Source organism: Pseudomonas sp. FYR_5 (assembly GCF_043106315.1).
Classification (GTDB): Bacteria; Pseudomonadota; Gammaproteobacteria; order Pseudomonadales; family Pseudomonadaceae; genus Aquipseudomonas; species Aquipseudomonas putida_Y.
Window position 1 is genome coordinate 224,552 of record NZ_JBICMK010000100.1, and the last position, 49,323, is coordinate 273,874.

Annotated in this window: 41 protein-coding genes, 3 tRNA genes and 1 pseudogene (1 of these 45 running past the window's edge); 23 read left to right on the forward strand and 22 right to left on the reverse strand. The window is 61.9% G+C overall.

Annotation, left to right across the window (positions count from 1 at the left end; all coding sequences use genetic code 11):
* A protein-coding gene (gene dinB / locus ACF8RA_RS21920) for a DNA polymerase IV (protein ID WP_176685131.1) crosses the window boundary here: on the reverse strand, nucleotides 1-688 show its 5' portion. 374 nt of this gene lie to the left of the window's left edge; 688 of the gene's 1,062 nt are visible here — the first part of the coding sequence; it begins with the start codon at nucleotides 686-688; the stop codon falls past the left edge of the window.
* 221 nt (nucleotides 689-909) lie between these two features.
* Here dinB and ACF8RA_RS21925 point away from each other — a divergent pair.
* The 5 genes from ACF8RA_RS21925 (at nucleotide 910) to ACF8RA_RS21945 (ending at nucleotide 5,601) form a co-directional block, all read left to right on the forward strand.
* Nucleotides 910-986 (forward strand) — tRNA-Met (locus ACF8RA_RS21925).
* Nucleotides 987-1,119: 133 nt separating this feature from the next.
* Nucleotides 1,120-1,196 (forward strand) — tRNA-Met (locus tag ACF8RA_RS21930).
* Nucleotides 1,197-1,330: 134 nt separating this feature from the next.
* Nucleotides 1,331-1,407: transfer RNA gene (locus ACF8RA_RS21935), tRNA-Met, on the forward strand.
* A gap of 259 nt (nucleotides 1,408-1,666) precedes the next feature.
* Nucleotides 1,667-4,309: a bifunctional lysylphosphatidylglycerol flippase/synthetase MprF gene (gene mprF, locus ACF8RA_RS21940; RefSeq protein ID WP_176685107.1), complete on the forward strand. Its 2,643-nt coding sequence runs from the start codon at nucleotides 1,667-1,669 to the stop codon at nucleotides 4,307-4,309.
* Nucleotides 4,309-5,601, forward strand: coding sequence for a virulence factor family protein (locus ACF8RA_RS21945; RefSeq protein WP_176685108.1), 1,293 nt, complete (start codon nucleotides 4,309-4,311; stop codon nucleotides 5,599-5,601). The genes mprF and ACF8RA_RS21945 overlap by 1 nt, the downstream gene beginning before the upstream one ends.
* Before the next feature lie 47 nt (nucleotides 5,602-5,648).
* Here ACF8RA_RS21945 and ACF8RA_RS21950 read toward each other — a convergent pair whose 3' ends face one another.
* Complete coding sequence (locus ACF8RA_RS21950) at nucleotides 5,649-7,559, reverse strand: potassium transporter Kup (protein WP_392461650.1); 1,911 nt, start codon at nucleotides 7,557-7,559, stop codon at nucleotides 5,649-5,651.
* Between the two features lie 234 nt (nucleotides 7,560-7,793).
* Here ACF8RA_RS21950 and rimO point away from each other — a divergent pair, with 234 nt between their 5' ends.
* On the forward strand, nucleotides 7,794-9,125 hold the full coding sequence (rimO, locus tag ACF8RA_RS21955; protein ID WP_392488178.1) for a 30S ribosomal protein S12 methylthiotransferase RimO: 1,332 nt from the start codon (nucleotides 7,794-7,796) through the stop codon (nucleotides 9,123-9,125).
* Nucleotides 9,126-9,197: 72 nt separating this feature from the next.
* Here rimO and ACF8RA_RS21960 read toward each other — a convergent pair whose 3' ends face one another.
* The 4 genes from ACF8RA_RS21960 to ACF8RA_RS21975 all read right to left on the reverse strand — a co-directional run bounded on the left by ACF8RA_RS21960 (nucleotide 9,198) and on the right by ACF8RA_RS21975 (nucleotide 13,211).
* Nucleotides 9,198-9,947 carry a hypothetical protein gene (locus ACF8RA_RS21960; protein ID WP_392488179.1) on the reverse strand — a complete coding sequence of 250 codons (750 nt, stop codon included), beginning with the start codon at nucleotides 9,945-9,947 and terminating at the stop codon, nucleotides 9,198-9,200.
* 54 nt (nucleotides 9,948-10,001) lie between these two features.
* Nucleotides 10,002-11,630: a DUF5666 domain-containing protein gene (locus tag ACF8RA_RS21965; RefSeq protein ID WP_392519572.1), complete on the reverse strand. Its 1,629-nt coding sequence runs from the start codon at nucleotides 11,628-11,630 to the stop codon at nucleotides 10,002-10,004.
* Nucleotides 11,627-12,472 carry a DUF6502 family protein gene (locus ACF8RA_RS21970; RefSeq protein ID WP_392488181.1) on the reverse strand — a complete coding sequence of 282 codons (846 nt, stop codon included), beginning with the start codon at nucleotides 12,470-12,472 and terminating at the stop codon, nucleotides 11,627-11,629. The genes ACF8RA_RS21965 and ACF8RA_RS21970 overlap by 4 nt, the downstream gene beginning before the upstream one ends.
* 190 nt (nucleotides 12,473-12,662) lie before the next feature.
* On the reverse strand, nucleotides 12,663-13,211 hold the full coding sequence (locus tag ACF8RA_RS21975; RefSeq protein WP_392519573.1) for a hypothetical protein: 549 nt from the start codon (nucleotides 13,209-13,211) through the stop codon (nucleotides 12,663-12,665).
* Between the two features lie 294 nt (nucleotides 13,212-13,505).
* Here ACF8RA_RS21975 and ACF8RA_RS21980 point away from each other — a divergent pair, with 294 nt between their 5' ends.
* From ACF8RA_RS21980 to tsaA, 4 genes are all read left to right on the forward strand, one after another.
* Entirely contained in the window at nucleotides 13,506-13,961 is a 456-nt protein-coding gene (locus ACF8RA_RS21980; protein ID WP_392488183.1) for a GNAT family N-acetyltransferase, read from the forward strand.
* A 119-nt stretch (nucleotides 13,962-14,080) separates the two neighbouring features.
* Nucleotides 14,081-14,791 carry an rRNA pseudouridine synthase gene (locus ACF8RA_RS21985; protein ID WP_176685111.1) on the forward strand — a complete coding sequence of 237 codons (711 nt, stop codon included), beginning with the start codon at nucleotides 14,081-14,083 and terminating at the stop codon, nucleotides 14,789-14,791.
* 49 nt (nucleotides 14,792-14,840) lie between these two features.
* Nucleotides 14,841-15,302 (forward strand): DUF1456 family protein, encoded by a 462-nt coding sequence (locus tag ACF8RA_RS21990; protein WP_003254807.1) that lies wholly within the window; start codon nucleotides 14,841-14,843, stop codon nucleotides 15,300-15,302.
* A 6-nt stretch (nucleotides 15,303-15,308) separates the two neighbouring features.
* A complete protein-coding gene (gene tsaA, locus ACF8RA_RS21995) occupies nucleotides 15,309-16,001 on the forward strand; it encodes a tRNA (N6-threonylcarbamoyladenosine(37)-N6)-methyltransferase TrmO (protein WP_101196305.1) in 693 nt (230 codons plus the stop codon).
* Nucleotides 16,002-16,153: 152 nt separating this feature from the next.
* Here the strand turns inward: tsaA and ACF8RA_RS22000 are convergent, their stop codons facing one another.
* From ACF8RA_RS22000 to ACF8RA_RS22015, 4 genes are all read right to left on the reverse strand, one after another.
* Nucleotides 16,154-17,476: a dicarboxylate/amino acid:cation symporter gene (locus tag ACF8RA_RS22000; protein WP_021783312.1), complete on the reverse strand. Its 1,323-nt coding sequence runs from the start codon at nucleotides 17,474-17,476 to the stop codon at nucleotides 16,154-16,156.
* Between the two features lie 350 nt (nucleotides 17,477-17,826).
* Nucleotides 17,827-19,173, reverse strand: coding sequence for an ATP-binding protein (locus ACF8RA_RS22005; protein WP_176685112.1), 1,347 nt, complete (start codon nucleotides 19,171-19,173; stop codon nucleotides 17,827-17,829).
* Nucleotides 19,170-19,847: a response regulator gene (locus tag ACF8RA_RS22010; protein WP_176685113.1), complete on the reverse strand. Its 678-nt coding sequence runs from the start codon at nucleotides 19,845-19,847 to the stop codon at nucleotides 19,170-19,172. The genes ACF8RA_RS22005 and ACF8RA_RS22010 overlap by 4 nt, the downstream gene beginning before the upstream one ends.
* 241 nt (nucleotides 19,848-20,088) lie before the next feature.
* A complete protein-coding gene (locus ACF8RA_RS22015) occupies nucleotides 20,089-20,694 on the reverse strand; it encodes an outer membrane beta-barrel protein (RefSeq protein ID WP_010952338.1) in 606 nt (201 codons plus the stop codon).
* Nucleotides 20,695-20,823: 129 nt separating this feature from the next.
* On the opposite strand from ACF8RA_RS22015, the gene ACF8RA_RS22020 reads away from it, so the two are divergent.
* Nucleotides 20,824-21,615, forward strand: a complete 792-nt coding sequence (locus tag ACF8RA_RS22020; protein ID WP_339443514.1) for a dienelactone hydrolase family protein — start codon at nucleotides 20,824-20,826, stop codon at nucleotides 21,613-21,615.
* A 245-nt stretch (nucleotides 21,616-21,860) separates the two neighbouring features.
* The gene (locus ACF8RA_RS22025) at nucleotides 21,861-22,562 is read left to right on the forward strand and encodes a 4'-phosphopantetheinyl transferase (RefSeq protein ID WP_392515241.1); all 702 of its coding nucleotides are present in this window, start codon (nucleotides 21,861-21,863) and stop codon (nucleotides 22,560-22,562) included.
* 3 nt (nucleotides 22,563-22,565) lie between these two features.
* On the opposite strand, the gene ACF8RA_RS22030 is transcribed toward ACF8RA_RS22025, so the two are convergent.
* On the reverse strand, nucleotides 22,566-24,173 hold the full coding sequence (locus ACF8RA_RS22030) for an ATP-binding protein (RefSeq protein WP_176685116.1): 1,608 nt from the start codon (nucleotides 24,171-24,173) through the stop codon (nucleotides 22,566-22,568).
* On the reverse strand, nucleotides 24,170-24,868 hold the full coding sequence (locus ACF8RA_RS22035) for a response regulator transcription factor (protein WP_176685117.1): 699 nt from the start codon (nucleotides 24,866-24,868) through the stop codon (nucleotides 24,170-24,172). The genes ACF8RA_RS22030 and ACF8RA_RS22035 overlap by 4 nt, the downstream gene beginning before the upstream one ends.
* 928 nt (nucleotides 24,869-25,796) lie before the next feature.
* On the opposite strand from ACF8RA_RS22035, the gene ACF8RA_RS22040 reads away from it, so the two are divergent.
* The 3 genes from ACF8RA_RS22040 to ACF8RA_RS22050 all read left to right on the forward strand — a co-directional run bounded on the left by ACF8RA_RS22040 (nucleotide 25,797) and on the right by ACF8RA_RS22050 (nucleotide 30,640).
* Nucleotides 25,797-28,676, forward strand: coding sequence for a ribonucleoside-diphosphate reductase subunit alpha (locus tag ACF8RA_RS22040; RefSeq protein ID WP_176685118.1), 2,880 nt, complete (start codon nucleotides 25,797-25,799; stop codon nucleotides 28,674-28,676).
* Between the two features lie 139 nt (nucleotides 28,677-28,815).
* Nucleotides 28,816-28,947 carry a hypothetical protein gene (locus tag ACF8RA_RS22045; RefSeq protein ID WP_256122383.1) on the forward strand — a complete coding sequence of 44 codons (132 nt, stop codon included), beginning with the start codon at nucleotides 28,816-28,818 and terminating at the stop codon, nucleotides 28,945-28,947.
* 442 nt (nucleotides 28,948-29,389) lie between these two features.
* Nucleotides 29,390-30,640: a ribonucleotide-diphosphate reductase subunit beta gene (locus ACF8RA_RS22050; protein ID WP_060498595.1), complete on the forward strand. Its 1,251-nt coding sequence runs from the start codon at nucleotides 29,390-29,392 to the stop codon at nucleotides 30,638-30,640.
* Nucleotides 30,641-31,077: 437 nt separating this feature from the next.
* Here the strand turns inward: ACF8RA_RS22050 and ACF8RA_RS22055 are convergent.
* A pseudogene (locus ACF8RA_RS22055) lies at nucleotides 31,078-31,233 on the reverse strand (type II toxin-antitoxin system RelE/ParE family toxin); the annotation flags it as partial.
* A 20-nt stretch (nucleotides 31,234-31,253) separates the two neighbouring features.
* A complete protein-coding gene (locus ACF8RA_RS22060; protein ID WP_004577199.1) occupies nucleotides 31,254-31,493 on the reverse strand; it encodes a type II toxin-antitoxin system RelB/DinJ family antitoxin in 240 nt (79 codons plus the stop codon).
* Between the two features lie 758 nt (nucleotides 31,494-32,251).
* On the opposite strand from ACF8RA_RS22060, the gene ACF8RA_RS22065 reads away from it, so the two are divergent.
* The 8 genes from ACF8RA_RS22065 to ACF8RA_RS22100 all read left to right on the forward strand — a co-directional run bounded on the left by ACF8RA_RS22065 (nucleotide 32,252) and on the right by ACF8RA_RS22100 (nucleotide 40,401).
* On the forward strand, nucleotides 32,252-33,490 hold the full coding sequence (locus ACF8RA_RS22065; RefSeq protein WP_176685119.1) for an OprD family porin: 1,239 nt from the start codon (nucleotides 32,252-32,254) through the stop codon (nucleotides 33,488-33,490).
* Between the two features lie 405 nt (nucleotides 33,491-33,895).
* Entirely contained in the window at nucleotides 33,896-34,702 is an 807-nt protein-coding gene (locus ACF8RA_RS22070; protein WP_392514316.1) for an NAD-dependent epimerase/dehydratase family protein, read from the forward strand.
* A gap of 21 nt (nucleotides 34,703-34,723) precedes the next feature.
* A complete protein-coding gene (locus ACF8RA_RS22075) occupies nucleotides 34,724-35,605 on the forward strand; it encodes an SMP-30/gluconolactonase/LRE family protein (protein ID WP_176685121.1) in 882 nt (293 codons plus the stop codon).
* A gap of 65 nt (nucleotides 35,606-35,670) precedes the next feature.
* Nucleotides 35,671-36,642, forward strand: a complete 972-nt coding sequence (locus ACF8RA_RS22080) for a TRAP transporter substrate-binding protein (RefSeq protein WP_392519574.1) — start codon at nucleotides 35,671-35,673, stop codon at nucleotides 36,640-36,642.
* Between the two features lie 65 nt (nucleotides 36,643-36,707).
* The gene (locus tag ACF8RA_RS22085) at nucleotides 36,708-37,235 is read left to right on the forward strand and encodes a TRAP transporter small permease (protein ID WP_392519575.1); all 528 of its coding nucleotides are present in this window, start codon (nucleotides 36,708-36,710) and stop codon (nucleotides 37,233-37,235) included.
* A complete protein-coding gene (locus tag ACF8RA_RS22090; protein WP_176685124.1) occupies nucleotides 37,236-38,516 on the forward strand; it encodes a TRAP transporter large permease in 1,281 nt (426 codons plus the stop codon).
* Between the two features lie 66 nt (nucleotides 38,517-38,582).
* A complete protein-coding gene (locus ACF8RA_RS22095; protein ID WP_209967639.1) occupies nucleotides 38,583-39,506 on the forward strand; it encodes an EamA family transporter in 924 nt (307 codons plus the stop codon).
* A gap of 25 nt (nucleotides 39,507-39,531) precedes the next feature.
* A complete protein-coding gene (locus tag ACF8RA_RS22100) occupies nucleotides 39,532-40,401 on the forward strand; it encodes an aldose 1-epimerase (protein WP_392460934.1) in 870 nt (289 codons plus the stop codon).
* Nucleotides 40,402-40,474: 73 nt separating this feature from the next.
* Here the strand turns inward: ACF8RA_RS22100 and ACF8RA_RS22105 are convergent, their stop codons facing one another.
* From ACF8RA_RS22105 to ACF8RA_RS22140, 8 genes are all read right to left on the reverse strand, one after another.
* Entirely contained in the window at nucleotides 40,475-41,371 is an 897-nt protein-coding gene (locus ACF8RA_RS22105; protein ID WP_021784473.1) for a LysR family transcriptional regulator, read from the reverse strand.
* 108 nt (nucleotides 41,372-41,479) lie between these two features.
* A complete protein-coding gene (locus tag ACF8RA_RS22110; RefSeq protein ID WP_392519576.1) occupies nucleotides 41,480-43,516 on the reverse strand; it encodes a pyridoxamine 5'-phosphate oxidase family protein in 2,037 nt (678 codons plus the stop codon).
* A gap of 27 nt (nucleotides 43,517-43,543) precedes the next feature.
* Nucleotides 43,544-44,173: a glutathione S-transferase family protein gene (locus ACF8RA_RS22115; protein ID WP_103462089.1), complete on the reverse strand. Its 630-nt coding sequence runs from the start codon at nucleotides 44,171-44,173 to the stop codon at nucleotides 43,544-43,546.
* Nucleotides 44,174-44,342: 169 nt separating this feature from the next.
* Nucleotides 44,343-44,894, reverse strand: coding sequence for a UPF0149 family protein (locus ACF8RA_RS22120; protein WP_104960945.1), 552 nt, complete (start codon nucleotides 44,892-44,894; stop codon nucleotides 44,343-44,345).
* A gap of 91 nt (nucleotides 44,895-44,985) precedes the next feature.
* On the reverse strand, nucleotides 44,986-45,975 hold the full coding sequence (locus ACF8RA_RS22125) for an asparaginase (RefSeq protein ID WP_392519577.1): 990 nt from the start codon (nucleotides 45,973-45,975) through the stop codon (nucleotides 44,986-44,988).
* Nucleotides 45,972-47,126, reverse strand: coding sequence for a hypothetical protein (locus tag ACF8RA_RS22130; RefSeq protein ID WP_392460928.1), 1,155 nt, complete (start codon nucleotides 47,124-47,126; stop codon nucleotides 45,972-45,974). The genes ACF8RA_RS22125 and ACF8RA_RS22130 overlap by 4 nt, the downstream gene beginning before the upstream one ends.
* A 10-nt stretch (nucleotides 47,127-47,136) precedes the next feature.
* A complete protein-coding gene (locus ACF8RA_RS22135) occupies nucleotides 47,137-48,033 on the reverse strand; it encodes a nitrilase family protein (RefSeq protein ID WP_392519578.1) in 897 nt (298 codons plus the stop codon).
* 43 nt (nucleotides 48,034-48,076) lie between these two features.
* Nucleotides 48,077-49,255 (reverse strand): integrase core domain-containing protein, encoded by a 1,179-nt coding sequence (locus ACF8RA_RS22140; RefSeq protein WP_012053106.1) that lies wholly within the window; start codon nucleotides 49,253-49,255, stop codon nucleotides 48,077-48,079.
* Nucleotides 49,256-49,323 lie beyond the last annotated feature (68 nt).

The window sequence follows — 49,323 nt, forward strand, 5'->3', positions numbered from 1 at the left end:
CGATCCCCCGCGCCAGCCCCCACAACCGCTCGCCAAAACTGCCGAACTCGCGCACCAACGCCAGCCGTGACCACTCACGCAAATGCAGGCAGGTTTCGATGCCCAGCCGCGTCAGTTTGTCGGCCGTCACCTTGCCCACCCCATGCAACCTGGCCACTGGCAAGGCGGCAACGAACGCTTCCACTTCATTAGGGGTAATCACGAACAGTCCATTGGGTTTGCGCCAGTCACTGGCGATCTTGGCCAGAAACTTGTTAGGCGCCACACCAGCCGACACGGTGATATGCAGGGTACGGGCAACACGCCGGCGAATGTCCTCGGCGATGCGCGTGGCGCTGCCCGAGTACCACTGGCTTTCGCTTACATCCAGATAGGCTTCGTCCAGCGACAAAGGCTCGATGAGCTCCGTGTAGTCGCGAAAGATCGTGTGGATTTCCCGTGAGGCCTCACGGTAGGCCTCGAAGCGCGGCTTGACGATCAACAGATCGGGGCAGAGCTTCAGCGCATGCCGTGACGACATGGCCGAGCGCACTCCATAGGCACGCGCTTCATAGTTGCAGGTGGCGATTACCCCGCGGTGGTCGGGCGAGCCCCCCACCGCCATGGGCCGGCCGGCCAGGCGCGGGTCGTCACGCATCTCGATCGCAGCGTAAAAACAATCGCAGTCGACGTGAATGATCTTGCGCAAGGACATGGACGACCGTCAGCACTGTAAATTCATACAGATAGTATCGCATGCGCCCTGCTCTGAAACAGCTCACCGGCCTGACTACACGATAATCGGCCTGAAAGCCCCGCCGTGCCTGAGCTGGATACTGTTATCAAGCGCTAAGGGTTTGAACAAAAAAGGTTTTTCCAAAACAATTGCTTGACATCGGAGCGCAAATCCGTAGAATTCGATCTCACAGGCGCGGGATGGAGCAGCCTGGTAGCTCGTCGGGCTCATAACCCGAAGGTCGTCGGTTCAAATCCGGCTCCCGCAACCAGATTCGAGAAAAGGCCACTGTTAACGCAGTGGCCTTTTTCTTTGCCCGCAGAAAAGCTTTTTCGAAAAAGCTCGAGAAATCAATGCCTAGCGCTTGACATATAAACCGTACGCTGTAGAATTAGCCCCACTGACGCGGGATGGAGCAGCCTGGTAGCTCGTCGGGCTCATAACCCGAAGGTCGTCGGTTCAAATCCGGCTCCCGCAACCAGATTCAAGAAAAGGCCACTGTTAACACAGTGGCCTTTTTCTTTGCCTGTTGGTTAGCGTTTTCGAAAAAACATCGACAAATCAAAGCCTAGCGCTTGACATACAACCTACACACTGTAGAATCCGCCCCACTGACGCGGGATGGAGCAGCCTGGTAGCTCGTCGGGCTCATAACCCGAAGGTCGTCGGTTCAAATCCGGCTCCCGCAACCATATTCGTCAGAACAAACCCCGCCTGTGTAAGCAGCGCGGGGTTTGTTGCTTTTTACCCTCCTGACTTTTGCCACCTCGATTTTCCCTTCCCTCATGCCACTCCGCAGGCTTGAGATGTCGCGCCCTGGATGAACTATCTTTAACCCTGCCAAGCCGCTGCAAACGCCTGAGGCCGGAGTACCATTGGATACGTTTTCCTAAGGGACTTTCACTTGGCCGCACCTTTCCCTCACCTCGCGCTGCATGCCCGGGGCAACTCATGACTTCGCACAATCCCGAACCTGCGGTGCCACTCGCTACGGCACTACCCGGTGCTGTGCAGCGTCTGCCCTTACTCGAACGCCTGAGTCGCTACCGCCAGCCCATAGGCCTGATGGTGACCCTGTTATTGTTCACGATGGCCTTGATTGCCTGCCGCCACCTGCTGAACGAACTGGACATCTATGCCTTGCACGATGCCATGCTCAGCGTGCCGACCCAGTCATTGCTGGGCGCCTTGCTGGCAACGGGGGTCGGCTTTGTGATCCTGCTGGGCTACGAGTGGTCGGCCAGCCGCTATGCCGGCGTGAAGCTGCCAGCACGCAGCTTGGTACTGGGCGGCTTCAGCGCCTTTGCCATCGGCAACGCCATCGGCCTGTCGATGCTCTCTGGCGGCTCGGTTCGCTATCGCCTGTACGCACGCCTGGGGCTGGGTGCTGGCGAAGTCGCACGCATGACTGTGTTTGCCAGCCTGTCACTGGGCTGCGCGCTGCCGCCCCTGGCCGCCCTGGCGACATTGAGCAACCTGCCGGCGGCCTCGACAGCTCTCGGGTTGGCGCCCGGCCTGCTGGCAGCTGTCGCCAGCGCCGTGCTGGTGCTGTCTGCCTTGCTGGTCATTGGCTTGTACCGCCGACGCCTGGCCGAGCAACCGTTGTCCGATAACCTGCTCGTTCAACTGGGCCGGCGCACACTTCGCCTGCCCAATGCGCGCCTGGCGGCCCTGCAACTGCTCATTACCGCGCTGGATGTAGGGGCGGCTGCCACCGTGCTCTACCTGTTGCTGCCAGAAGCCCCTCCTTTCGGCGCATTCGTACTGGTATACCTGCTGGCCTTGGCTGCGGGCGTGCTCAGCCACGTACCGGGCGGCGTCGGGGTATTCGAAGCGATCCTGCTGGCGGCCTTTGCCGACCAACTCGGTGCCGCACCGCTGGCCGCTGCCTTGCTGCTGTACCGGCTGATCTATGTGGTATTGCCACTGCTGCTGGCCTGCGTGTTGCTGCTGGCCAATGAAGCCCGGCGCCTGCTGTTTGCACAACAGGCCATCAAGGCCGCTTCGGGTCTGGCCGCACCGGTCCTGTCTATTCTGGTGTTCCTGTCCGGCATGGTGCTGCTGTTTTCCGGTGCCACGCCCGAGATAGACACGCGCCTGGAGCACATGGGCTTCCTGGTGCCACACCGGCTGATCGATGCCTCTCATTTCGGCGCCAGCCTGATCGGTGTGCTATGCCTGCTGCTGGCCCAAGGCCTGCGTCGGCGCCTGTCCGCCGCCTGGCTACTGACCACCGTGCTGTTGCTGGTCGGCGCCCTGCTGTCGCTGTTGAAGGGTTTTGACTGGGAAGAGGCTTGCCTGCTGACCTTTACCGCCGCCCTGCTCGCTCTGTTCCGCCGCTCGTTCTATCGCCCCAGCCGCCTGCTGGAGCTACCCTTCTCGCCGGTGTTCCTGGTGGCCAGCGCCTGTGCAGTAGGCGCATCGGTGTGGCTGCTGCTGTTCGCTTACCAGGATGTCCCTTACAGCCATCAGCTATGGTGGCAGTTCACCCTCGATGCCGACGCACCACGGGGCCTGCGCGCTGCCATGGGCAGTGCCTTGCTGCTGGCTGCCGTGGCTCTGACGTGGCTGCTGCGCACAGCGCCGCCGGTGATCCACCTGCCCGATGAAGAAGAGCTGCAACGCGCCAACCGTATCCTGCAGGCCTCCGACCAGCCAGACGGTGGCTTGGCGCTGACTGGCGACAAGGCGTTGCTGTTCCACCCGCGTGATAACGCGTTCCTCATGTACGCCCGGCGCGGCCGCAGCCTGGTGGCGCTGTACGACCCGATAGGCCCAGCCCAGGAGCGTGCCGAAATGATCTGGCAGTTCCGCGACCTGTGCGACCTGCACCACGCACGGCCAGTGTTCTACCAGGTGCGCGCGGAGAACCTGCCGTTCTACATGGACATCGGCCTGACCGCATTGAAGCTGGGTGAAGAAGCCCGGGTCGACTTGCGCCGCTTCGACCTTGAAGCCAAAGGCAAGGAGATGAAAGACCTGCGCTACACCTGGAACCGCGGCGGACGCGATGGCCTGAGCCTGGAGATCCATGAGCCCGGCCACGCCCCGCTGGCTGAGCTGAAGGAAATTTCCGATGCCTGGCTCGGCGGCAAGAGCGTGCGCGAGAAAGGCTTCTCGCTGGGACGCTTCAGCCCGGACTACCTGCAGCACTTCCGCATAGCCCTGATTCGCTTCCAGGGCCGCCCGGTAGCTTTCGCCAACTTGCTGGAGACCCATGGAAACGAGCTGGCCAGCCTCGACCTGATGCGTGCGCACCCCGAAGCGCCAAAGCTGACCATGGAGTTCATGATGATCGGCTTGATCCTGCACTACAAAAGCCATGACTACGGGCGTTTCAGCCTGGGCATGGTGCCGCTTTCCGGCCTGCAACCAAGGCGTGGCGCCCCCTTGACCCAGCGCTTGGGTTCGCTGGTGTTCCGCCGTGGTGAACAGCTTTACAACTTCCAGGGGCTTCGACGCTTCAAGGACAAGTTCCAGCCGGACTGGGAACCCCGCTACATGGCCGTGCCAGCCGGGCTCGACCCGCTGGTGGCGCTGGCCGACACCGCCGCCCTGATTGCAGGCGGCCTGACTGGATTGGTGAAACGCTGATGACCCGACGCTTTTGGCTGTACCTGCTGGTTCCCCTGTTGCTGGCTGCCTTGGGTGGCGCGCTGGCCTTCTGGCTGTGGACGCGCCCGGCCCCCGAGGCACGCCTGGAACAAATGAGCATCAATGACACCAGCATCACCCTTGTTACCCCTGGCGTGCCCCCCAAGGTCCGGGTGGCCATCGGTGTGCCACAGGACCAGGCACTGACGGGCAAGCAACTGCTCGACCTGAGCCAGGCCGGTGAAGCCCAGCTGGTGCAGGTGACTCTGCCCCCTAATGATTGCAGCAAGCAGCAACAGGCCATGGACCAGGCGCTGGCCCAACTGCAGGAAAAACCAACCTTGGTCGCCGGTATCGGCCCCGGTGCCGCTCAGGCCTGGCGTTGGCTGGCAAGCCAGAACGATGACCAGGCGCGGGCCATTTCCGTGGGCTTCACCCTCGAACAGCCTGGCTGCCGGGCACCGCTGCCCAAGTCGGCGGCCCATGGCCACTGGAACGTCGCCTGGAACGACAACCCGGATGACGCCAGCGCCGCCTTCGTGCGCGACCAGGCCAACGCCGAAACCAGCATCAGCGACTACGACATCCACTTGCCACAAGTGCTCAAGGCGCAACTGACCCAAGCCTTGGTCGGCCACGACGGTAACGCACTGGCCATGCCGGTGGTCGAGGTGCCGGCCGGGCAAACGACAGACACGGTCACCTTGTTCCTCTCTGGTGATGGCGGCTGGCGCGACCTGGACCGCGACGTGGCCGGGGAGATGGCCAAGCTGGGTTACCCGGTGGTGGGCATCGACACGCTACGCTACTACTGGCAGCACAAGACCCCGGAACAAAGCGCCGCCGACCTTTCCGAGCTGATGCATCACTACCGGCAGAAGTGGGGTACCAAGCGCTTCGTATTGACCGGCTATTCGTTCGGCGCCGACGTGCTGCCGGCGATCTACAACCGCCTGCCAGTCGAGGACCAGCAGCGTATCGACGCGGTGATGCTGTTAGCCTTCGCGCGCAGTGGCAGCTTCGAGATCGAGGTCGAGGGTTGGCTGGGCAAGGAAGGCCAGGAAGCCCCAACCGGGCCGGAAATGGCCAAGCTGCCAACGTCCAAGGTCGTCTGCGTGTATGGCGTAGAGGAAACAGACGAGAGCGGTTGCACGGAAAACACAGCAGTCGGTGAGCGCCTGAAACTGCCTGGCGGGCACCACTTCGACGAGAACTACCCGGCACTCGCCAAGCGGTTGATTGGCGAGATCGAGACGCGCCAGGGCAAGTCCCGCGTAACTGAGCAGAATTGACAAGCATCAGGGCCGCCCTGCGGCCCTGACAGTGCTGTATGAACCACTCAGATCTCGACCTGCGTTCCCAGCTCGATCACCCGGTTCAACGGCAGGTTGAAGAAGCGCAGGTTGCCGTTGGCATTCTTCAGCAAGAACGCGAACAGGTTGCCCCGCCAGCGCGACATCCCCTCCAGCCGTGACGCGATCACCGTCTCGCGACTAAGGAAGTAGGTGGTGCGCATCGGCGTGAAGTCCAGGCCTTCCAGATGGCACAGCTTCAACGCGGCAGGCACGTCCGGCTCATCCATGAACCCAAAGTGCAGCAACACACGGAAGAATCCGTCGCCATAGGCTTCCACCTCGAAACGCTCATGTTCCGGCACCCGGGGCCGGTCTTCGCTGACCACAGTCAGCAGCACCACCTGGCTGTGCAGCACCTGGTTGTGCAACATGTTGTGCAACAGCGCATGCGGCACGGCATCGGAGCGTGCAGTCAGAAACACTGCCGTACCCTCGACCCGGTGCGGTGGCTGAATACGGATGCTGCTGATGAACAATGGCAATGGCAGCGCACCTTCATCGATGCGCTCGACCAGAATCTGCTTGCCGCGCTTCCAGGTGCTCATCAGCAGGAACAGCACACCGCCGGCCAACACCGGGAAGGCACCACCCTGGGCGATTTTCGGCACGTTGGCGGCGAAAAACAGCCCGTCGACAAACAGGAAGCCGACCAGAATCGGCACTGCGAGCAGCGGCGGCCACTTCCACAGCAGCAGCATCACCGCGGATACCAGAATGGTGGTCATCAGCATGGTACCGGTGACCGCAACCCCATAGGCAGCCGCCAGAGCGCCCGACGACCCGAAGCCGATGACCAACAGCACCACGCCCACCATCAGCGTCCAGTTCACCGCACCAATGTAGATCTGCCCCTGCTCGTCGCTTGAGGTGTGCTGAATGTGCATACGTGGGATGTAGCCCAGCTGGATGGCCTGACGGGTCAGGGAGAAGGCCCCGGAAATCACCGCCTGCGAGGCGATAACCGTGGCCATGGTTGCCAGCCCGACCAAGGGCAGCAGCGCCCAGTCCGGTGCCAGCAGGTAGAACGGGTTTCGCGCGGCCTCCGGGTTTTGCAGCAGCAGTGCACCCTGGCCAAAATAGTTGAGCAGCAGCGCCGGTAGCACCAGGAGGAACCAGGCCCGGGCAATCGGCTTGCGGCCAAAGTGCCCCATGTCGGCGTACAGCGCCTCGGCACCGGTCAGCGCCAGCACGACCGCGCCGAGAATGGCCACGCCGATGCCTGGGTGCACCACGAAGAAGTTGACTGCCCAGCCCGGGTTGAACGCCTTGAGCACTTCCGGGCTCTGCGAGATGCCATGCACACCCAACGCGCCCAGCGCCACGAACCAGGTAACCATGATCGGACCAAACAGCTTGCCGATCTTCTCGGTGCCGTGCCGCTGCACCAGGAACAGTGCCACCAGCACCACCAGCGAAATTGGCACCACCCAATGGTCGATACCGTCGAAGGCCAGGCCTACGCCCTCCACCGCCGACAGCACCGACACCGCCGGGGTGATCATACTGTCACCATAGAACAGCGAAGCGCCGATCAAGCCACAGATCACCATCAGCGTGCGCAGCCGCGGGTAGGCCGCCGTGGCCCGCCGCGCCAGTGCAGTCAGCGCCATGGTGCCGCCCTCACCCTGGTTATCAGCACGCAAGATGAACATCACGTACTTGAACGACACCACCCACAGCAGCGACCACAGGATCAGCGACAGGATCCCCAGCACGCCATCATGGTTGACCGAGACCCCATAGCCGCCGGTAAAGACCTCCTTGAGGGTATACAACGGACTTGTGCCGATATCGCCATAAACCACGCCGACCGCCGCCACGAGCAGGCCCACCGACCGCGATGCCCCCTGCTTCCCCTCGTGCCCGTCCTCAGCGTGACTGCTTGCCTGAACCATCGACCACTCCTGCAAACGGCCCTCACGGCCCTTGGTAATCACTTTGCCACCAGGCCCTTGAGGCACCCCGGCGCAACGGCGCGAAGCATAGCGCAGCGTTCGTCGTATTTCTGCTGGTCAAGCGCCCTTGCGCTCGCTAGAATTGCGCACTTTTTGATCAGAGGCGCCAAAAGCGCCCGTCAAGTTCGCCCCCGATTCCGGCCGGGCGACCTGCATTCAATACCGAGGTTAGTCATGTCCACCACGCCCGCCACCCCCAAGGTAGGTTTCGTAAGCCTGGGTTGCCCAAAAGCCTTGGTCGACTCTGAACGCATCCTGACCCAGCTGCGCATGGAAGGCTATGAAGTCGTGCCCACCTACGAGGACGCCGACGTGGTGGTGGTCAACACCTGCGGCTTCATCGACAGCGCCAAGGCCGAATCGCTGGAAGTGATCGGCGAAGCGATCAAGGAAAACGGCAAGGTCATCGTTACCGGCTGCATGGGCGTCGAGGAAGGCAACATCCGTGACGTGCATCCAAGCGTGCTGTCGGTCACCGGCCCACAGCAGTACGAGCAGGTAGTCAACGCGGTGCACGAAGTGGTGCCGCCGCGTCAGGACCACAACCCGCTGATCGACCTGGTGCCGCCACAGGGCGTCAAGCTGACCCCGCGCCACTATGCCTACCTGAAGATCTCCGAAGGCTGCAACCACAGCTGCAGCTTCTGCATCATCCCGTCGATGCGCGGCAAGCTGGTCAGCCGCCCGGTGGGTGAAGTGCTGAGTGAGGCCGAGCGCCTGGTCAAGGCCGGGGTCAAGGAGATCCTGGTGATTTCCCAGGACACCAGCGCCTACGGCGTCGACGTCAAGTACAAGACCGACTTCTGGAACGGCCGCCCGGTCAAGACCCGCATGCTCGAGCTGTGCGAAGCGCTGAGCAGCTTGGGCGCCTGGGTACGCCTGCACTATGTGTACCCTTACCCGAACGTTGACGACGTGATCCCGCTGATGGCTGCCGGCAAGATCCTGCCGTACCTGGACATCCCGTTCCAGCACGCCAGCCCGAAAGTGCTCAAGTCGATGAAGCGCCCTGCCTTCGAAGACCGCACCCTGGCACGCATCAAGAACTGGCGCGAGCAATGCCCTGAGCTGGTGATCCGCTCCACCTTCATCGTCGGCTTCCCGGGCGAGACCGAGGAAGACTTCCAGTACCTGCTGGACTGGCTGACCGAAGCCCAGCTCGACCGCGTGGGCTGCTTCCAGTACTCGCCGGTAGAAGGCGCCCCGGCCAACGAACTGGGCCTGGAAGAAGTACCGGACGACGTCAAGCAGTCGCGCTGGGACCGTTTCATGGCCCACCAGCAGGCCATCAGTGCTGCCCGCCTGCAATTGCGCATCGGCAAGGAAATCGACGTGCTGATCGACGAAGTTGAAGAACAAGGCTCGGTTGGCCGCAGCTTCTTCGATGCGCCGGAAATCGACGGCAGCGTGTTCATCGATGGCGACCATGGTTTCAAGCCCGGCGACAAAGTGCGTTGCCGTGTGGTGGATGCCGACGAATACGACATGTGGGCTGAACCCATCTAAAACGGCTGAAGCCAGCAAAGCCCCTGCCCCGGCGTTCTCCATTAGGGAATGACCGGCGCAGGGGCTTTTTTGTCAGAACGTGTGAAACAGCATCAGGCCGCCCTCGGCATCCGGGCTGGCATCCGAGAAGCCTTTGACTGCGTAAAGTTGGACTTTCCACTGCGGGTTGAGCTTGTGGGTGAGGAACAGGGTAAGTTCCTTGATCTGCGCCCCGGTCGAGACCACTTTCTGCCGCCAATCGTAGGAGGCGCCGGCCGAAGTACCGACCGCCACCGGCAGGGCAAAACCGAGGCTGGCAAATACCGGGTCGTCGAAATCGCTATCGGGCGGGTCGCCGAATTTCTTCCAACCCAGTGTCGCGAAGCCGGTGACCGGGCCAAAGCCCTTGGTGATGTCGACCTGGGTGGTGTAGTCGTACTGTCCGGTGCCCAGGCACTGGTCTTCGTCGGCGGTGGGGAATTTGACCTTGCCGATCAGGTCCAGCATCAGGCCGCCGTCACTACCATCTAGCAATGCATAGGCGACGCTGGCAACCGTGTCACCCAACCCGCTTTCCACGTCTCGGCAACCACCGGGCAAGGGGTCACCATTGGGGCCGACTTCGGGGTTGGTGATACGCAACCAGGGCACGGTAACCTTGTAGGTCATGGGGCCGTTCTCATACTTGCCGACCACCGGCAAGTACCAGATTTCCGACGTGGTGCCGGTGCCATAGTCGCCACTTGAATAGTCCATGCCAATAGCGGCACTGAAGGTATCAGCCAGCACCGACACACAGGTGCATGAGAGCAAACAGGCGAAAAGAGGGAGCGAGGGTTTCATTTGCACCTCAGTACGCTTTCGGGAAGCATGGTCGGACTTTCCCAGCCTAGTTGGCTAACGCCCGGATCGCTCTGGATGCTCGACTTTTTCCACCTTCTCAACTCTCTCTGGTAACTCCACCTTCTCGACCTTTTCGACCCGTTCAGGTTTTTCGACCTTCTCGACTTTTTCGACCTTCTCGACTTTTTCGACCTTCTCGACTTTTTCGACCTTCTCGACCCTCTCGACCTTCTCGACCTTCTCGACCTTCTCGACCTTCTCGACTTTGTCGGGTTTTTCGACTTTGTCGGGTTTTTCGACCTTCTCTACTTTTTCAACCTTCCCGGTTTTTTCGACTTCAACCTTTTCAACCCGATCGGAGCTTCCGCTGTTGCTGCGGGCCGACTGCTCCAAGGTGTCGCGGTGTGCCGACGTTCCCGACTTGTCAACGCTGCCATGGCTACCGGAGCCGTCGACGGCGCTGCGCCCACTGTGGTCATCACTGCTTTCATCGCGTTCGTTGGTCGCATCGCTTGCGCCATGACCGCTGCTGGAACCGCCGGAGCTGCTTTTGTCATGCTCACTACCTTGCCCCGACTGGCTTCTGCCGGGATTGTCTACACGGTCATCCTGGAATTCCACGCGGGTTGCCCGCAGCTCATGAGTACCATTGAGCACCCCGCTCACCCGCACACGTTGATCGAGCGCCAACGCCGTTGGCTGCCTGCCGACAATTACGGTGCCCTGCCCCAACGTCACATTGATACCTGCGACCACCAACTGCCGAGCTTGTGTGCGCTGCACCAGCCCTTCAACCACCGCCTGCTGGACACGGCCATCAAAAGGCAGGCTCGGGTCGGGACGGGTTTGCGCCACTTCAAGCTGGCGCCCGGTCCACTGGCCGCGTACCAGCAATTCACGAGCAGGCGCCACACGGGTACCCAACTTCAGCCCCTGAAGGCTGCCAGTGCGATCAACCGCGCCGATGGCGCTGGCCTCCCTCAACCCCGGTGCCCGTTCGATGCGGGTGGCCACTACTTCTCCCCGGGCATCGCGCAGGCCGCTGACCCTCACGGGCTCACCAGGGCGCAGCCCTTCAGCCACCCGCGCGCCAGCGGCCAACCGCACAGGTTGCCCCATGACCCGCAGGGGGGCCGAGGCATTGGGCAGCGCCGTCAATGGCCCTTCGAAGACGTTGAGGATCGAAATGCGCCCTGCTTGCAGGCCGCGCTGGGTGGCGAATGCCTCCACCGCCACCACCTGCCCGATCGCCAGCTGACCACTGCTGGCAGGTGCGCCGTTTTCACTCACCGGTACGTCCTTGCCATAGTGCACTTCCATGCCATTGACGCAGATCGAGGCGAATCCGGTGATGGTACCGACGATGCCAGTCCCTCCAGTACCGCCCGGGTGCAGGATCGGCGTACCGGTACCGTCCACACCATCCGCCACTGCACCTGTGCCGCCTGTACCCCCAGGGCGTTGCTGGACTGGGGCACCGGTGCCACCGACGCCGCCATTTTCATTGCGCACACCGGTGCCGCCCATGCCGCCGGGAAACTGCAGACTCGCGGCACCGGCCATACCCACTTCGTCACGGCTGACACATACCGGCGCTGCAGCCACCTCGCCCGGGACCATCAGGTTCCACCCGAAAACCAGGGCAAACGTGAAAGCACTGAGGTAGCGCACAAAAAGTGTCATGGCCCGGGTGTCTTCGACGGATCGGAATCGGTAGCTTCAGTGTAGAAATAAAGCCCGACAGTGATGCGCTGACGTTGTTCGATACCGGGCTCATCAACACTCTCCAACTCAGCTGCAAGTCGGCTGAAGGCAAGTAGTGTCTGCATGCCATCCTTGGCTACCACGTCACGCAGATGCTCGACGCTGGCCGGGCTCAAGGCATCGTAGTGCACGCTACGCTCAAAAAACGGCTGGCCTTCGCCGCTGAGGTTATGCACCGCAGCACAGGCATGGTCATGCAGGTTGTGGCCGAAATACGCAGCCTTTTCATCAAAGCCCTTCTGTGGCACAAATGCATGGGCTTCCAGGTGCACGCAATCCTGCTCATCGAGCCGCACGACGCCCAGGCGCAGCCATTCGTCCAGCACCACCCGACCGCGGATATCGGTGCTGACCCTGGCGACCAGGGCATCGAATGAGCAATCGCCACCCACACTGGCTAGCCGTGCAAGCGCCCTCGCCTGGCCGGGCGCCGAGCAGAATGGTGGGGTGTTGGTCCACACATTGACCAGCTGTGCACCTAGCGTGATGTTATCCGGCAGGGTCGTAAGTGCAGTGTCACCCTCATTACGCAGCCGCCGGACATCTTTACGATGTACGCCTGTAAGCAGGCTGATACGGCTGTCGGTTGGCGCAGTGTCGTTCAGGCGAAACTCGCGATGGGCTACATCGACGAACACCTGCTTGAGCAGGTCGGTGAACATCGTGTAGGTGACCCCTTTGCGCAGCATCAGGCGCACCAGCGGGCGCATGACACGCCGCAGCGCACTCAGCATCGACGGGGGTAAAACAGGCGATTGCATTGAGGGCATTCCTTGACAGAGGCACCCAGTATAAAGCGAGGGAATAAATCCCACGCAAACCGCAATCATGTCCCGGCATGGACTAGGAAAAAGCTGTCAGCGCTCATTGGAAATGACGTGACAAAGGCAGGCAGGCCAGAACCTGCTCATACAAAACCCGTCCGCTGGGTTTTGTATGGACCACTTCGGATCAGTACCAATCAGCTTCTGCTGTTGTCATCCCCGGCCTCGCCACCGGCATGAACACCGTGGTCATCACCCGGTTCGCCACCCACATGGTTGCCGTGATCATCACCAGGTTCACCACCAACGTGATTACCGTGATCATCCCCAGGCTCACCGCCGACATGATTACCATGATCGTCACCTGCTTCAGCATGGTTGCTGCTGCGCCCAGCGTTTGAATTGCCGTCGTGGCCACTGCCACTGTTGCCGGCATGGCCACCACCGTCACCGCCGCTGCCGTGGCCACCACTTCCGCTTCCGCTGCCACCATGGCCACCGCCTCCCCCACTTCCACCGCCACCGTGACCACCGCCTCCACCACTTCCGCCGCCACCGTGACCACCGCCTCCACCACTTCCGCCGCCACCGTGACCACCGCCTCCACCACTTCCGCCGCCACCGTGACCACCGCCGCCGCCACTTCCACCGCCACCATGGCCACCACCGCCTCCCCCATGACCGCCACCGCCGCCGCCGCCGCCGCCGCCATCTTTAGCGTAAGCACTGGTGCCATGAGAAATCGAGTCAGGGATCAAGGCAATGGACATCGACAACACGCCAGCTACAGCTGCCGCGAGTAACGCCTTCTTGAACAGCAGGTGGATTTGCATAGTCCGTCTCCAGGTCTTCGCCACGAGAACGCCAAATCAGTCAGGAATCCAGTTTCAGATTGAACTTATATTTACGTGGGATTTTTTCCCACGCTTTATTAATAGACCGTCACTCCCCAGGTCTCAAGCGCCAAGCGAACAAGCCGACCGGTGGTTGGCCTGCTATGTTTTCCCTATCGCCCCAGAGGAACGCCGGCATGCCTGCGCTACTGACGCTGCAAACCCCGCGCTTAAGCGACTACAGCGAGCTGGTACAAGTGTGGGAGGATTCGGTACGTGCCACCCACGACTTTCTGCCAGAGGGCTATATCCTGCTGCTGCGCGAACATGTGCTGCGCCGTTATCTCGACGCAGTGATGCTGGTCTGCTGCAAGGACCGCCAGCGCATCTGTGGTTTCGCCGGTGTCGCCAACGGGCGGGTGGACATGCTGTTCGTCGCACCTGGCTACCGTGGCCAAGGGGTAGGCAAGCGCCTGCTGCGCTATGCCATCAGCGAACTGAATGCCGAGTACCTTGACGTCAACGAACAGAACCCGAAAGCGCTGGGCTTCTACCTGCATGAAGGTTTCGAGGTCATCGGCCGTTCGGAAACCGACGGCCTGGGCCAGCCCTATCCTCTGCTGCACATGAGGCTAATGCGTACAGTGACTTGAGGCGGCGCCTGAATGTGCTGCGCTACGTGTCCAAAATGGCGCATCTGACACAGATTCCCATCATCTACCGCTTGCAGGCAGGTACAATGGAGGCCTTTCCCTGCCTTGCGAATTGCCCCATGTCCGAACCCGTCCGCCTGTCCAAACGCCTCATCGAGCAGCTCGGCTGCTCCCGCCGCGAGGCCGAGCAGTACATTGAAGGAGGCTGGGTAACGGTCGATGGCGTGGTGGTCGAGCAACCGCAGTTCAAGGTCGAGCAGCAGCGCGTCGAGCTACTGCCGGGCGCCCGTGCCGAAACCCTGGAACCGGTGACCCTGCTGCTGAACCAGCCAGCCGGCATGGACAGTGAAGTCGCCCGCGCCAGCATGAACATGGGCAGCCTCAGCGAAGCCCACCGCGAAGGCGTGCGCGCCCTGCACGGGCATTTTGCCCGGCAGGCCTGCGTGGCACCGCTGGAGCGTGGCGCCAGCGGCCTGCAGGTGTTTACCCAGGACTGGCGGGTATCCCGCAAGATCGAGGCTGACCTGCGTCGCCTGGAACAGGAGTTCATCATTGAAGTGCGCGGCGAAACCACCCCCCAGGCGCTGGAACGCCTGGCGCGTGGGGCCATGCGCAATGACCGCGAATTGCCTAAGGCCAAGGCCAGCTGGCAGAACGAGACACACCTGCGCATGGTATTGAAAAACCCACAACCAGGGCAGATTTCCGAACTATGCGCCTACCTGCGCCTGGAGCTTTTAGGCATGCGACGCATTCGCCTGGGTGGTGTGTCGATGGGCAAGCTGCCCTTGGCCCAATGGCGCTACCTGGCTACCTCCGAACGTTTCTAAGCAATACGCCGCGCTGGAACGCGCGGCACCTGAACAGGATTCTGCTGCAATGAACCACAACGACGTCCTGCGCAGCCTGCGCTACATGCTCAAGGTGAACGACGCCAAGATGGCCGAGATCATCGGGCTCTCTGGCCTCGAAGTGCATCCTCTGGTGCTGGCCACCTACCTGAAAAAAGAAGAAGAGGAAGGCTTCGTGCGCTGCCCGGAACGGGTGATGGCGCACTTCCTTGACGGCCTGGTGATCTACCGCCGAGGCAAAGACGATAGCCGCCCGCAGCAGCCGATCGAGCTGCCGGTAACCAACAACCTGATCCTCAAGAAGCTGCGTGTGGCCTTTGAGCTCAAGGAAGACGACCTGCACGCGATTCTCAAGTCGGTCAACTTCCCGGTCAGCAAACCTGAGCTCAGCGCGCTGTTCCGCAAGGCTGGCCACGACAACTACCGCCCGTGTGGCGACCAGTTGATGCGCAACTTCCTCAAGGGCCTGACCCTGCGCGTGCGCGGCTGAGTGGCCATGCAGCATACGGTTGTCCCGGTCGGCATCGTCCATTCCTGTTTCAAGGAAAAGTTTGCCATTCCGCGCCAGCCACAGCTGGCACCTGCCGCCCGTGGCGTACTCGAACTGTTGCCGCCGTTCGATCAAGGTGACGCGGTCGAAGGCCTGGAGCAGGTCAGCCATGTCTGGCTGCTGTTTCTGTTCCACCAGGCCCTGGAAGAAAAGCCGCGCCTGAAAGTGCGACCACCGCGTCTGGGCGGCAACAAGAGCATGGGGGTGTTCGCCACCCGCGCCACCCACCGGCCCAACGGTATCGGCCAGTCGGTAGTACGCCTGGAGGGCGTGGAGCCCGGGCGCCTGCTGCTGTCCGGGATCGACCTGCTCGACGGCACGCCGGTGCTGGACATCAAGCCGTATGTGCCCTATGCCGACAGCATCGCTGGCGCCAGCAACCAGATGGCCAACGCAGCGCCGGTGGCAATTGCCGTGCACTGGGCCGACAACGCCCTGCTCCAGGCCCGCGAGCATGCGCTGCGCCTGAGCGAGCCGCTGGTGGAACTGATCGAGCAATGCCTGGCGCAGGACCCACGGCCGGCCTACCAGATACCACCGGCCGAGCGGGTGTACGGGGTGAAGTTCTGGGACGTGCAAGTAAGGTGGCATTACCCGCAACCGGACGTCATCCGGGTGTTGGAAGTGGTACTGGGCTGAGGGCCACGGGCTTCGCCCGTGTTCGCGGGCAAGCCCGCTCCCACAGGGATCGCGCCAGCTTTTAGAAATTGAGCAAGACAGTTGCTCCCACAAGGGACCGCGCAGACACGAAAAAGGCGACCTTGGGTCGCCTTTCTCATTTCAACTAGCTATCAACGAGCCGGGCCTTCAGCAACGCCCAGGTCGTCGGTCGGGCGGGTATCGATCAACGGCGCACCACCGGAGGCCAATTCCGAAGCCAGCTTGTCGTCGTCCATTTCCTTGACCCACTTGGCCACCACCACGGTGGCAACGGCGTTGCCCACCAGGTTGGTCAGGGCGCGGGCTTCGGACATGAAGCGGTCGATGCCGAGGATCAGCGCCAGGCCGGCAACCGGCAGGTGGCCAACAGCCGACAGGGTCGCGGCCAGCACGATGAAGCCCGAACCGGTAACGCCGGCAGCACCCTTGGAAGCCACCAGCAGTACCAGCAGCAGGGTGATCTGGTGAGTGATGTCCATGGTGGTGTCAGTGGCCTGAGCGATGAACACCGCAGCCATGGTCAGGTAGATCGAGGTACCGTCCAGGTTGAACGAGTAGCCGGTAGGGATAACCAGGCCGACTACCGATTTCTTGGCACCCAGGCGCTCCATCTTGGCCAGCATGCGCGGCAGGGCCGACTCCGAGGACGAAGTACCCAGCACGATCAGCAGTTCTTCACGGATGTAGCGGATCAGCTTGAGCACGCTGAAGCCGTGGGCACGGCAGATACCGCCCAGCACCACCAGTACGAACAGCAGGCAGGTGATGTAGAAGCAGGCCATCAGGTAGCCCAGTTGCACCAGCGAGCCAACACCGTACTGGCCGATGGTGAAGGCCATGGCGCCAAACGCGCCGACCGGGGCCAGCTTCATGATCATGTTGATGATGTTGAACATGACATGGGCGAAGCGGTCGATCAGGTCCAGCACCGGCTTGCCGTAGCTGCCCAGGCGGTGCAGGGCGAAACCGAACAGCACCGAGAACATCAGCACTTGCAGGATGTCGCCGTTGGCGAAGGCGCCGACGACCGTATTGGGGATGACGTTAAGCAGGAAACCGACGGTGGTCTGCTGCGAGCCGGCGGCGGCGTAGGCAGCCACGCTACTGGCGTTCAGGGTGCTGACGTCGATGTGCATGCCAGCGCCTGGCTTGACCACGTTGACGACGACGAGGCCAATGATCAGCGCGATGGTGGAGACGATTTCAAAGTACAGCAACGCGTAGCCGCCGGTTTTGCCGACCGACTTCATGCTCTGCATGCCGGCAATGCCGCTGACCACGGTACAGAAGATGATCGGGGCGATGACCATCTTGATCAGTTTGACGAAGCCGTCACCCAAGGGTTTGAGGGCAACGCCCGTTTCCGGGTAGTAGTGGCCGAGCAGGATGCCGATGGTGATGGCGACCAACACCTGAACATACAGGGATTTGTACAGCGGCTGACGTGTCGTCATGGCTAATTTTCCTCAAGTGTGCCGGTTCACCCTTTCCAGGGTAATGGGGCACCTGAATCGCTAACCCTCCTGCACTTGGAGGGATTTGTCGTTGTGTTCGAGCTGCCTGGGCAGGCCTCTGCGAGGATCAATAGCAAGGGTGGTGCCAAAATGCCCATGAAGGGTGCAAAGCCCGTATTTGCTAGGGATAAATGCCCAACGACAGGGCGATATTCCCGGGACGGATTGGCGGATTTCCGCCCGGTGGCGGAATTTGTACAGGGAGGAATGGCGGAAATCCGCCCATTATGGATTGCCTGTGCCGGCCCATTCGCGGATTTACCTGCGGATGGGCCGGCACAGGCTGCGAGTCAATCCAGGTTGAAGGTGATTCTGAACGCGGCGCCCCCCAGCGGAGAATCGCCAAGGCTCAGCTCGGCGTCATAGCTGTCAACGATATCCTTGACCACCGCCAAGCCTATGCCCTGCCCCGGGTGCTGGCTGTCCAGCCGCTCCCCGCGCTCCAGAATGCGCTCGCGCTGGTCGGCGGGCACCCCCGGCCCATCGTCCTCGATGCACAAGGTCAGATACCCCGGCGCCTTCATCAGGCTCACCCGCACTTGGCCCAGGCTCAGCCGGTAGGCGTTCTCCAGCAGGTTGCCGAGCATTTCCAGCAACGCGCCCTGCTCCATCGGTACCTGCGCCGCATCCGGCAACTCCAGCACCACGTTCACACGTTTGTCCCGGTACACCTTGGCCAAGGTGCTGCACAGGCTGTCGAGCAACGGCCGCAGCAGTACGCTGTGGCGCACCAGGCCACTCTTGCGCAGGCTGGCGCGTTGCAGTTGATAGTCGATCTGCTGGCTCATGCGCTCGATCTGGCTTTGCAGCACCCGCGCCTGTTCGCGCTCGCCGCTGCGTTGCTGCAAGCTTTCACCCACACCCTGCAACACCGCCAGCGGCGTCTTCAGGCTGTGTGCCAGGTCGTCCAGCGAATCACGGTAGCGCGTGCGCTGCTCACGCTCACTGCGCAACAGACGGTTGAGCGAGCGGGTCAGGCGCAGCAACTCGCGTGGGTGCTCGCCGCTCAGGCCGTCACGCGCACCTGATTCCACTTCATCCAGTTCGTGGCTGAGGCGTCGCAACGAGCGCAGCCCCCAGGTCAGGCCTGCCCACAACAACACCATGAGCGCCAGCAATGCAGCGCCGAACCCCAGGTAGAGTTTTTCGCGCAGGCCATTGAGGGTGGCCTTGTACTCGCTCACGGGCTGCAGGGCGACAATGCTGTAGGCGGCGCTCTGCCCGCCCAGCAGTTTAATCTCGACGTCGTACACGAAGAACTCTTCGCCATCGGACTGGTGAATGCGGGCAAACTCGTTGCCGCGCCCGTCATAGCGCGGCCGGTAGTTGATGTGCCGCTCGGCGGTGGCACGCGACTGCCAGACCAGTTTGCCGTCGCGGTCAAAGATATAGCCGAGCAGGCCTGTGTAGGGCAGGTTGTAGCGCTCGTCCGGCAGCAGTGTCGGCATCTGCAACTGGCCATGCTCGATACGCGCAGCGGAAATCAGCGTGGTCACATCAGAGGCCAGACGCTGCTCGATCGACTCCTGCAGAGCCAGGCTGAAGGCCTTCTGCAAAGCCGGCAGCAGCGCCAGCATGAACAGCAGCGCCAACACTGCGGCGGCCAGCATCAGGCGCACCCGCAGCGAACGGATCATCGGCAGCGCTCAGTGAACAGGTAGCCCAGGCCGCGCACCGTGTCGATGGGCTTGAAACCGTGCTCGCCTTCAAGCTTGCGGCGCAGGCGGCCAACCAGCACTTCGATGACATTGGGGTCACGCTCTTCGTCACCTGGATACAACTGCTCCATCAGGCGATCCTTGGCCACCACCTGCTGGTGATGGCGCATGAGGTATTCGAGGATGCGGTATTCGTAGGCAGTCAGGGCCAAGGCTTGTTCGTCCAGGGTGGCCTGCTTGCGGTTGAGGTCAAGCACCAAGGGGCCAGCGGCGATGGTCGACTGGGTGAAACCACTGGAGCGGCGCAACAGGGCATTGAGCCGTGCTTCAAGCTCCTCGAACTGAAACGGCTTGACCAGGTAGTCGTCGGCACCGGCGGCCAGGCCCTCGACCTTGTCTTGCCAGTTGCCACGGGCCGTGAGGATGAGAATGGGGAAGGTCTTGTCCTGGCTGCGCAGGCGCGTGATCAGCTCCAGGCCGCTGATACCGGGCAGGCCCAGGTCGATGATGGCAAGGTCGAAATGGTACTGCTCGGCCTGGTACAGCGCTTCTTCGGCGTCAGCGACCGCCTCGACCACATGGCCGCTTTCGCCCAGGCGGGTGTAGAGGTGATGGCGAAGCAGGGCTTCGTCCTCGACCACCAGCAGTTTCATGTGCAGCTCCTTATATGTATTGCCTGTACCGGCCCTTTCGCGGGCACGCCCGCTCCCACAGCAATTGCACCGTTTCTGAAACTTGTGCAGCACCTGTGAAGCCAAAGGCACTGCACGGTTTCTGAGGTTTGCGCAGTACCTGTGATGCCAAAGGCACTGCACGGTTTCTGAGGTTTGTGCAGCACCTGTGGGAGCGGGCGCGCCCGCGAAGAGGCCAGTACAGGATAACGCGGCTCGTCCGTCAGAACTTGTATGAAGCAGCCAGGTAGGTCTGGGCGCTGCTGGTCAGACGCAGGGTGCCGTCCTTCGGCCCGCCATGTGCGCCCACCTCGGTCGCGGCATTGGTGCGCAGGTAACGGTAGCCCAGTTCGACCGAGGCCTTGTCGGTGATGTCCTGGATCACACCGGCCTGCAGGCCGTAGGCATAACCGTAGTCAGTATCCCGGCTGGCGCCTGGCGAGTCCTGGGTAAGCTTGGTTACACCCAGGCTGCCCCCACCGAACAGCTTGGTGGTATCGCCCACCGGCAGGAACAAGTCGTAGCTGCCCAGCAGGTTTTCCTGGCGCAACTTCAGGCCACTGTGGTCGCCCGAAACGTTGTCATAGGTCATGTAGTAGCGGCCCTGGTCGTTGATCTTGCCCAGACGCACACCCCAGGTATCGTCCTTGCCGATAATACCGTCGGCATTGAGGTGGTCGGTGTTGCGTTGCAGCAGGCCGGACTTGCGGACTTTGTCGCTGGTCTGGCCGTAGGTAAGGCTGGCGAAGTTGTCGTCCGCGGCCTGGGCGGTGGTGATGCCAGCGGCACAGACGGCCATGGCGGCAAGCAGGGTATTGAAGGTTTTCATGGCTGGGTACTCCAGTTGGGTGCGCTGTTTCGGTCTGGAAGCTAGAGTAATCAGGGCACCCTGAACCGCGACTGAACCCTGGCTGAACCCCGGCTGAACGAACCGAGAACAAAACAAGGAGTTGTGAACATGCGAGCCCTGCTGGCCCTGACCCTGATGTGCAGCGCCGCCCTCGCCCAAGCGGCGGTAGTGACCCGTGAAATTCCTTATCAGGACGACGATGGCAACCGCCTCGTCGGCTACTACGCCTACGATGATGCGCTGGACGGCAAACGCCCAGGCATCGTTGTGGTGCATGAATGGTGGGGCCTGAACGACTATGCCAAGCGTCGTGCGAGAGATCTCGCCGCCCTGGGCTACAAGGCACTGGCGATCGACATGTACGGCGATGGCAAGCACACCGAGCACCCGCAGGATGCCCAGGCATTCATGGCCGCAGCGATGAAGGACCCGGCCGCGGCAGCAGCGCGCTTCAACGCGGGCCTGGACCTGTTGAAAAAGCAGCCGAATGTGAACAAGCATCAACTGGGCGCTATCGGCTACTGTTTTGGCGGCAAGGTAGTGCTCGATGCGGCACGCCGGGGAGAAAAGCTCGATGGCGTGGTGAGCTTCCATGGCGCGCTGGCCACCCAGTCCCCGGCAAAACCTGGCGTGGTGCGGGCCGATATCCTGGTCGAGCATGGTGCGGCGGACAGCATGGTCACCCCACAGCAGGTAGAGGCGTTCAAGGCCGAGATGGATGCGGCCAAGGTCAACTACCAGTTCGTCAACATTGATGGGGCCAAGCACGGCTTCACCAACCCCGATGCCGATCGGCTGAGCCATGGTGAGCATGGGGGGCCGGACATTGGCTATAACAAGGCAGCGGACGAGCGTTCCTGGGCGGATATGCAGGCGTTCTTCAAGAAGGTGTTCAAATAAAAGATTGTGCAATCGTTGTGGCAGCAACTGTCTTGCTCAATTTCTAAAAGCTGGCGCGATCTGTGTGGGAGCGGGCTTGCCCGCGAACACGGGCGAAGCCCGTGCCATCCACCGCGGTGTATTCTTCGCGGGTAGACCCGCTCCCACACGGATCGTTGTGATCTGCGCCATGTTTTCATGGCTGCGGTAAGTCATCCTGCCACGCCACCTCCCTTAGCGCCTGCACAGCTGGCACAATAGCCGCCATGAACACACTTCCCGCCTGCTGCGCCCCGCTCCAGCACCACTGGCCCCTGCCCCACCCATTGCCCGGCGCGGTGCTGGTCAGTTGCGCCTTCGACCCTGCCCACCTGGCAACCGACGACTTCCAGCGCGCCGGTATCGTGCCCAGCGCCAGCCTGCAACGCTCGGTCGCCAAGCGCCAGGCCGAGTACCTGGCCGGTCGCGTATGTGCCCGTGCCGCGCTGCAGCGCCTGGACGGTCGCGACTACGTCCCCGGCACCCATGAGGACCGCTCGCCCATCTGGCCCGCCGGTATTCATGGCTCGATCACTCACGGCAAGGGCTGGGCCGCCGCGGTGGTTGCCGACGAAAACAGCTGCCAAGGCCTGGGCCTGGATCAGGAAGCCTTGCTGGATGACGAACGCGCCGAGCGGCTTATGGGTGAAATCCTTATCCCGGCAGAGCTCGAACGCCTGGACCGCCGTCAGCTCGGCCTGACCGTTACCTTGACCTTTTCGCTGAAGGAAAGCCTGTTCAAGACCCTTTACCCGTTGACCCGTCAGCGCTTCTACTTCGAGCACGCCGAAGTGCTGGACTGGTCCAGCGAAGGCCTGGCGCGCCTGCGCCTGCTTGCCGACCTGTCGCCGCAGTGGCGACACGGCGCAGAGCTGCAAGGCCAGTTCTGCCTGCAGGACGGCCACCTGCTGAGTCTGGTCAGCGTCTGACCTTTACAGCGGTGCCTGCTGCCGCGGCCAGGTCAGGCTGAAGCAGGCTCCACCCAACGCGGCACTGCGCCCCACCGTAGCCCGACCCGCGTGCCAGTAGATGATCCGCCGTACGATCGACAAACCCAGGCCATGCCCGCCCGAAGCACGGGTACGGCTGTCATCGAGGCGGGTGAACGGTGTGAAAATGCGATCCCAGACCCCTTCGGGTATCCCGGGGCCGTCATCTTCCACATCGATGCGGCAGCGTTGCTGCCCCAACTGAAAGCTAAGGCGTACCTCGGACTCGGCATAGCGCATGGCATTGCCGACAAGGTTCTGCAGGGCCCGGTGCAAGTAGCGCGGCTCGGCCTCGACCCAGGCGCCTTCGGTATCCGCGCCCTGGCAGTCGCCGCGCACCACCCGCACCTCGGCACGTAAAGGTGCCAGCTCTTCGATCACTCGATCGAGCAAGGCATCCAGATCGACCCGCTGAAACTTCAAGGCCGGTGCGCCCTGCTCCAGGCGGGCGTAGGTCAGCATCTCGTCGACCAGCTTGTCGAGGTCCTGGATATCACCGTCCATGCCCGCCAGATGCTTTGCACGCATCTGTTCATTCGTGGCGCTTTCGATCATCTCCAGGCCAAAGCGCAGGCGCGCCACCGGCGTGCGCAGCTCGTGGGACACCGCTCGCACCAGCTCGCGCTGCATGGTCAGCGAACGCTGCAGGTGCTCGGCCATGCCATTGAAGGCAGCAGCCAGGCGCCCTACCGAGTCGGCGTCGCCGGCCGGTACACGGGTGTCCAGACTGCCCTGGGCGATGCGCGTGGCAGCAATCTCCAGGCCCGACACACGACGTTCCAGCTGACGCACCAGCAGGTAGACCACCAGGCCGATCAGGCACAGCCCCAGGAAGGCAATCAGGATCAGCAACTGCGGCGGATAAGGGTTGAGCTGGTACAGCGGGCCGATTTCCAGTACCCATGGCGAGCCCGTCAGCCCGGCGAAAACACGGATCGAGTCACCATCCTTGCCCAGCGCCATCACCGTGTCCCCCTCCTCCACCCGGCGCCGCTGGTCATCGTCCAGGCCGACCCGCTCGATACGTTGCAAGGCGACGCCAAAGCCGAAGCCTTTTTCCTGCTTGATCTGTGCCAGGCGTTGCTGCTGTTCGGTTACCGGGTAGCGCACCAGCTCGTCGGCCAGTAAATAGAGGGTGGCCCGCGCCAGTTGCTCGCTGATCTGTTTGATCTGCGCGACCAGCATCAGGTCTTCCTGGCCCACCTTGCGCAGCACTTGCGCCGCATGCGGGCCAATCCTCTCGACCACCACCAGGCCACGGTACAGGCGCGCCCGCTGGCCGCCGTCAAGGCTGCGTGCGCTCATCGGCTGCAGCGCCAACGGCACGCCAAGCAGGCGCTCCCAGATCAGCAGCGAACGCTTGCGTTGGGTTTCATTCTGCACTGCCAGGTTGTCGGCCATCAGGCTGAAGGTGCCTTGGGCCAGACCCTCGCGGTGCTGGGCAGCGCGCACTTCATTGACCAGGTGCAGGCTGAGCACGCCAAGCAGGGCCACCAGCACCAGCACGGCCAGCATGCCGCCGTAGATGCGCAGAAAGATCGAATTGTTCATGGCGCCTCGCCGACGAACAGGTAGCCTTTACTGCGCAGGGTCTTGATCAACCGCGGCTGAAGCGGGTCATCGCCGATCTTGGGGCGGATTTTCGAGATGCGGATGTCGATGGAGCGGTCCTGGCCGTCGTAGCCCACGCCACGCAGTGCGGTGAAGATCTGTTCACGGGACAGCACCCGGCCAGCGTTGCTGGCCAACAGCCAGAGCAGGTCGAATTCGGCGCCGGTCAGCTCGATCAACTGCTCGCCCAGGTGCGCCTCGCGCAGGCGGTTGTCGATACGCAGCGCACCGAAGGCCAGGTCCTGGCGCTTGCTGTCCACGGTTTCGCTGCGGCGCAACAGGGCCTGGATACGTGCCAGCAGCAGGCGTGGGCGTACGGGTTTGCAGACGTAGTCGTCGGCGCCCAGGTCCAGGCCCTGAACCTGGTCGAGTTCATCGCTGCGCGCGGTGAGCATGAGGATCGGCCCCTGATACTGGCTGCGCACCCGGCGGCAGATGCTCAGGCCGTCCTCGCCGGGCAGCATCAGGTCGAGGATGACCAGGTCGGGCTGGCTGTCGATGATGCGCCGGGCGGCGCGGGCACCATCACCCTCCACGCTGACCTCGAAGCCGTTGGCCTGCAGGTACTCGGCGGTCAGCTCGGCCAGGCGCTGGTCGTCTTCGACAATGAGGATGCGGGGTAGGGTTTGGTCCATGACTTTGGCCTTGTTTGTTCTTGGGATCGTGTCAGGGCAGCTGAGAGTATGACTGTAGATGGGTGGGGCCTGCGAGATCGAGCGCCACCCGCGCGGCGCATCGCGAGCGACGCTCGCTACAACGGCCTGGGTCCACCCCCCGATGTGTGCCCACCACCGATCAATGTGTAGGAGCGGGTTTACCCGCGAATACGGTGGCGGCGGCAACGGTGAACGGCAGGTGGAGATTGGCCAGCAGGCTCGGCCCTTTCGCGGGTAAACCCGCTCCTACAGGCGACCGCGCGCGGGGGAACCAGGATCTTCAGACATGCCCCCACCGTCCCCTCGACTGAACCGTTTTTTGTGATAGGGTTCGCGCCCGAAAAAAACTGCCCAAGGGCGTCACCTTGCAGAAAAATACTGCAAACCACTTGGCACAAGGCCTACAGCGAATACCCACCATTCACTCACAAAGTACGCACACGTTATCCACAGGCGCTCGCCTTGCAAAGCCCCCAATACCGCATTATCTTGTATCCCGATCGCAGTGAACCACTAGATATAGGGTTTCGTGCAAAATCACACACAAAAGTCAACCCGCAAGATCAAGCGATTTTCCGGGCGGAACTTGAGGTGATTTCAGCAGCCAAACCGCTCCTGCGGAGGCGACCGAGGCAAGCCCTTCCAGGGCCTTGTTCGGGCATGGGTGTTGCAGGCCAGGCCTGGCATCCATCAGCAACAGATTTTGGGCCCTGCCCAGAACCTTTGACTTCGGCCAGGGAGCGGCAAGCCATTGCCCCTTATTCCTGAGTCTGTCCCGAAGTCGGTACGCCCGTGCGGGCGGATGCGCATGCTTTGCGCATCCCCGCTGGGCCATCGAGCAAGTGGACGGAACGGTGGGCGCCCATAAGGCGCCTGAACAATATAGAAATTGTGGAGACACCCACCCATGCAAACCGACACAACTCGCGAGAACCCGCAGGCCAAGGTGCCGCAGGCCGCCGATTCCAACCAGGATCTGGCTGCCACCGCCCCTGGCCAACTGCGCGTGATCAAGCGCAACGGCACTGTCGTCCCTTACACCGACGACAAGATCACCGTGGCCATCACCAAGGCGTTCCTCGCAGTTGAAGGCGGTACCGCCGCCGCTTCGTCGCGCATCCACGACACCGTCGCGCGCCTGACCGAGCAGGTTACCGCCACGTTCAAGCGTCGCATGCCATCGGGTGGCACCATCCACATCGAAGAAATCCAGGACCAGGTCGAACTGGCCCTGATGCGCGCCGGCGAGCAGAAAGTCGCCCGCGACTACGTGATCTACCGTGACCAGCGCGCCAAGGAGCGTGCCACCCGCGCCAACACCGACGCCGTGGTCGAACCGCACCCGAGCATCCGCATCACCCTGGCTGACGGCAGCCTGGCGCCGCTCGACATGGCCCGCCTGAACACCATCATCAGCGAAGCCTGCGAAGGCCTGGCCGAAGTCGATGGCGACCTGATCCAGCGCGAAACCCTGAAGAACCTGTACGACGGCGTGGCCATCAAGGACGTCAACACCGCCCTGGTGATGACCGCCCGTACCCTGGTGGAGCGCGAGCCGAACTACTCGTTCGTTACCGCCCGCCTGCTGATGGATACCCTGCGCGCCGAAGGCCTGGGCTTCCTGAATGTAGCCGACAGCGCCACCCACCACGAGATGGCTGACCTGTACGCCAAGGCCCTGCCGGCCTATGTCGCCAAAGGCATCGAGTTCGAGCTGCTGAACCCGGCCATGGCCGACTTCGACCTGGAAAAACTGGGCAAGGCGATCAACCACGAGCGCGACCAGCAGTTCACCTACCTGGGCCTGCAGACCCTGTACGACCGCTACTTCATCCACAAGGATGGCGTGCGCTTCGAGCTGCCGCAGGTGTTCTTCATGCGCGTGGCCATGGGCCTGGCGCTGGAAGAAAAAGACAAGGAAGCCCGTGCGATCGAGTTCTACAACCTGTTGTCGTCGTTCGACTACATGGCCTCGACCCCGACCCTGTTCAACGCCGGCACCCTGCGCCCGCAGCTGTCCAGCTGCTACCTGACCACCGTGCCGGACGACCTGTCGGGCATCTACCACGCGATCCACGACAACGCCATGCTGTCGAAATTCGCCGGTGGCCTGGGCAACGACTGGACCCCTGTGCGCGCACTGGGCTCGTACATCAAGGGCACCAACGGCAAATCCCAGGGCGTCGTACCGTTCCTGAAAGTGGTCAACGACACCGCCGTTGCGGTCAACCAGGGCGGCAAGCGCAAAGGCGCCGTGTGTGCGTACCTGGAAACCTGGCACCTGGACATCGAAGAGTTCATCGAGCTGCGCAAGAACACCGGTGATGACCGCCGTCGTACCCACGACATGAACACCGCCAACTGGATTCCTGACCTGTTCATGAAGCGTGTCTTCGATGACGGCAAGTGGACCCTGTTCTCGCCTTCGGAAGTGCCAGACCTGCACGACCTGACCGGCAAGGCCTTCGAAGAGCGCTACGAGTACTACGAAGCCCTGACCGAGTACAACAAGATCAAGGTGTTCAAGACCGTCCAGGCCAAAGACCTGTGGCGCAAGATGCTGTCGATGCTGTTCGAGACCGGCCACCCATGGCTGACCTTCAAAGACCCGTGCAACCTGCGTTCGCCGCAGCAACACGTGGGCGTGGTCCACAGCTCGAACCTGTGCACCGAAATCACCCTGAACACCAACAAGGACGAGATCGCGGTCTGCAACCTGGGCTCGATCAACCTGCCGAACCACATCGTCGACGGCAAGCTGGACACCGCCAAGCTGCAACGCACCGTGAACACCGCCGTGCGCATGCTCGACAACGTGATCGACATCAACTACTACTCGGTGCCGCAAGCGCGTAACTCGAACTTCAAGCACCGTCCGGTCGGCCTGGGCATCATGGGCTTCCAGGATGCGCTGTACCTGCAGCACATTCCTTACGGCTCCGATGCTGCCGTCGAGTTTGCCGACAAGTCGATGGAAGCGGTCAGCTACTACGCCATCCAGGCTTCCTGCGACCTGGCCGATGAACGCGGCGCCTACGAGACCTTCCAGGGCTCGCTGTGGTCCAAGGGCATTCTGCCGCTGGATTCGCAACAGATCCTGATCGAGGCCCGTGGCCAGAAGTACATCGACGTCAACCTGGAAGAAACCCTGGACTGGGCGCCGGTACGTGCCCGCGTACAGAAAGGTATTCGTAACTCGAACATCATGGCCATCGCGCCAACCGCGACCATCGCCAACATCACCGGCGTGTCGCAGTCGATCGAGCCTACCTACCAGAACCTGTACGTGAAGTCGAACCTGTCGGGCGAATTCACCGTGATCAACCCGTACCTGGTTCGCGACCTCAAGGCTCGCGACCTGTGGGACTCGGTCATGATCAACGACCTGAAGTACTACGACGGTTCGGTACAGCAGATCGAGCGTATCCCGCAAGAGCTGAAAGACCTGTACGCCACTGCGTTCGAAGTCGAGACCAAGTGGATTGTCGATGCGGCTTCCCGTCGCCAGAAGTGGATCGACCAGGCGCAGTCGCTGAACCTGTACATCGCCGGTGCATCGGGCAAGAAGCTGGACGTGACCTACCGCATGGCCTGGTACCGTGGCCTGAAAACCACCTACTACCTCCGTGCCCTGGCCGCGACCAGCACCGAGAAGTCGACCATCAACACCGGCAAGCTCAACGCCGTTTCCAGCGGTGGCGACAGCGCCCCGGTCCAGGCAGCCGGCCCTGCGCCAGTGCCAAAGGCCTGCGCAATCGACGAGCCTGACTGCGAAGCCTGTCAGTAAGGCCTGAATGCCGTGCGGGGTGCCTACGGGTGCCCCGCGCGGCATTTTTGTATCCGCGCCTCGGAGAAACCTTGCCCTTTGCCCACTGTTCACGCAGCTCGGTAAAAGAACAGGACCTCTCAAAACAGGACGCACACCCATGGCGCGGAAGAAAGTGGCAACTCGCAAGATTGGCCGCAACGCCGAAACCGGCCGTTTCACCTCGGTCGAACAGGCACGCAAGCACCCCAAGACACACATTGTCGAAACGCTGCACACCCACCGCAGCTAGTGGTAGCTGGCCTCATCGCCGGCAAGCCCGCGGTGAGGCCGGTTCCGACAACGCAGCCCTCATCAAAACACCATATGGTGTGCCTTAAAATTTAAACTGGCACAACATATAGGTTGGCGCTACACTCTCCCCCCGTAGAAGAAGCCACCTGTTTCGTGAACCGACGCATGCCAAACCGGTCAAAAAAGTTACCCTCGCCGGCAAGACACGCGCCCCGATCGAAGGTGATTTCCGGTATACTTTGCGCCCTCTGAAAAGAGCACCTATTCAATTGTCCTGGCCCCTCCCAGAGGCCTGGCCAGGTACAAGCCAGAACACATTCAGATGTAAACGAGAGTCAGCCTCTCGAGCTGCCCATTCGCCATTACGGCCTTGCGTCAGGCATCACATTCTTAAAATCCAACCGGTTGCCTCTGGGCGACCCTCAAGCAGGAGCCAAACCATGCTGAGCTGGGACGAATTCGACAAAGAAGACGGCGAAGTAGCCGCCAAAGGCAACACCCCTGCGCAGGCCGCTGCCACCGCCACCCTCGACAAGCTCGACAGCGCCGGTGGTGCCGCCGCCCTGGAGGCCCGTGCGGCCACCGCTTCTGACTCCGAAGCCGTCAAACGTGCCAAGGCTGCCCTCGACGCCCTCGACGTTGCCGAAGGCCTGGCCGAGCTGGAAGGCTCCTCGGCCCGCGTTGCAGTCGATGAAAAGCGCATGATCAACTGCCGCGCCGACCTCAACCAGCTGGTACCGTTCAAGTACGACTGGGCCTGGCAGAAGTACCTGGACGGCTGCGCCAACCACTGGATGCCGCAAGAGGTCAACATGACCGCCGACATCGCCCTGTGGAAGAGCCAGGACGGCCTGACCGAAGACGAGCGCCGCATCGTCATGCGCAACCTCGGCTTCTTCTCCACCGCCGACTCGCTGGTTGCCAACAACCTGGCCCTGGCCGTGTACCGCCTGATCACCAACCCGGAGTGCCGCCAGTACATCCTGCGCCAGGCCTTCGAAGAGGCGATCCACACCCACGCCTACCAGTACTGCATCGAGTCGCTGGGCATGGATGAAGGCGAGATCTTCAACATGTACCACGAGATCCCGTCGGTCGCTAAAAAAGCCGCCTGGGGCCTGAAGTACACCCGCGCCATCTCCGACCCGGAATTCAACACCGGCACCGTCGAAACCGACAAAGAGCTGCTGCGCAACCTGATCGCCTACTACTGCGTCCTGGAAGGCATCTTCTTCTACTGCGGCTTCACCCAGATCCTGTCCATGGGCCGCCGCAACAAGATGACTGGCGTTGCCGAGCAGTTCCAGTACATCCTGCGTGACGAGTCGATGCACCTGAACTTCGGTATCGACGTGATCAACCAGATCAAGATCGAAAACCCGCACCTGTGGGATGCGGCGATGAAGGAAGAAGCGACCCAGATGATCCTGCAAGGGACCCAACTGGAGATCGAATACGCCCGCGACACCATGCCACGCGGCGTGCTGGGCATGAACGCGGCGATGATGGAGGACTACCTCAAGTTCATCGCCAACCGTCGTTTGACCCAGATTGGTTTGAAAGAAGAGTATCCAGGGACTACCAACCCGTTCCCATGGATGAGCGAGATCATGGACTTGAAGAAGGAGAAGAACTTCTTTGAGACGCGTGTGATTGAGTATCAGACGGGTGGTGCGTTGAGCTGGGACTGATCGTCCGGGCTGAGCATCGAGAAGGCTGCCGATTGGCAGCCTTTTTTTATGATTTTCCCCAAGAGTCCTGACGTCAGTTACGAAGATTGATTCCTTAATCCTATAAAAGACCGCCCCTGCGAAGGCCCATGTGAACAGGGGGCCATTTATTGCCTGTGCTGGCCTCTTCGCGGGTGAACCCGCTCCTACAGAGATCGCAGTTTGCCGGGGTTACCTGGCAAGCTGGTCTGCCTGACTTGGCAATGAGCCCTCTGGGCTGATGGGGGACCTGTGCGGGTTCATCGAGGCGTTGAACCGCCGCGAACACCGGCGAAGCCGGTGCCATACACCGAGTCGGACTCTTCGCGGGCAAGCCCGCTCCCACCGAAGCACAGCTCTAGCTTTGAGGCGGTGTTTTACCTTGAGATTTCGGCCTGGGGCTGCCAAACCCTATAGGCCTACTCAAGTCGCTCAGCAGCCTTTTTGTAAGCTTGGTTCCGCTCACGGCGATCGACAGCGACGACAAAAACCATGATCTCTTGGTCAATGACCTGATAGACCAGCCTGTACCCACTGCTGCGTAGCTTTATCTTGTAGCAATCTGGCAGCGAATGCGCGGGAATCGAAGTCGAGGCTATAGGTCATCCAGCTGAACCCTCACGCGCTGCGGAGAAGCAAGCCGCTCTTGTACGGTAGCAATGAGATCTTCATCTTCCTCGGTCATCAGGACCGGCCGGAAGGGTAGCTTGCCCCGCTCAGCTACATATTGCAGAGCCTGACGCATGAGTTCGGAGGGGGTGACACCGAGGCGATCGAGCTCTTTGTAGGCGCGGGCTTTGAGATCATCGTCGACGCGGATATTGATAGAAGCCATGACATAGCCCTCATGTAAAGACGATTGTCATTACACTGCACTGATCGTGGGACTCTGCAATGGCAGTTTGTCTGCCGGAAGTGACCACAGCGCCATTCCCTTCAAATGAAGAGGCCTCGCCCCTGCCGACAGGAGGGGTACGGCACCAGCAAGGATGCCGGGACTGGACATGCCAGTCTAAGTGGTCAAGGGCGAGGCCAGATCTAAAGATAGCGCAGGCTCGGGGATGGGGCCACCGCTGTTACGATTTGATTTGTAACCCTGTCCCCGGTTTGCGGTGCGAGGCAACCAATGGGGTGGATGGCACGGGCTTTACCCGTGTTCGCGGGCAAGCCCGCTCCTACCAGTAGATCGTGTACGTGCGTGGCATGGTGCAAGGCAGTTGTAGTATGTCTGCAGCGCGTTCAGGGTAGAGCCTCTGCCGCTCAGTTTTTGGCGTCTAGTACCCTATTTGCTCTGCGATCAGCCGTTGACAGCCCTCCTCCCCCTTGCTAATAATCGCCCACAGTTGTACGACAACACATAACAAAAACAACAATTCGCGGACGAACCCATGTCGACACCCATCCCGCTGCACCCGCACCTGTTGCACACCCCTCTTCCCCCGGACAGCTCGCGTACGCCTGCCAGTACGTAGCGCCCGGTTACAGCGCATTCACCCCTGGCCCTGACCGGCCCGTTATCTACCCGCCCCTGCCGCAGGCCGCTTGCGCGTGCCCGGTGGACGGGCTGCCACACCCTTAGGGAGCACAACAATAATGAAAATCTGCCACACCCTACCCTTCGCCCTGCTTGGCGCCGGGGTTATCGCCGGCCTGCCGGGCACCAGCCTGGCAGCGGGATTTGTCGAGGACAGCAAGGCCACCCTCGGGCTGCGCAACTTCTACATCAACCGCAACTTCACCAACCCCAGCAACCCGCAAAGCAAGGCCGAGGAGTGGACGCAAAGCTTCATTCTCGATGCCCGCTCGGGGTTCACCGAAGGGCCAATCGGCTTTGGCGTGGATGTGCTGGGGCTGTGGTCGGTCAAACTCGACGGCGGTGGCGGTACCTATGGCACGGCGTTGCTGCCACGCCATGACGATGGCAAGCCGGCAGACGACTACGGGCGCCTGGCGGTGGCGGGCAAGGCACGTATTTCCAAGACCGAACTGAAGATCGGTGAATGGATGCCGGTGCTGCCGATTCTGCGTTCGGACGACGGGCGTTCGTTGCCGCAAACATTTCGTGGCGGGCAGGTGACCTCCAACGAAATCGCCGGGCTGACCCTGTACGGCGGCCAGTTCCGCGGCAACAGCCCGCGTAACGACGCGAGCATGGAAGACATGAGCTACGGCGGCGGCGTGTCGGACCGTTTCAACTTCGTCGGCGGCGAGTACAAGTTCAACCAGGACCGCACGCTGGTGGGGCTTTGGAATGCGGTGCTGAAGGACGTGTACCAGCAGCAATACCTGCAACTGAGCCACAGCCAGCCGGTGGGTGACTGGACCCTGGGTGCGAACCTGGGCTACTTCCATGGCGACGAGGACGGCTCCGAACGCGCCGGGCAGCTGGACAACAAGACCTACTCGGGGATGTTCTCGGCCAAGTACGGCGGCAGCACCTTCTGGGTAGGGCTGCAGAAAGTCGATGGTGATACCTGGATGCGGGTGAACGGCACCAGTGGCGGGACCTTGGCCAACGACAGCTACAACTCCAGCTTCGACAATGCCAACGAGCGTTCGTGGCAGGTGCGCCATGACTTCAACTTCGTCACCGTCGGGGTACCGGGATTGACCCTGATGAACCGCTACATCAGCGGGCGCGATGTGCACAGCGGGGGCGTGAGCGATGGCAAGGAGTGGGTGCGTGAAACGGAGCTTGCGTATGTGGTTCAGAGCGGGGCGTTCAAGGATTTGAGCGTGAAATGGCGTAACGCGTCGATTCGCCGGGATTACAGCAATAACGAGTTCGATGAGAACCGGTTGATCTTCAACTACCCATTGTCATTGCTCTGATCAAGACCTGCGGGTTTACCCGCGAATACGGTGGTGGCGGCAACGGTGAACGACGGGTGGAGATTGGCCAGCAGGGCCGGCCTCTTCGCGGGTGAACCCGCTCCTACACGACGGTCTGTGTCCAACCACCGCTGTGTGTCCACCACCGATCTGCGTAGGAGCGGGTTTACCCGCGAATGCGGTGGCGGCGGAGACGGTGAACGGCGGGTGGAGATTGGCCAGCAGGGGCCGGCCTCCTCGCGGGTAAACCCGCTCCTACGGGCGACCGCGCAGGCCTTTCGCATTTTTTACCCGCAAAAAAGGCCGGCAAAAGCCGCCCAAGCCTCATTGACAACACACAGAACCACCGCCAATAATCACTCAAGTCATACGACAACCTACAACAACTAACAACAAGAGCCGGCCATGACCACTACCCCCTTCAATCGCCTGCTGCTCACCGGAGCCGCAGGCGGCCTGGGCAAGGTCCTTCGCGAACGCCTGAAAGGCTACGCCGAGGTCCTGCGCCTGTCTGACATCAGCCCCATGGCCCCGGCCGCGGGCCCGCATGAAGAAGTCATTACCTGTGACCTGGCCGACAAGGCTGCGGTGCATGCCCTGGTCGAAGGCGTGGACGCCATCCTCCACTTTGGTGGGGTTTCTACCGAACACGCCTTCGAAGAGATTCTCGGCCCCAACATCTGCGGCGTGTTCCACGTGTACGAGGCGGCGCGCAAGCACGGGGTCAAGCGCATCATCTTCGCCAGCTCCAACCACACCATCGGTTTCTATCGCCAGGATGAGCGCATCGACGCTCACGCGCCGCGCCGTCCCGACAGCTATTACGGGCTGTCCAAGTGCTACGGCGAAGATGTGGCCAGCTTCTACTTTGACCGCTACGGCATCGAGACCGTCAGCATTCGCATCGGCTCGTCGTTCCCGCAGCCACAGAACCTGCGCATGCTCTGCACCTGGCTGAGCTACGACGACCTGGTGCAGCTGATCGAACGCGGGCTGTCCACCCCCGGCGTTGGTCACACCATTGTCTATGGCGCCTCCGACAATCGCACCGTGTGGTGGGACAACCGCCATGCCGCGCACCTGGGCTATGTACCCAAGGACAGCTCCGAAACCTTCCGCGCTGCCGTGGAGGCCCAACCGGCACCCGCCGCCGATGACCCGAGCATGGTCTACCAGGGCGGCGCTTTCGCCGTGGCCGGCCCGTTCAACTGACCCCAAGCCAAGAGGCATGGCATGAACTGCGAACTGATCGTCGACGCCCGCAACGGTACCGGCGAAAGCCCTGTGTGGCACCCCGGTGAACAGGCCTTGTACTGGGTAGACATTCCCGCTCGCCAGTTGCATCGCTGGCAAGCGGCCGATGGCAAACACCAGTGCTGGCAGGGCGACGAGATGCTGGCCTGCATCGCCCGCAGCGGTCAGGGTTGGATTGCGGGCATGGAAAGCGGCATCTTCCAGCTCCAGGCCAGGGCGGACGGCAGCCTGGACAGCCGGCTGCTCAGCAACGTGCAGCACGCTCAGGCCGGCATGCGCTTCAACGATGGCCGCTGCGACCGTCAGGGCCGCTTCTGGGCCGGGACCATGCTGCTGGACATGCAGCAAGGTGCCCACGTGGGCGCGCTGTACCGGCAGGACGGCAAAGGCCAGCTGCACCTGCAGCAGGACGGCATGATCGTGCCCAACGGCCTGGCCTTCAGCCCCGACGGCACGCGCATGTACCTGTCCGACTCGCACCCGAACGTGCAGAAGGTGTGGGCTTTCGACTACGACATCGACAGCGGCACACCGCACAACAAACGGCTGTTCATCGACATGCGCGACTACCCCGGCCGCCCGGATGGCGCCGCCATTGACCAGGACGGCTGCTACTGGATCTGCGGCAACGACGCCGGGCAGATCCACCGTTTCACCCCCGAAGGTCGCCTCGACCGATCACTCAGCGTGCCGGTGAAAAAGCCGGCGATGTGCGCCTTTGGCGGCGCCAGCCTGGACATTCTGTACGTCACCTCGATCCGCCCCACTGGCATCGACCTGCGCGACCAGCCCCTGGCTGGCGGGGTATTTGCCCTCGACCCTGACACCAAGGGCCTGGAGGAACCTGCCTTCCGGGGCTGACGCCCCCTAGCCATACCCACACTTGCACCCACGAAACCAGATAATAAAAACCACGGAGTTTCATCATGACGTTCAAACGCAAGCTGCTCCTTGCCGTACTCCCGTTCGCCTTCAGCGTGGCCATGCCTGCTTCGGCGCTGGACATCAAGTTCGCCGAGATTCACCCGGCCGGGTACCCGACCGTGGTCGCGGAACAGAACATGGGTAAAAAGCTGGAGGACGCCAGCAATGGCGAAATCACCTTCAAGATGTTCGCCGGCGGCGTGCTGGGATCGGAGAAGGAAGTGATCGAACAGGCTCAGATCGGCGCCGTGCAGATGACCCGCGTCAGCTTAGGGATCGTCGGCCCGGTGGTGCCGGATGTGAACGTGTTCAACATGCCGTTCGTGTTCCGCGACCATGATCACATGCGCAAGATCATCGACGGCGAGATCGGCCAGGAAATTCTCGACAAGATCACCAATTCCGATTTCAACCTGGTAGCCCTGGCCTGGATGGATGGCGGCTCGCGCAGCATCTACACGAAAAAGCCGGTGCGCAGCCTGGAAGACCTCAAGGGCATGAAGATTCGCGTACAGGGCAACCCGCTGTTCATCGACATGATGAACGCCATGGGCGGCAACGGCATCGCCATGGACACCGGGGAAATCTTCAGTGCCCTGCAGACTGGCGTGATCGATGGTGCCGAGAACAACCCGCCCACGCTACTCGAACACAACCACTTCCAGAGCGCCAAGTACTACACCCTCACTGGCCACCTGATCCTCCCGGAGCCGGTAGTGATGTCCAAGACCACCTGGAACAAGCTCAGCCCCGAGCAGCAGGCGCTGGTGAAGAAGGTGGCGCGTGAAGCACAGATGGAAGAGCGCGCGCTGTGGGATGCCAAGACCGCCGCCAGCGAAGAGAGGCTCAAGGCCGCCGGTGTCGAGTTCATTACCGTCGACAAGAAGCCGTTCTACGACGCCACCGCTTCGGTACGCGAAAAATACGGCGCGCAGTACGCCGACCTGATGAAACGTATCAACGCTGTCCAGTAACCGCGCCCCTTCCCGAACGACCTCGGCAGCGCGGCGCCCGCCGCACTGCCGCTTTGGTGATGCCCATGAAAAACCTGTTCCTGCGTGTGAACGACACGCTGTACTGCACCTGCACCTGGGTTGCCGGCCTGTCGATCCTGACCATGTCGCTGATCATTCCGTGGGGCATCTTCGCCCGCTACGTGCTCGGCACCGGCGCCAGCTGGCCGGAGCCGGTGGCCATCCTGCTGATGGTGGTGTTCACCTTCGTCGGCGCCGCCGCAAGCTACCGGGCCGGGGCACACATGGCGGTGACGATGATCACCGACCGCCTGCCACCGCTGCCGCGCAGCCTGGCCGCGCTACTGGTGCAAGTGCTGATGATTCTGGTGTGCGTGTTCATGACCTACTACGGCACCAAGCTGTGCATCACCACCTGGAACCAGTTTCTGGCGTCACTGCCGGGGGTGCGGGTGGGCATGACCTATGCGCCGATCCCGATCGGTGGCGTGCTGACCCTGGTCTTTGTGCTGGAAAGGCTCCTGCTGGGCGATCAGAGCCACCGCACGGTAGTGCGTCTCGACCACCTGGAAGAAAACGAAGGAGCGGCATAAATGGATGCGTTCATTCTGTTGGGCAGCTTCATTGCGCTTATTCTGCTGGGCATGCCAGTGGCCTACGCCCTGGGCCTGTCGGCGTTGATTGGCGCCTGGTGGATTGACATCCCGCTGCAGGCGATGATGATCCAGGTGGCCAGTGGGGTTAACAAATTCTCGCTGCTGGCGATTCCGTTCTTCGTGCTGGCCGGCGCGATCATGGCCGAAGGCGGTATGTCACGGCGGCTGGTGGCGTTTGCCGGGGTACTGGTGGGCTTCGTGCGTGGCGGGCTGTCGCTGGTCAACATCATGGCCTCAACCTTCTTCGGCGCGATTTCCGGCTCGTCTGTGGCGGACACCGCGTCGGTGGGTTCGGTGCTGATCCCGGAGATGGAGCGCAAAGGCTACCCGCGCGAGTTCTCCACCGCCGTGACCGTCAGCGGCTCGGTACAGGCGCTGCTGACTCCGCCCAGCCACAACTCGGTGCTGTACTCGCTGGCGGCGGGCGGTACGGTTTCCATTGGCTCGCTGTTCGTGGCAGGTGTGATGCCCGGGTTGCTGTTGAGCGCCGTGATGATGGGCCTGTGCCTGATCTTTGCCAAGAAGCGCAACTACCCCAAGGGCGAAGTGATCCCGATGCGCCAGGCGCTGAAGATAGCCGGCGAAGCGCTGTGGGGCCTGATGGCCATGGTGATCATCCTGGGCGGCATCCTGTCGGGCATGTTCACCGCGACCGAATCGGCAGCAGTGGCGGTGGTGTGGTCGTTCTTCGTGACCATGTTCATCTACCGCGACTACAAGTGGCGCGACCTGCCCAAGCTGATGCACCGCACGGTACGGACCATCTCGATCGTGATGATCCTCATCGGCTTTGCTGCCAGTTTTGGTTACGTGATGACGCTGATGCAGATTCCGTCAAAGATCACCACAGCATTCCTGACCCTCTCGGACAACCGCTATGTGATCCTGATGTGCATCAACTTCATGCTGTTGCTGCTGGGCACGGTGATGGACATGGCGCCGCTGATCCTGATCCTTACGCCGATCCTGTTGCCGGTGATCACCGGTATCGGCGTGGACCCGGTGCACTTTGGCATGATCATGCTGGTGAACCTGGGGATCGGGCTGATCACACCACCGGTGGGCGCCGTGCTGTTCGTCGGCTCAGCCATCGGCAAAGTGAGCATCGAGTCGACGATCAAGGCAATGCTGCCGTTCTACCTGGCGCTGTTCATGGTGCTGATGGCGGTGACCTACATTCCGGCCATCTCGCTGTGGCTGCCCAGTGTGGTGCTGTAAATAAGATCGGGGCTGCGATGGGCTGCAAAGCAGCCCCCTTGGCCCTACCTGCAACGGATCCTGCACATGGCTGCCCCCTCCTCGGCTGTACCTCTATTCCCACGCAAACTGGCAATCGCCTTGCTGGCCCTGCTGGCCTGTTCATTCGCCGGCAACCACATTGCCGCTCGCATCGCATTCGACGACGGCACCGGCGTGCTGCTGGCCATTCTCTGCCGCTCAGGTATTACCTTGCTGGTACTTGCCTGCCTGCTGCTGTGGCAACGCCAGGCCCTGGGCCTGCCCGCCGGTACCCGGCACTGGCAACTACTGCTCGGCCTGCTGATCGCCACCCAAAGCCTGTGCCTTTATTCGGCGGTCGCACGCATTCCGGTAGCCTTGGCGCTGCTGGTGGGCAACACGTTCCCGATGCTGCTGGCGCTGCTCACCTGGGCACTGGGCGGTGCACGCCCCACCGGCCGCACGGTGTTGTTCATGGGCCTGATTCTGTGCGGCCTGGTACTGGCGCTGGATGTACCGGCACACCTGGCCGACAGCGGTGCGGCCAACCCGCACTGGGCATTAGGGGTGAGCCTGGCTTTCGGCGCGGCCTGTGCCTTTGCCTGTGCCTTGTGGGTCACCGACCACAAACTGGCTGCCGTGCGCGGCCCAGTACGCAGCCTGCTGACCTTGCTGATCGTGTTCTCCAGCATGCTGGTGGCAGGCGCAAGCGGCGTGATCCCATCCGGTTTGTCACTGCCAGGCAGCAGCAGTGGCTGGGCAGCCCTGGCCACCCTGGTAGTGCTGTATGGCCTGGCCTTCAGCTTGCTGTTCGTCTGTGTCCCTCGCCTGAACATGGCGCAGAACGCACCGGTAATGAACGTTGAACCCATCGCCACGTTGTTGCTGGGCTGGGCCTTGCTCGACCAGCACCTGAGCCCTGTGCAACTGGTCGGCGCTGCGGTGGTGGTGTGTGGCATCGTGCTGCTCACCTACCGCCGGGCCAATTGATTGATCTTCCATAAAGGAGCCTTGCATGGCTGTGACCGAACTGCACCTGCAAGACCGCCTGACACACCTGAGCCTGGCCCCGGAAATAGGCGCCAGCCTGGTCAACTGGCAGGTAAAGGTGACCGGGCAGGCACTGCTGCGCCATACCGACGCGGCCGCGCTGGCCAGTGGTACGCCGCGACGCTTGGCCTGCTACCCGCTGGCGCCGTGGTCCAACCGCATTGCCGAGGGTGGCTTTGCCCGGCCCGAGGGGTGGCAGGCACTGTTACCGAATACCGGGCATGACCCTTACCCGATTCATGGCAGCGCCTGGCAGCAGGCCTGGCAGGTAGAACACCACAGTGAACAGCAGGCTCGGTTGACGCTGGACAGTGCCGTGCCGTTTGCCTACCAGGCCACGCTGGATGTGCACCTGCATGAGGGTTGCCTGAACCTGGACCTGCAGGTGATGCACCAGGATGAGCCAGCTACCTGGTATGGCCTGGGGCTGCATCCCTACTTTCCGCGGTATCCCGATACCAAGTTGTACGCAACTGCGCGCAACGTGTGGCTGGCCGGGGATGGGCGGTTGCCCTCGTACCAGGCCGAGGTGCCCGAACAATGGCGTTTCAATGCCATGGGGCGTTTGCCCGAGACAGTGGTTGATCACGCCTTCAGTGGCTGGCCAGGGGAGTGCGTGATCGAACAGCCCAGCGCGGGTTATCGACTGGCGTGCAGTGCCAACGAGGCTGGACACTTCTTGCTGTTTTGCCCGCAAGGGCAAGGGTTTTTCTGCTTTGAGCCGGTTAGCCACCCCATCAATGCGCACCACCTGCCAGGGCGGCCAGGGTTGCGATTGTTGCACCGGGGGGAGGCAATGAACCTGGCGTTCAGGATGCAGTATCAGGCGTTGTGAGCGGGTTGCCTGAAAAACGGCCGCCACGGTATCAAACATTGTTTAGCATCATTTCTCGACACGATGCAGGTTCTCAATCCAGCTGCTGATCGCGCAATCCTTGCGCCAGCATGTCGATAAAGGCCCTGACCTTGGCCGAGCCGTACTTGCTTTCGCGGTGCAGCACATGAATGGGCCAGGGCGCCTCTTCGTACTCGGCCAGCAGCACCTGCAGCTGCCCGCTGGCCAGTTCGTCTACGACCTGATACGACAGCAGCCGGGCAATCCCCAGCCCGCCGCTGGCAGCGGCGATTGCCCCGTCATTGCTGGTGACCGTCAGCCGTGGCTTCATGCGCACCAAGGTCGGCTCGTCGGTCACGCCGAAGCGCCAACCGGCCCGCGGCGACAGGTTGGTGGTGCCGATTACCGCATGCCCGGCCAGGTCCGACGGGTGCTTCGGCACACCATGGCGCGCCAGGTAGTCGGGTGAGGCACACAACATGCGCCGCACCCTGCCCACCCGCAGCGCCTTCAACCCGGAGTCGGGCAACGGCCCGATGCGCACGGCCACGTCCATGCCCTCCTCGACCATATTCACCACGCGGTCGAGGAAGTACGCGGAAACATCGACTTCCGGGTACTGCTGCAGGTAACGGACGATGCACGGCATGACGAACTTCCTGCCGAACAGGATCGGCGCGGTCACCGCCAGGTCGCCCCTGGGGGTCGCGTTGATGCCGGCTGCGGCTTCATTGGCCTCGTGGATGCTGGCGAGGATGTGCCGGGTGTCTTCCAGATAACGGCCGCCGGCCTCGGTCAGGCGCACGCTGCGAGTTGTGCGCAGCAACAGCTTGACCCCGAGCTGCTCTTCCAGGGCGCTGACGGCGCGGGTGACAGCGGCCGGGGAAATGTCCAGACGGCGAGCAGCAGCGGCGAAGCTTTCCAGCTCGCCGACGGCGACGAACACCTTCATCAGGTGGATCTGGTCCATGCGGGCTCCTGAAGGTTAAGAGGCGTGGGGATTATCTTTCATCTGGATGCCTGGTGTTAGCTGTGCCGGCCTCTTCGCGGGCAAGCCCGCACCTGCGACTGGCTTGAATCAGACATCCAGCACCAACGCCTGCATCCCCTCCTCCACCTTCGCCGGCACAGCACAACAGATCAGCACCGAACCCGCCTCCGGCAACTCTGCCGGCGGATTTGGATAATGCACCTGGCCGCTCACCAGCCGGGTCTTGCAGGTACCACACGAACCACCCCGGCAACTGAACTCCGGGGCCAGCCCACGCGCCTCGGCCAGTTCCAGCAAGGTGCCGCTACCGGGAACCCAGCGTGCCTCCTTGGCCGACGCGGCAAAATACACCGGCACCGGTTCGTCAGCGGCAGGTGGCTGTTGCAAGGTTGGCTGGTCTGCGTCGGTGTACCGCCGCAGCGTCGACGGGCCAAACGCTTCGGCGTGGATCCGCGCATCCGGCACATGCACCCCACGCAGCCCTTCGTAAAGCTGCTGGGTGAAGCTGCCCGGCCCGCACAGGTAGAAATCGTAGTCGTCCAGCGCCAGCGTTGCCTTGACCTGTTCGATACCCAACCGGCCGGCAAACTCGTAATCACGACCGACCTGCGCGTGCCCTTCAGGCTGGCTCAGGGCGCGGTGTACCTGCAGTAGATCGCCAGCCTGTTGCCGCAAGGCCGCCAGTTCCTGCTGGAACGGCAAGTCGGCCAGGCTGCGTGCGCCATGGAACAGATGAATGCGCCGGGCCTGCCCTGTCCTCAACTGCTGGCGCAGCATGGCCAGCAACGGCGTTATACCCACGCCCGCGCCGATCAGCACCAACGGGCGCGTGCTTTGCTGGTCAAGCGTGAAGCTGCCCATCGGCGGCCGCACATTCAGCACATCGCCGGCCACAACGCGCTCATGCAGATACCGCGAAGCCGGGCCCTGGGCTTTGACGCTGATGCGCAAGAATGCATCGGCCGGGGCACTTGAAAGGCTGTAGGTGCGGATCAGCGCCGACTCGCCATCACGCGGCACTTGCACAGGCAGATGCTGGCCAGGGGCAAAGGCCACACGGCAGCCTGCCGGTGGTTCGAGATAGAACGAGCGGATATCGCGACTTTCCTGCTCCACCCGCAGCACCCGCCAGGCCAGCCATTGGCGCTGTTGTTGCCGCTGCTCCAGGCGCGCATCGGCCTCGGCCCAGGTGCCGGTCATCAGACTGGTCGGCGCGTATTCCTTGAAAGCCCAGCGCAGGGCAACGGCTGCCGGACGCCTCACCACCTGCTCGACCTGCAGTGTCCATAACCGCTCAGCCCCTTCAAAGGCCTGGATGGCCGGGCTGTCCAGCAGCACCTCGGCACGTCCATACAGTTGCAACACATTGCCATTATTGAAGTCGATGAACAGCAAGCCGGCCCGCGGGTTGACCACCAGGTTACCCAAGGTGTTGAAATGCAGATTGCCAGCATAATCGGGAATGGTAAGCCGATTGCCTTCGACCTTGATGAACCCTGGCCGGCCACCACGGTGGGAGACATCCACCGAGCGCTGGCCGTCAGCATGCTCGACATAGCTGGCGACGAAGAAGGTATCGGCGGCCTGGATCATGCTGACGGCGGAGGTATCCAGTGTTGTCGCATCGATGCGCCCGAGGGCGGGTTCGGTGACGCGGGTGTAGTCACGCAACTGGATGTACTGCGGGCAGTTGCCAAACGCCTGCTCTACGGCCACTTGCAGTTGCCCTTGGGCAGCGTGGCGGATCTGCCCGTTGATGCGATTGCGCCGACGGGTGTGCAGTTCGATCCCCAGCAGGCCGACCGCCTGCCCGGCTGCCAACCCGGGGGTGGCGGGGTCATCTGCTGGCAACGTGGTGTGGATCGTCAGCATACGAGGGTCGGGCGAGCTTACGAACCCTTCCGGCCCTTCCAGCAGCGTGGCCCAAGGCCGACCCTGGGCATCAACACTGGCGGCGACCATGAACGGTAACTGGTGATAGAACGTCCGGTGCTGGTCGGGCATGTGGTCACGAATGACCTTTTGCCCGAACGCCTCCATGCGTTCTGCTACACCGACCTTTTCCTGCAGGGTCTTTTCACCCGCATGCCAGGGTGAGGGGCGGTGATCAGGAGATTGTTGCATGGCGGCGTTCCTCGCGATGGCGGGGTTTCAGGCGTGGGTTTGCAGCCCGATCACGGTGCGCGGCATGGGGACGAAACGCGGCAGCGCCTCGATCCGCGCCAGCCAGTTGCGCACATTGGCATACGGCTCCAGCGACACGTTGCCTTCGGGGGCGTGAGCGATGTACGAGTAGTTGGCAATGTCCGCGATGGTAGGTGTGCTACCCGCCAGGAATGGCGTGTTTGCCAACTCGGCATCGATCACCTTGAGCAAGGTGTGGGCACGGGAAATCACCTCGTCGGTATTGAACGAAGCCCCGAACACCGTGACCAGGCGGGCGGCTGCCGGGCCAAATGCCAGCGGGCCCGCGGCGACCGATAGCCAGCGTTGCACACGGGCAGCGGCGGCAGGTTCTTCGGGCAGCCAGGCACCGTTGTCATACTTTTTGGCCAGGTAGACGAGGATGGCGTTGGAGTCGGCAATCACCGTGCCGTTGTCATCGATGACCGGAACCTGGCCGAACGGGTTGAGTGCGAGGAAGTCCGGCTGCTTGTGCGCGCCTTTGGCCAGGTCGACGAACACCAGCTCGGTGGGCAGGTTCAGTAGCGAGAGCATCAACTCGATGCGATGGGCATGGCCAGACTTGGGGAAGTTGTAGAGCTTGATCGGGTTCGACATGGGCTTGGCTCCTGGTCAGCGCCGGGATGGGGCTGATGGAGCACATGCTGCACTGGATCGGCTGGCAGCAGAATCAGTGCGCAGGGGAAACCATAATTTCGCGGGGCGGAACAATGGTTTCCAAACACTTGCGCTGGCGCCTACAGGTGAGCGCTAGCCAACGATCCGATCAGTGCAGCTTTTTGAAATGTCGGTACAGCCCACGCGCAGCCTCGACCACCTGCGGCACACAGGCCTGGATATCCTCATCGCTCATCTGGTCCAGCAGTTCGAAGTTATCTTCCAGCCCATGTAGCGAAATGGCCTTGAGCAGCGGGGCCTGCTCCGGTGGCAACTCGCCCCAACCGGCCACCTGGGTACCGCGCATGTAGCCGAAACACCACTCCTCCATCACGATCACAGTGCCCTGCTCGCCTTCGCGTTCCTCGAACAGCGGTTCGAACTGGTCGACCTCATTGCTCAGTTCTTCTGCCACCTGGCTGGCATAACGCAGCATCAATGCCGTGTAGGCCTCCTCATGCGCGGGCTTCTTGAACTTCGGTACCTTGCCACCCGCTACCGCCGGTAGCCATTGTTCCGGCAGGACAGTGATCGGCGAACTGGCGAGTGCGACGAAAAAGCCATTGAGCTCGGCCAGGTCCAGCACCGAGTAGTCATTGCCATAGGTGATCAGCAGGTCTTCGAGGCGGTCGAGTTCTTTTTCGCTGAGTACGGGGAGCATGGGTAAGAATCCTGGGAAGCAAAAGTGTGTGCACCCTAGCACAGCAACGCCGGAAGGGCTGCCCGCGCGAACGACCGCGCGGGCAGATCGTTCAGGAGTGCAACCAGTCCTGCAGCTCATGTTGCCGGCCGGTGCCAATCAGCAGCCACAGCAAGATACGGCATTTGCGCGGGCAGAGTTGCCCAGCCATGTAGACGCCTTTTTTCTGCAGGTCGATCTCTGCACCAACAAACCCGTAGGTTGCCCGGGCTGTAGGCCCTCTACCTGTGCGCGTAGCAACCATGACCGGCAAGCTGGTCGCCAGGTGTTCCAACACTTCGGACCAACTGGCGGAAACATGGCCAGCACCGAAACCGGCGATGACCATCCCCTCATAACCCAATGTGGCCACAGCCTGCAGCAGCGCCGTGTCTGCGTCCAGGCAGGCTTCCAGCAGGGCAACGCGCTGGTCGGTGCGATAGGGTAACGGCAACACTTTCCGTCGCCCGGGCGGATGGCGATACAACACAACACCCTCCACAACGTCGCCCAACGGGCCACATCCGGGCGACTCGAATGCCGCCATCGCCAGGCTGGCCGTCTTGCGAACCCTTGCCGCGCAGTGGACCTGATCATTCATGACCACAAGCACACCTCGCCCACGGCTGTGTTGTGCCAATGCAACCTGAGCCGCAGCCAACAAGTTGGCCGGCCCATCATTGCCCGGCTGACTCGCCGAGCGCATGGCACCGGTCATCACCAATGGCACATCGAATGACCAGAGCAGGTCCAGGAAATAGGCCGTTTCCTCAAGGCTGTCGGTCCCTTGGCTCAATACCAAGGCCTGAGCCCCGCGCTCCACTTCCCCCTGGGCCCATGCCAGCACCTCCAGCAACGTCGCGAAGCCCAGCGATGCACTGGGAAGCAGACACAATGACGCAACGTTCAACTGCGCCATCTCGCGCAACTGTGGAACCTGAAGCAGTTGCCGCTCACAATCCAGGCTTGGCGTCACACCACCCCCGACAGCACCGGCCCGCATACTGACCGTGCCGCCCAGGCTGGCGATCGACAGCCTGGGCAGACTCGAATGTTCACTCATGCTTCTCCCCCCACAAGTAATCCGACTACAGGCACGATTCCCAGCGTGCAGACGGCCATCGACACCACATTGCCGATGTAGCCATGCACATAGGCCGGCAACCGCCGAGTGATCGCCACTGCCAGCGGCGGAGCCACCAGTGCACCCAGCACTGCACTGGCCACCACCACTTGCCAGCTGCCGCCATGTGTCAACACCGCGGCCGGGACGATCGACACAATCGGAATGTAGGTAGGGTACCACCCACGGGCTTTCCACTGTCCACGCCAGAGTACAACCCCGACCAGGGAGGCCAAGGCCTGCCCGGCCACCATCTGCATCACCAGCATAGAACCGTAGGACAGTGCAGCCGGACTCAACAGGTATGCCAGCAACACACCCAGCAATAGCCCGAGGCTGGCCAGCTCATTACCAAAGAATGGGGCTTCGCTGAAGTCGGCCAGAACGCGCCGCAAAGTCCAGACCACACCGTAGTCAGGCTGATTGACAACCGGCGCCACGACGGTGGGTTCACAACATTGGCGTACCCATGAAGGAAAGTGCTTGCACAGGATGAAGGCCACCACGCTTGCCACTGCCATGCCACTCACATTGCCCACTACCACTGGCAACTGCAGGGGATAACACAGGTAATTGACCATCAGCAGGCTGGCCGGTGTTACCAGTAGCGCCCCCAGTAGTGCCCCCGTGATCGTCACCCGCCAGCCCGCACCAAAAAGCAATACCATGGCTGCCGGCAATGACACGAAGGCAACGAAGGTGGGTTGCCAGGTGCCACTGGCCAATGTCCATCCCCACAACACATGACTGAGCAGCAAGCCCAAAAGCGAACTGGTAAACACCCATGGCCATAATCCGCTGCCATAGCAGATGGCAAAGCCCTGCCACCGGTACCCTCGCAGCTGCGCCCAGTGCGCCAGGCACGCCCCCAGCAGCAAGCCCAGCGCGGGCAGTTCGTGCTTGTAGAAAGCCACTTCACTGATATCACCCACAATCCAGCGCAAACGGCTGAGCGGCTCATCGAGTGTCGCCACCCTATGCGCATAATCCAGCCATTGGCCATGGGCAAGGCTTGCAGCGAGAAACACCAGCAGGCAGCCGAAAATCAACACAAGCCAATACTGCTGTCGTGAGAAGAGGAGTGTGTTCATTCGCAACTCCTCAACGTGGCATAGGTGCATGCAAGCGATAGCCAAGGGTGGCATCGTAGAGGTCGGTGCGCCGGTCTCTTGGCAGGTCGTTGAGGCTGTTCCAGATCGGTGCCGAGCGCGCACTGCTCAAGTCGACATCGGCATAGATAATCTCCTCGGCTTCTGTACTGCCCACCTCGCCGATCGGCCAGCCATTGGTACCGGCGATCAGCGAGCAGCCCAGGAAGCGCCCGCCCCGCTCGCTGCCGACACGGTTCGCGGCGGCGATATAAACGTTGTTGACATGGGCTGCCGTCATGGTCAGGTACGAGGCCATACAACGCCCTGCATCATCGAACAACGGCGGCGGGGTCCATACCCAGTTGTTGAGGCTGCAGATGATGTCGGCGCCTTGCGCGGCCATCACCCGTGGTACTTCCGGGAACCAGATGTCCCAGCAGATCAGCAGGCCGATACGGCCGATAGGCGTCTCGAACACCGGGAACCCCAGGTCCCCAGGGGTGAACCAAAGCTTTTCCTGGTTCCACAGATGCGCCTTGCGGTAGTGCCCGAGCAGGCCTTCGGGGCCAAACAGTACAGCACTGTCGTAGAGCTTCAGCCCGTCACGTTCGGCAAACCCCGCAGCCAGGTATACCTGGTATTGCTTGGCGAAGTCTGCCCAGGTTTTCAGGCAAGGGCCGTCCCGCAGCACCTGCGCATGGGAATAGGCTTCGGCACGGGAGTTGAAGGTGTAGCCCGTGTTGGCCAGTTCAGGCAGCACGATCAGGTTGGCACCTTCGCGTGCTGCGCGCCGGGCCAATGCCAGGCCTCTGCTCACGTTGTTCTCACAGTGCTCGAGACCGACCTGAGGGTCGTACTGGATGACAGCGATACGTACAGGGCTGACGGGGGAACAGGATTCAGACATGGCGGCTGTACGGGTCACCCACATGGGTTACACAAAAGTTCACTCACATAGGTGACAACACCTTGAGTGTTACATAACCATCAGTGGCATCCCGCACATCGACTCTACCAAGGATGATGGGACCGAAAATAACATCCCAAATGCCATCTCCGACTTGCTCCAGCCCAATGGTCTGGTGCTTGAGCACGTAACCTACGTAGATCCTCAGGCCACGGCGGTTAATGATGCCGCAGCTATCCGCCGGTAAACTCTCGACATGGCTGGGGTAGGTCATCTCAGGAAGTTTTTCAGGGAATGGGCGTGGTGAGGGCTGGTAGCAAGACGCCGGTGTTTTCTGTTTCAGTGCTTCATGCAAGCGCTCGTAATTGTAGTGTTGTCGAAAGCGATCAAAATGCCGCTGTTGAGCTTCCCAGGCCACTGCCGGCGGTGATGGCAGCGTGCTTTTGAGTGTCCGATGCATGCGTTCGTGGCGGCCATTTTGCTCAGGCCTTCCAGGTGCAATGCGCTCAGGAATGATGCCTAGACGCAGCCACCAGATGGACAGCTGAGAAAGTCCTGCACGTCCTTTACTGGCAAACGGCACACCGTTATCGGTACGAATACGCTCAGGCAGGCCATTTTCCCGAAACACCTGGGTGAAAACGGCCTGCGTTTCCAGAAGGTTGGTATTAGGCATGCTGTGGCAGGCGAGCAGGAAGCGGCTGGCGTGATCCATGATCGTTAGTGGATAGCACCAGACGCCTGCGCCTGTCAGAAATTGGCCCTTGTAGTCAGCACTGAACAGCTGGTTAGGCGACTCTGCCTTCTCCAGTGGCTTGGGGTAGACCGCTACACGCTGACGTAAACGGCGTGGGTTGACCAACTCGGCCTTCTTGAGGATGTTGTAAATCGCTGTCTTAGAAGGCGGCGCCTGATCAGGGAAGCGCTCCTGCAGCGCAGCCTGGATCTTTTTCGGACCAGGTTCCGTTTCGCCTCGACTGCGCAGTTCGATGATGGCTTCGCGAACTGCAGCGGGGACGACCCAGTTCTGCGTCAACCGGCGGCGGCTGCGTTCTTCCAGCCCCGAAGGCCCCTCTTTCTCATATCGCTCGACCCATTTGTAGCCGGTCTTACGGCTGATCTCGTAGGCCTGGCACAGGGCGCTGAAGCTGGGCGGCCCTTGCAGGTAATCCGCGATGAAAAGCATTTTCAGGTCCATAGGTTTCAGCTCTCGCCAAGGCATGGTCAGATCCTCGAAAACCGACCTTGCCAGTTAAAGACTGTTACCTATGTGCGTGAACTGATTTGTAA

Bases quoted from the DNA above. Each gene is read 5' to 3' on its own strand.
- mprF (WP_176685107.1), top strand. From the start codon at position 1,667: ATGACTTCGCACAATCCCGAACCTGCGGTGCCACTCGCTACGGCACTA.
- ACF8RA_RS21945 (WP_176685108.1), top strand. From the start codon at position 4,309: ATGACCCGACGCTTTTGGCTGTACCTGCTGGTTCCCCTGTTGCTGGCT.
- ACF8RA_RS21950 (WP_392461650.1), bottom strand. From the start codon at position 7,559: ATGGTTCAGGCAAGCAGTCACGCTGAGGACGGGCACGAGGGGAAGCAG.
- rimO (WP_392488178.1), top strand. From the start codon at position 7,794: ATGTCCACCACGCCCGCCACCCCCAAGGTAGGTTTCGTAAGCCTGGGT.
- ACF8RA_RS21960 (WP_392488179.1), bottom strand. From the start codon at position 9,947: ATGAAACCCTCGCTCCCTCTTTTCGCCTGTTTGCTCTCATGCACCTGT.
- ACF8RA_RS21965 (WP_392519572.1), bottom strand. From the start codon at position 11,630: ATGACACTTTTTGTGCGCTACCTCAGTGCTTTCACGTTTGCCCTGGTT.
- ACF8RA_RS21970 (WP_392488181.1), bottom strand. From the start codon at position 12,472: ATGCAATCGCCTGTTTTACCCCCGTCGATGCTGAGTGCGCTGCGGCGT.
- ACF8RA_RS21975 (WP_392519573.1), bottom strand. From the start codon at position 13,211: ATGGCACCAGTGCTTACGCTAAAGATGGCGGCGGCGGCGGCGGCGGCG.
- ACF8RA_RS21980 (WP_392488183.1), top strand. From the start codon at position 13,506: ATGCCTGCGCTACTGACGCTGCAAACCCCGCGCTTAAGCGACTACAGC.
- ACF8RA_RS21985 (WP_176685111.1), top strand. From the start codon at position 14,081: ATGTCCGAACCCGTCCGCCTGTCCAAACGCCTCATCGAGCAGCTCGGC.
- ACF8RA_RS21990 (WP_003254807.1), top strand. From the start codon at position 14,841: ATGAACCACAACGACGTCCTGCGCAGCCTGCGCTACATGCTCAAGGTG.
- tsaA (WP_101196305.1), top strand. From the start codon at position 15,309: ATGCAGCATACGGTTGTCCCGGTCGGCATCGTCCATTCCTGTTTCAAG.
- ACF8RA_RS22000 (WP_021783312.1), bottom strand. From the start codon at position 17,476: ATGACGACACGTCAGCCGCTGTACAAATCCCTGTATGTTCAGGTGTTG.
- ACF8RA_RS22005 (WP_176685112.1), bottom strand. From the start codon at position 19,173: ATGATCCGTTCGCTGCGGGTGCGCCTGATGCTGGCCGCCGCAGTGTTG.
- ACF8RA_RS22010 (WP_176685113.1), bottom strand. From the start codon at position 19,847: ATGAAACTGCTGGTGGTCGAGGACGAAGCCCTGCTTCGCCATCACCTC.
- ACF8RA_RS22015 (WP_010952338.1), bottom strand. From the start codon at position 20,694: ATGAAAACCTTCAATACCCTGCTTGCCGCCATGGCCGTCTGTGCCGCT.
- ACF8RA_RS22020 (WP_339443514.1), top strand. From the start codon at position 20,824: ATGCGAGCCCTGCTGGCCCTGACCCTGATGTGCAGCGCCGCCCTCGCC.
- ACF8RA_RS22025 (WP_392515241.1), top strand. From the start codon at position 21,861: ATGAACACACTTCCCGCCTGCTGCGCCCCGCTCCAGCACCACTGGCCC.
- ACF8RA_RS22030 (WP_176685116.1), bottom strand. From the start codon at position 24,173: ATGAACAATTCGATCTTTCTGCGCATCTACGGCGGCATGCTGGCCGTG.
- ACF8RA_RS22035 (WP_176685117.1), bottom strand. From the start codon at position 24,868: ATGGACCAAACCCTACCCCGCATCCTCATTGTCGAAGACGACCAGCGC.
- ACF8RA_RS22040 (WP_176685118.1), top strand. From the start codon at position 25,797: ATGCAAACCGACACAACTCGCGAGAACCCGCAGGCCAAGGTGCCGCAG.
- ACF8RA_RS22045 (WP_256122383.1), top strand. From the start codon at position 28,816: ATGGCGCGGAAGAAAGTGGCAACTCGCAAGATTGGCCGCAACGCCGAA.
- ACF8RA_RS22050 (WP_060498595.1), top strand. From the start codon at position 29,390: ATGCTGAGCTGGGACGAATTCGACAAAGAAGACGGCGAAGTAGCCGCC.
- ACF8RA_RS22060 (WP_004577199.1), bottom strand. From the start codon at position 31,493: ATGGCTTCTATCAATATCCGCGTCGACGATGATCTCAAAGCCCGCGCC.
- ACF8RA_RS22065 (WP_176685119.1), top strand. From the start codon at position 32,252: ATGAAAATCTGCCACACCCTACCCTTCGCCCTGCTTGGCGCCGGGGTT.
- ACF8RA_RS22070 (WP_392514316.1), top strand. From the start codon at position 33,896: ATGACCACTACCCCCTTCAATCGCCTGCTGCTCACCGGAGCCGCAGGC.
- ACF8RA_RS22075 (WP_176685121.1), top strand. From the start codon at position 34,724: ATGAACTGCGAACTGATCGTCGACGCCCGCAACGGTACCGGCGAAAGC.
- ACF8RA_RS22080 (WP_392519574.1), top strand. From the start codon at position 35,671: ATGACGTTCAAACGCAAGCTGCTCCTTGCCGTACTCCCGTTCGCCTTC.
- ACF8RA_RS22085 (WP_392519575.1), top strand. From the start codon at position 36,708: ATGAAAAACCTGTTCCTGCGTGTGAACGACACGCTGTACTGCACCTGC.
- ACF8RA_RS22090 (WP_176685124.1), top strand. From the start codon at position 37,236: ATGGATGCGTTCATTCTGTTGGGCAGCTTCATTGCGCTTATTCTGCTG.
- ACF8RA_RS22095 (WP_209967639.1), top strand. From the start codon at position 38,583: ATGGCTGCCCCCTCCTCGGCTGTACCTCTATTCCCACGCAAACTGGCA.
- ACF8RA_RS22100 (WP_392460934.1), top strand. From the start codon at position 39,532: ATGGCTGTGACCGAACTGCACCTGCAAGACCGCCTGACACACCTGAGC.
- ACF8RA_RS22105 (WP_021784473.1), bottom strand. From the start codon at position 41,371: ATGGACCAGATCCACCTGATGAAGGTGTTCGTCGCCGTCGGCGAGCTG.
- ACF8RA_RS22110 (WP_392519576.1), bottom strand. From the start codon at position 43,516: ATGCAACAATCTCCTGATCACCGCCCCTCACCCTGGCATGCGGGTGAA.
- ACF8RA_RS22115 (WP_103462089.1), bottom strand. From the start codon at position 44,173: ATGTCGAACCCGATCAAGCTCTACAACTTCCCCAAGTCTGGCCATGCC.
- ACF8RA_RS22120 (WP_104960945.1), bottom strand. From the start codon at position 44,894: ATGCTCCCCGTACTCAGCGAAAAAGAACTCGACCGCCTCGAAGACCTG.
- ACF8RA_RS22125 (WP_392519577.1), bottom strand. From the start codon at position 45,975: ATGAGTGAACATTCGAGTCTGCCCAGGCTGTCGATCGCCAGCCTGGGC.
- ACF8RA_RS22130 (WP_392460928.1), bottom strand. From the start codon at position 47,126: ATGAACACACTCCTCTTCTCACGACAGCAGTATTGGCTTGTGTTGATT.
- ACF8RA_RS22135 (WP_392519578.1), bottom strand. From the start codon at position 48,033: ATGTCTGAATCCTGTTCCCCCGTCAGCCCTGTACGTATCGCTGTCATC.
- ACF8RA_RS22140 (WP_012053106.1), bottom strand. From the start codon at position 49,255: ATGCCTTGGCGAGAGCTGAAACCTATGGACCTGAAAATGCTTTTCATC.